At 69.7% G+C, this 54,369-nt stretch carries 58 protein-coding genes (2 of these 58 cut by a window edge); 32 read left to right on the forward strand and 26 right to left on the reverse strand.

Translation table 11 applies throughout. The annotated features are described in order from the left end of the window. Positions 1-71, forward strand: partial view of a hypothetical protein gene (locus tag AVP41_RS16870; RefSeq protein ID WP_231902691.1) — the 3' portion only. 52 nt of this gene lie to the left of the window's left edge; 71 of the gene's 123 nt are visible here — the last part of the coding sequence; the start codon falls outside the window, past its left edge; the stop codon is at positions 69-71. Positions 72-102: 31 nt separating this feature from the next. On the opposite strand, the gene AVP41_RS00285 is transcribed toward AVP41_RS16870, so the two are convergent. Then, positions 103-1,188 (reverse strand): hypothetical protein, encoded by a 1,086-nt coding sequence (locus AVP41_RS00285; protein WP_067159124.1) that lies wholly within the window; start codon positions 1,186-1,188, stop codon positions 103-105. A gap of 660 nt (positions 1,189-1,848) precedes the next feature. Next, complete coding sequence (locus tag AVP41_RS16505; RefSeq protein WP_157532345.1) at positions 1,849-2,004, reverse strand: hypothetical protein; 156 nt, start codon at positions 2,002-2,004, stop codon at positions 1,849-1,851. A 406-nt stretch (positions 2,005-2,410) separates the two neighbouring features. Here AVP41_RS16505 and AVP41_RS00290 point away from each other — a divergent pair, with 406 nt between their 5' ends. Together AVP41_RS00290 and AVP41_RS00295 are read left to right on the forward strand one after the other, a co-directional pair. Continuing rightward, complete coding sequence (locus AVP41_RS00290; RefSeq protein ID WP_231902631.1) at positions 2,411-2,908, forward strand: hypothetical protein; 498 nt, start codon at positions 2,411-2,413, stop codon at positions 2,906-2,908. A gap of 53 nt (positions 2,909-2,961) precedes the next feature. After that, positions 2,962-4,011 (forward strand): diacylglycerol/lipid kinase family protein, encoded by a 1,050-nt coding sequence (locus AVP41_RS00295; RefSeq protein WP_197464225.1) that lies wholly within the window; start codon positions 2,962-2,964, stop codon positions 4,009-4,011. A 42-nt stretch (positions 4,012-4,053) separates the two neighbouring features. On the opposite strand, the gene AVP41_RS16510 is transcribed toward AVP41_RS00295, so the two are convergent. After that, positions 4,054-4,218 (reverse strand): hypothetical protein, encoded by a 165-nt coding sequence (locus tag AVP41_RS16510; protein ID WP_157532346.1) that lies wholly within the window; start codon positions 4,216-4,218, stop codon positions 4,054-4,056. Between the two features lie 174 nt (positions 4,219-4,392). Between AVP41_RS16510 and AVP41_RS00300 the strand changes: the two genes are divergently transcribed. After that, positions 4,393-4,872, forward strand: coding sequence for a hypothetical protein (locus AVP41_RS00300; RefSeq protein WP_231902632.1), 480 nt, complete (start codon positions 4,393-4,395; stop codon positions 4,870-4,872). 146 nt (positions 4,873-5,018) lie between these two features. On the opposite strand, the gene AVP41_RS00305 is transcribed toward AVP41_RS00300, so the two are convergent. Then, positions 5,019-5,936, reverse strand: coding sequence for a phosphatase PAP2 family protein (locus AVP41_RS00305; protein WP_157532347.1), 918 nt, complete (start codon positions 5,934-5,936; stop codon positions 5,019-5,021). Positions 5,937-6,006: 70 nt separating this feature from the next. Beyond that, positions 6,007-8,718 carry a hypothetical protein gene (locus AVP41_RS00310; protein ID WP_067159130.1) on the reverse strand — a complete coding sequence of 904 codons (2,712 nt, stop codon included), beginning with the start codon at positions 8,716-8,718 and terminating at the stop codon, positions 6,007-6,009. Positions 8,719-8,885: 167 nt separating this feature from the next. On the opposite strand from AVP41_RS00310, the gene AVP41_RS00315 reads away from it, so the two are divergent. Further along, entirely contained in the window at positions 8,886-10,064 is a 1,179-nt protein-coding gene (locus AVP41_RS00315) for a MalY/PatB family protein (RefSeq protein ID WP_067159133.1), read from the forward strand. A 37-nt stretch (positions 10,065-10,101) separates the two neighbouring features. On the opposite strand, the gene AVP41_RS00320 is transcribed toward AVP41_RS00315, so the two are convergent. Further along, positions 10,102-10,719 (reverse strand): helix-turn-helix domain-containing protein, encoded by a 618-nt coding sequence (locus AVP41_RS00320; protein WP_067159136.1) that lies wholly within the window; start codon positions 10,717-10,719, stop codon positions 10,102-10,104. Between the two features lie 57 nt (positions 10,720-10,776). Here AVP41_RS00320 and AVP41_RS00325 point away from each other — a divergent pair, with 57 nt between their 5' ends. After that, complete coding sequence (locus tag AVP41_RS00325) at positions 10,777-11,937, forward strand: pyridoxal phosphate-dependent aminotransferase (protein WP_067159138.1); 1,161 nt, start codon at positions 10,777-10,779, stop codon at positions 11,935-11,937. Positions 11,938-11,992: 55 nt separating this feature from the next. On the opposite strand, the gene AVP41_RS00330 is transcribed toward AVP41_RS00325, so the two are convergent. The 7 genes from AVP41_RS00330 to AVP41_RS00350 form a co-directional block, all read right to left on the reverse strand. After that, positions 11,993-12,538 (reverse strand): putative immunity protein, encoded by a 546-nt coding sequence (locus tag AVP41_RS00330; RefSeq protein ID WP_067159141.1) that lies wholly within the window; start codon positions 12,536-12,538, stop codon positions 11,993-11,995. A gap of 8 nt (positions 12,539-12,546) precedes the next feature. Continuing rightward, complete coding sequence (locus AVP41_RS16760) at positions 12,547-12,708, reverse strand: hypothetical protein (RefSeq protein ID WP_197464226.1); 162 nt, start codon at positions 12,706-12,708, stop codon at positions 12,547-12,549. A 20-nt stretch (positions 12,709-12,728) separates the two neighbouring features. Then, positions 12,729-13,004 carry a metal-sensitive transcriptional regulator gene (locus AVP41_RS00335; RefSeq protein WP_067159144.1) on the reverse strand — a complete coding sequence of 92 codons (276 nt, stop codon included), beginning with the start codon at positions 13,002-13,004 and terminating at the stop codon, positions 12,729-12,731. Positions 13,005-13,090: 86 nt separating this feature from the next. Further along, a complete protein-coding gene (locus tag AVP41_RS00340; protein WP_067159146.1) occupies positions 13,091-14,782 on the reverse strand; it encodes an FAD-dependent oxidoreductase in 1,692 nt (563 codons plus the stop codon). Continuing rightward, a complete protein-coding gene (locus tag AVP41_RS16765) occupies positions 14,779-14,952 on the reverse strand; it encodes a hypothetical protein (protein ID WP_197464227.1) in 174 nt (57 codons plus the stop codon). Before AVP41_RS16765 ends, AVP41_RS00340 begins: the two co-directional genes overlap by 4 nt. A 76-nt stretch (positions 14,953-15,028) precedes the next feature. Next, positions 15,029-15,721: a response regulator transcription factor gene (locus AVP41_RS00345; protein ID WP_067159149.1), complete on the reverse strand. Its 693-nt coding sequence runs from the start codon at positions 15,719-15,721 to the stop codon at positions 15,029-15,031. Next, positions 15,718-16,941 carry a sensor histidine kinase gene (locus tag AVP41_RS00350; RefSeq protein ID WP_197464228.1) on the reverse strand — a complete coding sequence of 408 codons (1,224 nt, stop codon included), beginning with the start codon at positions 16,939-16,941 and terminating at the stop codon, positions 15,718-15,720. The genes AVP41_RS00345 and AVP41_RS00350 overlap by 4 nt, the downstream gene beginning before the upstream one ends. 230 nt (positions 16,942-17,171) lie before the next feature. Here AVP41_RS00350 and AVP41_RS00355 point away from each other — a divergent pair, with 230 nt between their 5' ends. From AVP41_RS00355 to AVP41_RS00370, 4 genes are all read left to right on the forward strand, one after another. Next, positions 17,172-17,903, forward strand: a complete 732-nt coding sequence (locus AVP41_RS00355) for an ABC transporter ATP-binding protein (protein ID WP_067159155.1) — start codon at positions 17,172-17,174, stop codon at positions 17,901-17,903. Beyond that, the gene (locus AVP41_RS00360) at positions 17,900-19,243 is read left to right on the forward strand and encodes an FtsX-like permease family protein (protein WP_067159158.1); all 1,344 of its coding nucleotides are present in this window, start codon (positions 17,900-17,902) and stop codon (positions 19,241-19,243) included. Before AVP41_RS00355 ends, AVP41_RS00360 begins: the two co-directional genes overlap by 4 nt. Positions 19,244-19,344: 101 nt before the next feature. Next, complete coding sequence (locus AVP41_RS00365; protein ID WP_067159161.1) at positions 19,345-19,989, forward strand: dihydrofolate reductase family protein; 645 nt, start codon at positions 19,345-19,347, stop codon at positions 19,987-19,989. A gap of 56 nt (positions 19,990-20,045) precedes the next feature. Next, positions 20,046-20,990 (forward strand): aldo/keto reductase, encoded by a 945-nt coding sequence (locus AVP41_RS00370; RefSeq protein WP_067159164.1) that lies wholly within the window; start codon positions 20,046-20,048, stop codon positions 20,988-20,990. Here the strand turns inward: AVP41_RS00370 and AVP41_RS00375 are convergent. From AVP41_RS00375 to AVP41_RS00395, 5 genes are all read right to left on the reverse strand, one after another. Next, complete coding sequence (locus AVP41_RS00375) at positions 20,974-21,774, reverse strand: siderophore-interacting protein (RefSeq protein ID WP_067159167.1); 801 nt, start codon at positions 21,772-21,774, stop codon at positions 20,974-20,976. The two genes, AVP41_RS00370 and AVP41_RS00375, sit on opposite strands and share 17 nt — an antisense overlap. A gap of 86 nt (positions 21,775-21,860) precedes the next feature. Then, positions 21,861-22,967: a FecCD family ABC transporter permease gene (locus tag AVP41_RS00380; RefSeq protein WP_231902633.1), complete on the reverse strand. Its 1,107-nt coding sequence runs from the start codon at positions 22,965-22,967 to the stop codon at positions 21,861-21,863. Further along, on the reverse strand, positions 22,964-24,049 hold the full coding sequence (locus AVP41_RS00385; protein ID WP_067159170.1) for a FecCD family ABC transporter permease: 1,086 nt from the start codon (positions 24,047-24,049) through the stop codon (positions 22,964-22,966). Before AVP41_RS00385 ends, AVP41_RS00380 begins: the two co-directional genes overlap by 4 nt. Positions 24,050-24,053: 4 nt before the next feature. After that, positions 24,054-25,103, reverse strand: coding sequence for an ABC transporter substrate-binding protein (locus AVP41_RS00390; RefSeq protein ID WP_067159173.1), 1,050 nt, complete (start codon positions 25,101-25,103; stop codon positions 24,054-24,056). A 143-nt stretch (positions 25,104-25,246) separates the two neighbouring features. Then, positions 25,247-26,074, reverse strand: coding sequence for a helix-turn-helix transcriptional regulator (locus AVP41_RS00395; RefSeq protein ID WP_067159176.1), 828 nt, complete (start codon positions 26,072-26,074; stop codon positions 25,247-25,249). A gap of 138 nt (positions 26,075-26,212) precedes the next feature. On the opposite strand from AVP41_RS00395, the gene AVP41_RS00400 reads away from it, so the two are divergent. Then, the gene (locus tag AVP41_RS00400) at positions 26,213-27,091 is read left to right on the forward strand and encodes an AraC family transcriptional regulator (RefSeq protein ID WP_067162637.1); all 879 of its coding nucleotides are present in this window, start codon (positions 26,213-26,215) and stop codon (positions 27,089-27,091) included. On the opposite strand, the gene AVP41_RS00405 is transcribed toward AVP41_RS00400, so the two are convergent. Next, entirely contained in the window at positions 27,081-27,821 is a 741-nt protein-coding gene (locus tag AVP41_RS00405) for a GAP family protein (RefSeq protein ID WP_197464229.1), read from the reverse strand. The genes AVP41_RS00400 and AVP41_RS00405 overlap by 11 nt on opposite strands. Continuing rightward, on the reverse strand, positions 27,818-28,300 hold the full coding sequence (locus AVP41_RS00410) for a hypothetical protein (RefSeq protein ID WP_067159179.1): 483 nt from the start codon (positions 28,298-28,300) through the stop codon (positions 27,818-27,820). The genes AVP41_RS00405 and AVP41_RS00410 overlap by 4 nt, the downstream gene beginning before the upstream one ends. A 73-nt stretch (positions 28,301-28,373) precedes the next feature. Between AVP41_RS00410 and AVP41_RS00415 the strand changes: the two genes are divergently transcribed. Beyond that, positions 28,374-28,955, forward strand: a complete 582-nt coding sequence (locus AVP41_RS00415; protein WP_067159182.1) for a TetR/AcrR family transcriptional regulator — start codon at positions 28,374-28,376, stop codon at positions 28,953-28,955. A gap of 23 nt (positions 28,956-28,978) precedes the next feature. Here the strand turns inward: AVP41_RS00415 and AVP41_RS00420 are convergent, their stop codons facing one another. Beyond that, positions 28,979-29,182: a helix-turn-helix domain-containing protein gene (locus tag AVP41_RS00420; protein WP_067159185.1), complete on the reverse strand. Its 204-nt coding sequence runs from the start codon at positions 29,180-29,182 to the stop codon at positions 28,979-28,981. Beyond that, positions 29,182-29,676, reverse strand: coding sequence for a DUF2975 domain-containing protein (locus AVP41_RS00425; protein WP_067159189.1), 495 nt, complete (start codon positions 29,674-29,676; stop codon positions 29,182-29,184). Before AVP41_RS00425 ends, AVP41_RS00420 begins: the two co-directional genes overlap by 1 nt. Before the next feature lie 56 nt (positions 29,677-29,732). On the opposite strand from AVP41_RS00425, the gene AVP41_RS00430 reads away from it, so the two are divergent. Further along, on the forward strand, positions 29,733-30,713 hold the full coding sequence (locus AVP41_RS00430; protein ID WP_269454411.1) for an NAD(P)-dependent oxidoreductase: 981 nt from the start codon (positions 29,733-29,735) through the stop codon (positions 30,711-30,713). A gap of 34 nt (positions 30,714-30,747) precedes the next feature. On the opposite strand, the gene AVP41_RS00435 is transcribed toward AVP41_RS00430, so the two are convergent. After that, positions 30,748-32,451: a 2-isopropylmalate synthase gene (locus AVP41_RS00435; protein WP_067162641.1), complete on the reverse strand. Its 1,704-nt coding sequence runs from the start codon at positions 32,449-32,451 to the stop codon at positions 30,748-30,750. A gap of 212 nt (positions 32,452-32,663) precedes the next feature. On the opposite strand from AVP41_RS00435, the gene AVP41_RS00440 reads away from it, so the two are divergent. Then, the gene (locus tag AVP41_RS00440; RefSeq protein ID WP_067159195.1) at positions 32,664-33,332 is read left to right on the forward strand and encodes a FadR/GntR family transcriptional regulator; all 669 of its coding nucleotides are present in this window, start codon (positions 32,664-32,666) and stop codon (positions 33,330-33,332) included. 54 nt (positions 33,333-33,386) lie between these two features. Here AVP41_RS00440 and AVP41_RS00445 read toward each other — a convergent pair whose 3' ends face one another. Further along, a complete protein-coding gene (locus AVP41_RS00445; RefSeq protein ID WP_067159198.1) occupies positions 33,387-33,971 on the reverse strand; it encodes a TetR/AcrR family transcriptional regulator in 585 nt (194 codons plus the stop codon). Between the two features lie 51 nt (positions 33,972-34,022). On the opposite strand from AVP41_RS00445, the gene AVP41_RS00450 reads away from it, so the two are divergent. From AVP41_RS00450 to AVP41_RS00485, 8 genes are all read left to right on the forward strand, one after another. Further along, entirely contained in the window at positions 34,023-34,508 is a 486-nt protein-coding gene (locus AVP41_RS00450; protein ID WP_067159201.1) for a GNAT family N-acetyltransferase, read from the forward strand. Between the two features lie 96 nt (positions 34,509-34,604). Then, a complete protein-coding gene (locus tag AVP41_RS00455; protein ID WP_067159204.1) occupies positions 34,605-35,195 on the forward strand; it encodes a TetR/AcrR family transcriptional regulator in 591 nt (196 codons plus the stop codon). Continuing rightward, entirely contained in the window at positions 35,195-35,794 is a 600-nt protein-coding gene (locus AVP41_RS00460) for a class I SAM-dependent methyltransferase (RefSeq protein WP_067159207.1), read from the forward strand. Before AVP41_RS00455 ends, AVP41_RS00460 begins: the two co-directional genes overlap by 1 nt. 128 nt (positions 35,795-35,922) lie before the next feature. Continuing rightward, the gene (locus tag AVP41_RS00465) at positions 35,923-36,228 is read left to right on the forward strand and encodes a hypothetical protein (protein WP_157532349.1); all 306 of its coding nucleotides are present in this window, start codon (positions 35,923-35,925) and stop codon (positions 36,226-36,228) included. Between the two features lie 23 nt (positions 36,229-36,251). Continuing rightward, positions 36,252-36,809, forward strand: coding sequence for a hypothetical protein (locus AVP41_RS00470; protein WP_157532350.1), 558 nt, complete (start codon positions 36,252-36,254; stop codon positions 36,807-36,809). A 23-nt stretch (positions 36,810-36,832) separates the two neighbouring features. After that, on the forward strand, positions 36,833-37,852 hold the full coding sequence (locus AVP41_RS00475; protein WP_157532351.1) for a hypothetical protein: 1,020 nt from the start codon (positions 36,833-36,835) through the stop codon (positions 37,850-37,852). Then, positions 37,843-38,445, forward strand: a complete 603-nt coding sequence (locus AVP41_RS00480) for an ATP-binding cassette domain-containing protein (RefSeq protein WP_067159220.1) — start codon at positions 37,843-37,845, stop codon at positions 38,443-38,445. The genes AVP41_RS00475 and AVP41_RS00480 overlap by 10 nt, the downstream gene beginning before the upstream one ends. Beyond that, a complete protein-coding gene (locus AVP41_RS00485) occupies positions 38,442-39,527 on the forward strand; it encodes a hypothetical protein (RefSeq protein ID WP_157532352.1) in 1,086 nt (361 codons plus the stop codon). The genes AVP41_RS00480 and AVP41_RS00485 overlap by 4 nt, the downstream gene beginning before the upstream one ends. Before the next feature lie 28 nt (positions 39,528-39,555). Here AVP41_RS00485 and AVP41_RS00490 read toward each other — a convergent pair whose 3' ends face one another. Further along, a complete protein-coding gene (locus AVP41_RS00490; protein ID WP_067159227.1) occupies positions 39,556-40,428 on the reverse strand; it encodes a serine hydrolase domain-containing protein in 873 nt (290 codons plus the stop codon). A 131-nt stretch (positions 40,429-40,559) separates the two neighbouring features. On the opposite strand from AVP41_RS00490, the gene AVP41_RS00495 reads away from it, so the two are divergent. The 5 genes from AVP41_RS00495 to AVP41_RS16220 all read left to right on the forward strand — a co-directional run bounded on the left by AVP41_RS00495 (position 40,560) and on the right by AVP41_RS16220 (position 46,367). Then, positions 40,560-41,060: a hypothetical protein gene (locus AVP41_RS00495; protein WP_067159230.1), complete on the forward strand. Its 501-nt coding sequence runs from the start codon at positions 40,560-40,562 to the stop codon at positions 41,058-41,060. A 109-nt stretch (positions 41,061-41,169) separates the two neighbouring features. Beyond that, complete coding sequence (locus AVP41_RS00500) at positions 41,170-41,757, forward strand: MarR family winged helix-turn-helix transcriptional regulator (RefSeq protein ID WP_067159233.1); 588 nt, start codon at positions 41,170-41,172, stop codon at positions 41,755-41,757. 109 nt (positions 41,758-41,866) lie between these two features. Further along, positions 41,867-43,159 carry an MFS transporter gene (locus AVP41_RS00505; RefSeq protein ID WP_157532353.1) on the forward strand — a complete coding sequence of 431 codons (1,293 nt, stop codon included), beginning with the start codon at positions 41,867-41,869 and terminating at the stop codon, positions 43,157-43,159. Then, positions 43,156-46,032 carry an alpha-L-rhamnosidase gene (locus AVP41_RS00510; protein WP_067159236.1) on the forward strand — a complete coding sequence of 959 codons (2,877 nt, stop codon included), beginning with the start codon at positions 43,156-43,158 and terminating at the stop codon, positions 46,030-46,032. Before AVP41_RS00505 ends, AVP41_RS00510 begins: the two co-directional genes overlap by 4 nt. A 32-nt stretch (positions 46,033-46,064) precedes the next feature. Then, complete coding sequence (locus tag AVP41_RS16220) at positions 46,065-46,367, forward strand: helix-turn-helix domain-containing protein (protein WP_231902692.1); 303 nt, start codon at positions 46,065-46,067, stop codon at positions 46,365-46,367. Here the strand turns inward: AVP41_RS16220 and AVP41_RS00515 are convergent. Continuing rightward, positions 46,294-47,730, reverse strand: a complete 1,437-nt coding sequence (locus AVP41_RS00515; RefSeq protein WP_067159238.1) for a carboxylesterase/lipase family protein — start codon at positions 47,728-47,730, stop codon at positions 46,294-46,296. The two genes, AVP41_RS16220 and AVP41_RS00515, sit on opposite strands and share 74 nt — an antisense overlap. A 268-nt stretch (positions 47,731-47,998) precedes the next feature. Here AVP41_RS00515 and AVP41_RS00520 point away from each other — a divergent pair, with 268 nt between their 5' ends. The 5 genes from AVP41_RS00520 to AVP41_RS00540 all read left to right on the forward strand — a co-directional run. Beyond that, positions 47,999-49,357 carry an ABC transporter substrate-binding protein gene (locus tag AVP41_RS00520; RefSeq protein ID WP_067159241.1) on the forward strand — a complete coding sequence of 453 codons (1,359 nt, stop codon included), beginning with the start codon at positions 47,999-48,001 and terminating at the stop codon, positions 49,355-49,357. Between the two features lie 57 nt (positions 49,358-49,414). Further along, on the forward strand, positions 49,415-50,353 hold the full coding sequence (locus AVP41_RS00525) for a carbohydrate ABC transporter permease (RefSeq protein ID WP_067159244.1): 939 nt from the start codon (positions 49,415-49,417) through the stop codon (positions 50,351-50,353). Continuing rightward, positions 50,353-51,252, forward strand: a complete 900-nt coding sequence (locus AVP41_RS00530; protein ID WP_067159247.1) for a carbohydrate ABC transporter permease — start codon at positions 50,353-50,355, stop codon at positions 51,250-51,252. Before AVP41_RS00525 ends, AVP41_RS00530 begins: the two co-directional genes overlap by 1 nt. 93 nt (positions 51,253-51,345) lie before the next feature. Continuing rightward, positions 51,346-52,959, forward strand: coding sequence for a right-handed parallel beta-helix repeat-containing protein (locus AVP41_RS00535; protein WP_067159250.1), 1,614 nt, complete (start codon positions 51,346-51,348; stop codon positions 52,957-52,959). A 66-nt stretch (positions 52,960-53,025) separates the two neighbouring features. Beyond that, a protein-coding gene (locus AVP41_RS00540; protein ID WP_067159253.1) for an alpha-mannosidase crosses the window boundary here: on the forward strand, positions 53,026-54,369 show its 5' end (the start). 1,725 nt of this gene lie beyond the right edge of the window; the window shows 1,344 of its 3,069 coding nt (coding positions 1-1,344); its start codon is at positions 53,026-53,028; the stop codon falls past the right edge of the window.

Genomic DNA, 54,369 nt, shown 5'->3' on the forward strand with positions numbered 1-54,369 from the left:
GCGATCGAACCCACCTCGTCATTACCGCCTACGAGACCGGGCTCATCGCTCCTTCGTGCGATCAGCCGTGAGGGCGGTGACGAGGGGAATCCGGCTCACTGCTCACGCAGGGAAGTCCTCGGCGGTCCAGACCCGGTCCGGGTCGACCCCCTCTTCGGGGACGCGGATGTCGTACCTCGACCCCCACCAGCTCGGACTGGTCGCCCTCACATTGATGAAGTGCGACGAGTCGACGGTCGAGTACCGGATCGTGATGGAGACACCGTGGGGACTGCGCGCATCGAGCTCCCTCGCCCCCCATTCATCCGTCATCACGTCCTGGGTGTCCCAGCCTGAGTCCTGCAGCGAGTCGGCGATGCCCACGAAGTCCGGCTCGCCGGCGGTTTCGTGCACGAACCTCGCGTCGAACGAATAGCAGTCGGTCGCTTGCGTCTCCCACGGGCAGTGTCCTGCTTTGGCGCGTGCCTCCGCGCCGGTCCAGCCGGTCGGCGAAATGAGGGCCCGCACGTCGGCGAGGTCGTGTTGCAGGGTCGTGTATCGCTCCTGGTCGAGCTCGTGGCGGGCGTCGCGGTCTCTGCCCTCCGCTGCGGCGTGGGTGTCCCCGTTCGCATCCAGCGCCGATGCACCCAGATGAACGCCGGTCACGCAGATCGCGATCAGCAGAGCAGGCATCGCGCACGCCGCGACCCAAGCCACGATCACACCGGCTCGGCTCGGCTTGCTGAGTGGCATCCCCGCCCTGGCGCGGTGGGCAAGCACGAGCGCGATCGTGATTACGGCAGCCCAGGCAAGCGTTCCCGCCAGAGCCCCGCCCGTCACGAGCACCGCATCGATGGCGGACGGCAGTCTCTCACCGGTCAGTGAGTTCAGGATCGACGGCAGCGGCGCGCTGTCTGTCACGCCGGGCATCGCCGCCCCCACGCACGTCCACCCCCACCAGATGACGAAGAGAAGCGGCACGATCGGCAGCGGGGCGCTCTGGTAGCCGCACTTGCGGAGCAGGAAACGCGGGAGGGCTGCGAGCAACGCGAAGGCGGGGATGATCACCACGGCGCCATAGATGAGGAACGAGCTCTCCCACCCGCCATTGCCGAACAGCCCGTGAAAGCAGACGAACGCGGGCACGAGCCAGTTCATCCACGGCCAGACCGCCCACACGAATCGAGCGATCGACGGCTCTGCGCCCATCGACGTAGGCGGCGAATGCGATCCCGTCCATCGAGTCTCTGTCCACATCGACGAATCAGTCATGCCCGCCCCTTTCGCTCGCCTCATCCGCTCGGTCATTCTGGAGCGCAGCTGAATCGGGCCGCGAGCGGACGTCCAGCGGGTCGGGGCTGTCGCGGTGTACAGACATACTCGCGAGACTATGCCGACCGGCGGTCGGAGGCGCGCAGCTCGGCCCTCTCCGGCCTCTTCGCCGGCCCGATCAGCTTGCAGGACGGCTCCTCCGCCCGGCCGCCAGCTGGCGACGTGCCCTTCTCCACACTGCCGATGGTCGGGCTCAACTCGGCAGGCTCGTCATCGCCGATGACATCGCTTACATGACACTCGTCCCTCTGCTGGCGAGCTAACTGACGATCTTCATCGCCGCCTTCGAGAAAGACCCGACGGGAGTCATCTGGACAGCGGGTGAGGACGGCTACCCGATCGGCTGACTTTGGATCGTTGCCCTCTTCATCCCGTGCTCATCGCAGCAGGCCTCATCGCGGCGGTACAGGTCAAGCGACAGCGTGCACAGCGTCGGCGACGGCGGGCGTTGCGCGCCGCGCAAGGGTCCAGCTCATAGCGGAGGCACTCGACCGGTCATGAGGAGCGCCGGACGCAGAGACTTGGCCACGCGCGGGCTCAGAACGCGACGTCGATGGTGCCGCTCGCTTCGATGACCGCGCGCACCTGGTCGCTCGTGAACGCTGCCTTCAGCGCCTCTGTTGCTGCGCTATCGGCGTCCTCTTCGCGAACGGCGACGTGCAGTGCGAAGTGGTCGTCGAGCTCGGTGATCAAGCCGTCTTCGCTGGGTGGGTGGTCCGAAGAGTGGACGCTCCTGTGCCCAGAGATCGCCGGGGTCGTTGGACTCCGCCCAGCACTCGAACGAGATCTCTGCGAGTGCGCGATCGTCCTCCGGGACGGCCTGCCGGAGTACGGTCATCACGCAAGAGTAGGAGGCGCCTCGCGTCGGCGGCGAGACTCTGCTGCCCGCGCAGGAGGCCCTGTGTTTGAGTTCACCCTGCACGTGCGGGATGGCCCTCGTGGTTCTGCGGTTGCACGGACGTCCGCGCACGGGGTCGATGCGCGGCGACCCATGTCGCCATGCGGTGACGTGATTCAATCATCCGTGGTCGGTGCGTACAGCCCTGATCGGTTCTGGCGAACCTGTGAGGCGCACATCTTCGAGGCGTACCGTCAGGTCATGGAGACACAGACACGAACGAGTGGTGGAGACACCGCGACGCTGGGCCTGGGATCGGTGCTGGTGGGTTCGTTGCCTGCTGCCCTGATGACAGATGAAGCCCCCGACCGTTACACGGTGGAGGCGGTGTTCACCCGTCGACCCGAACGGGACGAGATTGAGCAGATCCTCGGCAGCGAGACTCGAGCTCGTCTGGCGAGTGCGGGCTACCCGGCCGTCGAGGTGGCGATCTCGGACCGTCGGCTGGAGATCGCGAACACGAATCTCGAAGAGCTGCGCGACGGACTCGGGAGCGTGCTCGCTGACCGGCTCGCGGAGATCAGTGCGGGTGTCCGCGCCACACGGGACGCGGCGGCGGGGCGCTTCCGGGATGCGGCTGTTGTCGAGCAGGCCAGGGCGGCTTCTGTGACGGCTCTCGCGGGCTCGGTGACGTTCCTCACGTCCGAGGATGACGGGCCGAGGCGGGGAAGCACGGTCGGTCAGCCAACCGGCGGATGACGGCGCGCAGACTAGCGGTCCAACCGTCGCCGGTCCCTCGTCCTCATCGGTCGATGACCGCATCGGGTCCGCCCGCGATGGGGCGCAAGCGCGCCGCAGTCGTCTACCATCCGGCGAAGACCCCTCTGGACCGTCTTCGCCGGGTCGTCGCGGAGCACGAGAGCCGACACGGATGGGTTGAGACGTGCTGGTTCGAGACCAGCAGTGACGACGCGGGGCTGGCCGCCGCCGCGGATGCTCTCGCGACGTCTCCGGATGTCGTGATGGTCGCCGGGGGCGACGGCACGGTCCGCGCCGTCGCCGACGTGATGCAGGGAAGCGGGGTCCCGATCGCACTCGTGCCCCTGGGCACCGGGAACCTCCTCGCCCGCGACGTCGGTGCGGCCCTCAATGACATTCCCGCCTGCGTGGCTGCAGCGTTCTCGGGCGAGGACCGGAGAGTGGATGTGGGGGTGGCGGAGCTCGAGGACGAGGCCGGTGCCCGGAGCACGCGCGCGTTCATGGTCATGGCCGGCATCGGGCTGGACGCCGAGATGGCGGAGAAGACGAACACGGTGGCGAAACGGCATCTCGGCTGGTTCGCCTACGTCACGCCGATCGCCCGGTCTGTCATCGCGAACAAGCTCTTCCACCTCGACTACCGCGTCGATCAGGGAAGGGTGAGGTCCACTCGCGCGCACACCGTCATCGTCGGCAACTGCGGAACGCTGACGGGGAACATGCTCCTGATCCCGGCCGCGGTGATCGACGATGGCTTGCTGGACGTGGTCATGATGCGCCCGAGCGGGCGTCTCGGATGGGCGCGGATCGGGACACGCCTCACCCTGCAAGGCATCGCCCGCCGATCCCGGGTCAGCCGGAGACTGCTCCAGGGAGTCCCGGACCTTCATTCACTCGCCTACGTCCAAGGACGCCAGTTCGAGGCGCGATTCGATACCCCGCATGTCATGGAGCTCGACGGTGACAGCTTCGGTCGCGTCAGTCGAGTGCGAGTCACTGTTCGCCCTGGTGCCCTGCGACTGCGAAGTGCTGCCGGATCGAGCGCGGGGGAGGAGCCCACATCCGACCAGCCGTTGGGCGGCGCGCAAAGTCCGCGATCCTGACCCGCGGACAGCGACCCGCGTTCGACCAGCCGGACGGGTGGATTACGCCTTGGTGCGCTTCGCGCGTTGCCGGAGGATCCCGAAGATGAGGGTGCCGACGAAGAGCACGATTCCGATGATGGCCAACCAGAGCAGGCCCTCGAACACGAATCCCACGATCGACAGCACCACCCATGCCACGAGCAAGATGAGAAGGACTGTCCACATGTTGCTCACCCTACGCCTGATCGACGGAGGAAAGCGGAGATCGGCAATACCCGATCACGTAGGCACAGTGGGCCGGGGTCCCGGTGGACCCCGCTCAGCGCTCCCACAGAAGGGCGTGAGAGAGTGGGAGTGTGCTTCAGTCTCCGTGACGGATACACGTCGAGAGGAGCGCGCATGCCCGCGTGGTGGGAGCAACTCCTTCATATCTTCGTGGGACGGGTCAGCCGCCACGATGACCTTCCCGATCTTCGGGGCCTGCCCTCGCGAGCGGTCGTCCTCGAGCGGACTCACTACCTCGTGAACGATCGTGAGCGACACGGGCGGGAGCGCCGCGCCTACGTTCTGAGAGGCGAGCGAGACGCCGTTGACGTTGCCGTGTTCTCCAACGGTCGTGGCGTGGGGTACTTGTCCGCCCGTATCGCGGCCGAGATCCGCCCCCTCCTCACCCAGATCGGCGGCGCCGCCATCGTGAACGGTGCCGGAGCGAGGACCGGGAGCATCCGGCTGTGGGTGGATCTGCCCGAGCTGAGCGCGCTTCGTGAGTTCGTGCACAAGGGCGCGGGTCACATGCCTCCGGTCGGTGGAGGCGCGCGCGACGAGGCGGGAGTGGAGTCGGACAGGCAACGGTTCTCTCGTCTCAGTCGGTCGGGATGACCCTGCCTGATCGCGCTCACATCGGGTGAGGTTCGCCGCCGTGCAGGATATGCCGCGTACCTGTCGATGACGCTGAACACGGCCACGCCGAGGCACGATGCACGGATGCTCGCGTCGTCCGCGAATGCCCGTGCCTCTCGTGCAGATCAGCGGGCGCCCGCGGCCACCGTTCCCGTGGCCGTCTCGTCGACGTCCCCGGACGAACCCCGCTGGAGATCGCCCACCCATGACCGCACGACGAACACCACGCGGAGGACGAGCAGTGACGCCGCGGCTCCCGCGATGCCGTCGATGGCGGTGACCCAGGGCAGGGCTCCCCACGCGGCGACGATGCCGGCAGCAACGACCAAGACGACCAGGGCGGGAAGCATCCACGCGCGCGGCGGGGCGGCGTCGGTGGAATCGTCGGGCACCTCATCGGGTCGCGCCGCGGACGCCGGCGGCTTCCGGAGCCCCAGGTGCGCGACAGCGCCGGTCCACGTGATCACCGTGATGGTGAGCAGCGCCGCGCCGATGATCTCGCTGGGGCGGTGGTTGCCGATCACGACGATGGCGGAGGTGGCCAGTGCCATCCACACCCCAACGACAGGCGCGACCCAGCGCGTCCAGCTCCGGGGCACCACGATGAGGAGTGCTGCGGCGATCACGAGCACGACGACCGCGTGGCCGCTCGGATAACTGACGGCGTCGTCACGCGAATCCACCAGCAGCGGACGGTCGAAGATCCTCTTGAATCCCTCGGACGCCAGGACCGCTCCCGGAATCGCCACGGCAACCCAGACGGCCGCGCGCCACTGCCTTCTCGCGGCCGCGACGGCCACGGCCAGGAGCGTTCCCACGATGATCGTGGCGCGATCGTAGGAGAGGGGCGGAAGGTCGTGCTGGCGGAGCCAGTAGCCGACGGTGTCGAACACCTCGTACGTCCACGCCCACCCGTTCTCCAGGGACTGCCCGACCGCCGTCAGGTTGAAGAAGAGGTACAGGACGAAGAAGAGCGCGAAGGCGACGAGGCCCACCATGGTCATCCCGCCCCGCCCCGAGAAGCGGGTGCGAGAGTGAGGCATCCTGCCAGCCTATGCGACCCGGCCCCGGCGAACCCCGCGATCGCCGGGGCCATGGCGGGTCGAGCCCGCCTCAGCTGTACGAGCGGATGAAGGTCAGGGCGCGTTCGGTCACCGAAGCCTCGCGTGCCGTGAGCGAGTCGATCACGGCGCTCATGCGCTCCACGCGGGCACGCCACTCCGGTCCGCGCTGTTCACGGCGGGGGAGTCCCTCCAGAGCCTGCACTTCCCGCCAGGCGGTGAAGAGGACGGTCTCGTAGAGCTGCTGATCGGCTTCGGCTGCCTGCCCGCGGTGTCCATCGGCGTTTCCGAGCACGGCGATGGCATCCAGTCTCGACAGGTCGAGGCCCAGCGCCAGTGCGTTCAGCCTTTCGCGGAGCGCGCGCAACTGCGCGCGAGCTCTTCGCGAACCGGCGTCACGGCGCACGATCTGCAGGAGCGACCACGCGATCATCGCGAGCGCCTGCACGCCGGTCCACGTCGCGAGGGCGACGGTCCAGTAGAGCGCGGTCGGCGAGACACCGGCGAGCCGAAGGTTGTTGTACTCCATCTCTCTGCCGAGGTCTGCCAGTCTCGACGCCACGAGCCAACCGGCGGGGACCAGCGAGTCGCTTCCGGGTTGGTTGTAGAGCGGGGGTTCGGTCGCGACGAAGTGGTAGGCCCCCAGCCTGCTCTTCGTGCCCGTGCTCAGCGTTCCGGTGAGGGGGAGACCGACGCCGTAGGAGCCGTCGTCCCTCACCCAGAGGGGGAGGATCGCGTGGCCCTCGCTCACCTCCCCAGTTACCGGATCGATGGTGTCCGGGTAGGCCGAGGCCACCTCGCTCTTGATGCGCGCATAGACGTCGATAACCTCGAAGTAGTCGAACTGCACGCGACGCTCAGAGCTCTCGTGCGGGCGCACGGTGAGATAGTCGTCCATCGGGAGAAGCGCGACGACGAGTTCGAGATCCTCCGGCAGCAGTGCGGCGTCGGAGCGCTTCGCGATCGACGCCATCGCCTCCCGTACGAAGTCGACCGACAGCGTCTCGATGTTCGCGGGGTGCCGCTCGCCGTACGTCGGGTCTGCATAGGGCGGCAGAAGGGCCGGATCGCCCACGAGCTCGAGCGCTGCCAGCGGTCGGTCGCCGACGAGAGGGCGTCCGTACGTCGCGTCGCCCGCTTCTCGGGCGGACGTCGCCAGGAAGCCCGCTATCAGAGCGATGATGACGGGGAACCCGATCACGGCGAGAGGAACGAAGTCCGGCGCCAGCGTGTCCACCCTCTTCGCGGGCAGCGGCGTCGGGGGTGTGCCGCTCTTCGCCTCCTCGATGGCCTCGATCAGCATCAGGACCCGTTCGGCGTGGTGAACCGGCGGCCGGGTTCGGCGGTGAGCGAGATCGAGCGACGCGCGCAGCTCGTCGAGGGTCTCCGTCTTGCCGCCCGTGGCGAGGCGGACCCGGGCGCGCACTCGCTCCTCTCCCGGCCCGGCCGCGACGCGAGCGGCCTGCGCACTCCCCGCGCGCTTCTTCAATCGGCGCTCGACCTTCGTGAGCGTCGCGACCAGTCGCGCTTCCGCCTGCCGCCACCGGGCCAACAGGTCCGCATGGCGGACGACGACCTCCGGGCCGCTCTCGGACCCGAACGCGGTGTCCGCCTCCCGAACCAGGGCGAGGAGGTCGCCTCGTTGCCGGCTCAGAGTCTCGACCTCGCCGTCGGAGATCAAGCCGCGGTGCGTCAGGATGTCGTCGATCGCGAGCGTGGTGGGCAGGGCGATCTGTCCGAGAGCCGTGCCGCCTGTGCCATGTCCGACGCGAAGTGAAGATGCGGCCACCAGGGCATCCGCGCGCCGACGAAGAGCGGCCGCACGGGCGGCGAAACGCGACAGCTCCAGAGGCTTCTCGGGTGCTCCTCGCTCGTGCACCGACGCGCGAGGATCCAGGATCTCGCGAGTGAGCACTTGCTCCTCGTGCGCGAGTCGGAGGCTCTCGTCGCGGACCGCTGACCAATCGGCGTGGAGTCGCTTCCTCACCTCTGTCGCGACGGTCCGCGCGCGGCCGCGGGAAGAGCGGCCCAGCTCGGCGTCAGCGATCTGCACCTGGGCTTCGAGAAGATCCAGCTCCAGCACGACCCGGGCGAGCTCCAGTCGCGCGTGGGAGAAGATCCTCTTCCGGCGTCGCTCCCGGGACAGATGTCGGGCCCAGAGCACTGTCATCAGCAGCGCGAGGAGCAGCGGCAGCGCGGCGATCGACACCCAGAAGACGGGCGACCGGGTGCCGCCGTCGAACGCTCGGGATGCCGCGGTCATCGCCGCGCCCACGACCGCGCTCGGCCCCAGCCCCTGTGTCAGGTTATTGAGGTAGGTCTCGCGGATGTCGGATGCCGCCGCGTAGTTGGGCTTCCCGTCGTCGTTCGAGGCGAGCTTCGCCACGGAGGCGCGAGGGACGTCGGGGAGCACGAGGTCGGGGTCGTCCTCGTCGATTCCCACCGAGAGCATGACGTCGACTCCCCGCGGGAACTCGCCGTGCTGGGATTCCCGCCACGTCAGTTCCCGCTCGACGACCAGGATCGTGAACGGCTCGTAGCTCAGAGCGCGACCCTTCGCGGCGGCATCCACCGTCTCCTGCGTGATCCCGTGGGGAAGGCCGTCGTCGACGAGGAAGGTGATCGCGTGGTCGGGCTGCGCGAGAATGCGGGCCTGCGCCACCTGGCCGAGCCCGGCGGAGAGTGCCGCGAGAGCCACCGCCACCACGGGCACCAGCCACCTCGTGCGGTGCAGGCGCTCGGACAGACGACGCTTTCCAGCCATCCGTCGATGCTATTGGTCGCCGCGGTTTGCGACGCACGCTGCGCCCGGCCGGTCGGCCGGCCGGCCCCGGTAGATCCCACGTTCGGTACCTTCCAAAGGGCGACACCGACCGGGCGAGTTCCCGCCGGTGGCGTGGCTTCCGCACCCGAACCGAGGAGTGACGACACATGAACGAGTTCGCGCGCCGCGTCGACGCCATCACGATCGAGCAGTTGCGATCGACGGGCGCGACGAAGTGGGCGGCGGGCGACGGCACGCTGGGAGCCTTCGTCGCCGAGATGGACTTCGGCATCGACCCGAGAATCACCGCGGCGCTCCACCGCGCGGTCGACGACGGTTCGTTCGGGTACATGCCGCGCGGCCTCTCCGTCGACCTCTCGGAAGCGACCGCCGAGTTCCTCGCTCGGCGATACGGCTGGCAGGTCGCGGCGTCCGATGTCTTCCCGGTGCCCGACGTGATCATGGCGCTGGAACTGGCGATGGAGCACTGTGCGGCGCCGGGGTCGAAGATCATCGTGCCGACGCCGTCCTACATGCCGTTCCTCTCGGTCCCGCCGCTGCGCGGGCGCGAGGTGATCGAGGTTCCCCTGGCCGTGCGCGACGGGCGGTACGAGTTCGACCTCGAGGTGCTGCAGCGTGCGTTCGACGACGGCGGCAACCTGCTCCTGCTCTGCAACCCGTACAACCCCGTGGGGCGCGTGTTCCGCCGGGACGAGCTCCTGGCGATCTCCGAGGTGGTCGAGCGCAACGGCGGACGTGTCTTCTCCGACGAGATCTGGGCGCCGCTCGTCTTCACCGGCGCGACGCACATTCCCTACGCCACGGTGTCGCCGGCGGCGGCGGAGCACACGATCACCGCGATGAGTGCGTCGAAGGCGTGGAATCTGCCGGGGCTGAAGTGCGCCGAACTCGTGCTCTCCAGCGATCGCGACCGCGCCGTGTGGGAAGAGATCGGCCCCTTCGCCGGTCACGGCACGAGCAACCTCGGGGCGATCGCCAACGCCGTGGCGTTCCGGGAGGGTGACGCCTGGCTCGCCGACCTCGTGCCGTACCTCGAGCAGAACCGCGACACGCTCCTGAGCCTCCTCGCCGAAGAGATCCCGGATGCGTGGATGCCGAAGCCCGAGGGAACGTATGTCGGGTGGGTCGACTTCCGACACCTCGGGGTGGGAGACGAGCCCGCGGATTTCTTCGCCCGCGAGGCATCCGTCGCGCTGACCGAGGGATCGATGTGCGGGGCCGCCGGCGCGGGATTCGCCCGGCTCATCTTCGCCACCCCGCGCCCGATCCTCGAGCAGATCGTCCGCCGGCTCGGGCGGTCGCTGCGCGAGCTTCGGCTCTCCTGAGGCGATCGTCCGCGCGTCCTCAGCCGCACCCCGCGGATCAGCTGCTGCGCTCGCCGCTCGGGTCCGCCTCGCCGGTCCCCACGGGGTAGCGCATGACGAGGACCGTGCTGCTGCGCTCGGCCCGCCCTTCGTAGACGTGATCCCGATCGCCGGGAAACGTGTGACTCTGCCCGGCGACGAGGCGAACGGGCGCGTCGGTGCTCCCGACGGCGATCTCGCCGTCGACGACGGTGATGCTCTCGATGACGCCGACAAGATGGCGCCGAGACTCCCGCCGTCCTCGACGGACGACCATCCGATAGACCTCGACGATCTCGGCAGGCTCGCTCCATCGCCCCAGGAGTTCCGCGTCGACGTTCTGTCCGTGCGCACCGGGCGCTGCGTGCCGATCTTCCGCAGGCCCGGCGGCGTCCGCGACGAGCAGATCGCCGAGCGGCACCGACAGGGCGGTCGCGATGGCGAACAGCGTGTCGAGCGTCGGATTGCGGCGCCCGCGCTCGAGCTCCGAGAGCGTCCCCTTTCCCAGCTGTGTGGTGGCGGCGAGCGCCGACAGCGAGACGCCGCGTGCCGTCCGCAGATCCCTGATCCGATGCCCTACGGACGTGGAGAGCGCGGAGAGCTCCGTGCGGGCCGTGTGTGAGGAGCGCGGAGGCATGGGGATAGCCTATCGTTCCATAAACAGAACGATATGAACTGAGTGAAAGGAGCCCTCATGACCGTCAGCCGTCTGCAGCACATTCCGGGCATCGGGGTCGACCACGTCGGCGACCGGGCGGACCGGTCGAACGACCCCGAGATCCTGAGGCTCGAGAACCTCGACACCGACATTCGCCCGCCCGCGGTTGCGCGAGAGCGGACGAAAGCGGCGGTCGATGAGGACGAGGCGAACAGCTACCTGCCGTTTCAGGGCGGTGTGTCGCTCCGCCGAGCCGCGGCCGCGCACGTCGGCCGGCAGGCCGGGCGCACGTACGATCCCGTCCGCGAGTGCGTCATCACGGCCGGTGGCCTCAACGGCATCCTCAACACCCTGCTCGCCATCGTCGAGCCCGGCGACGAGGTCGTGATGGTCGACCCCATCTACGCGGGTCTGGTCAACAGGGTTCGGCTGGCGGGTGGCGTCCCGCGATTCGCGCCTCTCACGCCGACCGCTCGGGGGTGGGAGATCGATCCGCAGGAACTGGCCGCCGCGGTCACGACGCGCACCGCGGCGGTGCTCATGATGTCACCCGCCATGCCCACCGGGTCGGTGCTGAGCCGGCCGCACTGGGAGGCTCTCGCGCAGGCGCTCGACGGGCATCCTGCCTGGCTGATCTACGACGCCGCCATGGAGCGGATCCGGTTCGACGATGCCGAGCGCGTTCATCCCGCACAGGTTCCCGGACTCGCCGAGCGGACGATCACCGTCGGCGCCGCCTCGAAGGAACTCCGGATGATCGGTTGGCGGGTCGGGTGGGTCGTCGGGCCCGAGCGCATCCTCTCCGACATCAACCTCGTCGGACTGAGCAATGTCGTCTGTCAGGTCGGCCTCGCTCAAGAGGCGGTCGCGGCAGCGCTCTCCGCTCCCGACGCCGACGACGACGTTCAGCGTGCGGTGGACACGTGGCGACGGCGACGTGACGTGATCCTGGCCCAGCTGGCGGGACTGCCGGTGGTTTCTCCCGACGGAGGCTGGTCGCTCCTCATCGACACGACGCAGATCGGACTGTCACCCGCCGACGCTTCGGAACTGCTGTTCACCCGGGGAAAGGTCGCCGCGACCCCGATGCCCGGCTGGGGTCCGTCGGGCGACGACTACCTGCGCCTCGTGTTCGCCAACGAGCCGGTGGAACGACTGCGGGATCTGCGCGCCCGCTTCGACGCGGCATGGGGGTGAGGAGCGCCGATCGACCGCGCGCGATCCAGGCGGCCGGTGGGCCCCACGGTGCGGCTCAGTCCACGCGCAGCGCTGTCTGGATCTCGCGGATCGTCTCGCCCAGCACTCCTGCCGCGAGGAGTCCCTTCCCCAGGGGCCCGGCCAAATCCTCGCCCAGGCGGGGGAGCCGGCGCAGCGCCGCCATCGCCTCCGGGCTGACCTGGCACAGTTGCCACCGGATCTCCGACGGGCGCGCATCGGGGTCGTCCGGCCGGGCCAGCGCGACCGCCTTCGCCGCGTAGGCGGCAGCTCCCAGCGCATGCGCACCCATGTGCGCGACGCCGGCGGCCTGGGCGGCGGCGCGGGCGGCTGCCATGCCGGCGGGGCTCGTGGCGCTGTGAGCGGCGCGTCCGGCGACGAGGCGGCGCTGGATCTCGCCGGCGGCGGTGAGCTCACCGCGCGCGAAGGCTCGGCTACGGGCTATTGCGTCGCGCGGGCGATCATCGTCGGGTGCCTCGGCCTCGAACAGCGGGAGCACGCGCTCGGCGCAGTCCGCCGCCCAGGCAGCGACCACGCGCCGTTCTGTCTCTCCGAGAGCCTGCGGGGAAAGGGAACGGGCCATCTCAGCGCTCAGCGCCCGAAGAGCTTGGCGAACAGGCCCGTGGCCTTCTCGCGCTCGTGTCCCGGGCAGCGCTGGGCCACGGGCACGCCGCGCATGACCTGGTCGACGTGCTGACCGCATCCGGACCAGGTGGTCTTGCCGCACTTCCGGCACGAGACCGCGTAGCACATGGGTTCTCCTTCACTGGTGCTCAGGCGAGCATGAGGAAGAGCTTCTCGAGCTCCTCGGTCGTCAGACCCTGTTCGTCGCGAGCGCTCTCGGGGTCGGTGATGCAGTCCTTCATCGCGGTCGAGACGATTGTAAAACCGGCGCGGTCGAGCGCGCTGGAGACCGCCGAAAGCTGAGTCACGATCTCGCGGCAGGGCCGTTCGTTTTCGACGGCTGCGATGACGGCGTCGAGCTGGCCGCGGGCGCGGCGCAGGCGGTTGAGGATGCGCTTGTGCGCGTCGGCGTCAGTGGTGGTCATGGTGCGTCCCTTCAGAGCGAGCAGCGGATGTCGATGGGGTGTCCCTCATTGTGGTCGTGCGCGGTCACGGGTCCGGTGCCGCGTCGCTACGCCGTCGCGAGCACAGCGGAGCGGTCCAGGACGTCGCGCTGTCGTTCGCCGAGCCAGGCTCGCAGCGTCAGCATGCCGCCGGAGAGCGAGGCGGAGTCGATGCCGGCGTGCATCAGCACCCGGTGCGCGATCGCCGACCGCACGCCCGACTGGCACAGGACGCGCACGGGGCGGTCGCTCGCCGCGTCCCGCACCTCGTCGAGGCGCTCTCGCAGCTCGGTGTGCGGGATGTGGAGCGAGTCCGGGATGAAGCCCGCGTCGAACTCGGCGCGGGTGCGGACGTCGAGGATCAATGTGTCCTCCCGCACCTCATCGAGCTCCTCCGGATACCACAGTCGCAATGCGCCGGAGAGGACGTTCTCGCCGACCATGCCGACGAGGTTCACGGGGTCCTTCGCCTGTCCGTAGGGCGGCGAGTAGGCGAGATCGAGATCGATGAGGTCGTCGACGCGCATTCCCGCGCGGATCGCCGTCGCCAGCACGTCGATCCGCTTGTCGACGCCCTCGGCGCCGACGGCCTGCGCGCCGAGCAGAAGCCCGTCGGCGCTGCGGATCTGGATCAGGAGATGCACCGGGGCGGCGCCGGGGAAATAGCCCGCGTGCTGGTTGGGGTGCAGATGAAGGGTGCGGTAGTCGATGTCCGCCTCGTCGAGCGCGGCGCTGTTCGCGCCGGTGAGGGCCGCCGTCAGCTCCCCGACCCGAACGATCACCGTGCCGATCGGGTGGGGAACGGGCCGCGCGCGCTCGGGGCGGAGGATGTCGTCGGCGATCAGGCGCCCGGCACGGTTGGCCGGCCCGGCAAGGGCGACGGGGCGACGGGTGCCCGTGACGGCGTCGACCGACACGGTCGCATCGCCCACCGCCCACACCCCCGGAGCGGACGTGCGACCGTGTGCATCCACGACGATCGCGCCGCGCTCGCAGGCGATCCCGGCGGCGGCGAAGGGGGCGGTGTCCGGACGCACGCCGACGGAGAGCACGATGATGTCGGCGGGCAGCCGAGTGCCGTCGGCGAGCACGACCGTGTCGGCGTCCTCTCCGTGCTCGACGCTCGCTGCGGCGATCCCCGTGTGGACCTCCATCCCGAGGCTGCGCATCTCCTCCGTGATGAGCCACGCCAGCTCCGTCTCCAGCGGGGGCAGCGGATGCGGTGCGAGCTCGACCACCGAGACGTTCAGGCCGCGCTGCGCCAATGCCTCGGCGGCTTCGACGCCGATGAAGCCCGCGCCCAGCACGACGGCCCGCTGGGCGCCCGCGAGCACGTCTTCGCGGAGGGCGATGGCATCTTCCACCGTGCGCAGCGTGCGCACGCGCGGGGAGTCGATGCCCGGCAGCGGCGGACGGAGCGCCGAGGCGCCGGGCGCGAGCACCAGTGCGTCGTAGGCGAGCTCTTCGTCTCCGTGCTCGGTGTGCACCGACACGGTCTTCGCGGCGGTGTCGACGGCCGTCACCTCGCTGCCGGTGCGAACGTCGAGAGCGAGGGCGGCACGGAGGGTCTGCGGAGTCTGCACCAGGAGCGATCGCTCCTCGGGGATCTCGCCCCCGACGAAGTAGGGGAGACCGCAGTTCGCGAACGAGACGTGGGCGCCGCGCTCGAGCACCACGATCTCGGCGCTCTCGTCGAGTCGGCGTGCGCGAGCGGCGCAGCTCATCCCTCCGGCGACGCCTCCGACGATCACGATCCTCATCGCGCGACCTCCTGGCCAGCGCCGTGCCGGACCTCTGCGTGATCGTCCGCCCGGTCATGCCCGGGGCAGCGCTCCTCGTCGGGAACACCGCGCAGCGCCTCGTCGACGTGCTGACCGCACCCCGTCCACGCCGCCTTGCCGCACTCCGTGCACGTCACCCTGCTGCACATGGCCCCTCCTCTTCTCGTAAACCCCTAGGGGTATAGCAAAGATACCCCTGAGGGTATCTGAGCGCAAACGTGCGGGTCAGGCGCGGGTGGCGAGCCCGAGCTCGTACCCGAGGATGACGGCCTGCACGCGGTCTCGGAGGGCGAGCTTCGCGAAGATCGCGTTGACGTGGGACTTGACCGTCGAAGGAGCGAGCACCAGCGCGTCGCCGATCTCCGCGTTGCTGAGCCCCCTCACGATCGCGGCGAAGACGTCCCGCTCGCGGGGGCTGAGGATGTCGAGCACCGCCTCCGCGTCCTCCGCCCGAGTCGGCGACCGCTGCAGATAGTGCTCGATGAGCTTCGACGTCAGCCGGGGTGCCGCGACGGCGGACCCGGAGGCGACGGTCTTCACCGCGTCGATCAGGGCCGCCGGCTTCGTGCTCTTGAGCAGGAAGGCGCTGGCGCCGACCCGGAGAGCACCGAACGCGTACTCGTCGAGATCGAACGTGGTGAGGACGATGACGCGCGCCCCGGGGTGTCGCTCGGCGATGACCCCGGTCGCGGTCAGACCGTCCATCACAGGCATGCGGACATCCATCAGCACGACGTCGGGACGAGTACGAGCGACGGCGGCGATGGCATCCACGCCGTTTCCCGCTTCGGCGACCACCTCGATCTCGTCGTCGGAGTCGAGGATGAGGGCGTTGCCGGTGCGTTCCAGCGGCTGGTCGTCCACGACCACGACGCGGATCGTGTCGAGTCGCCCGTCGTTGCTGCCGGATTCCGTCATGCGGCGTCCTGTCGCAGGGGGATCGACACACGCGTGCGCCATCCGTTGCCAGGAGCGTCTTCTCGACGGGGGATGGGACCCGCGGCGAAATCGCCCCCGAACGCCGCAGCGCGTTCGCGCATGGCGCGGAGCCCGACGCCGGCGCCGACGCTCCGCGGCGTGAGCGCGCCGTTGCCGTTGTCGGTCACCGAGACGATCACCTGGCCGCCGTCGGTAGACAGCCGCACCTCCACGTAGGTGGCGTCATGGGCGTGACGGAGGGCATTGGTGAGGGACTCCTGGACCACCCGGTACACCGTCGTCCGCAGCGCCGGATCGCTCAGCACGTTCTCGCGCACGTCCTCATCGTCCGTGACGAGCGCCACCGGCAGCCCGGCCGCCCCGAAGACGTCCACGAGCTCCTCGAGGGAGGGCAGGTTGTATCCGGAAGACTCCAGGTCTCGATCCAGGCCGGCGTCGTGCTGGCGGAGGACCCGTAGGATGCGCTGCATCTCCTCGAGGGCGCGGGCCCCGACCGTCCCGAGCTGGTCGAGCGCGCTGCGGGCGCGTTCGGGGTGCTTCTCCCAGGCGGCCGCGGCGCCGCCCGCCAGGGCGACCATGACCGTCACGGAGTGGGCGACGACGTCGTGCATCTCGGCTGTGATCCGCGCGCGCTCGGCCGCCGCCGCGCGCTCCTCGCGGAGCTGGACGACCTCCTCGATCGCCGCACGACGCGCGCGGCCGGCTCGCACGGCGACGCCGAGCGCGCAGGCGGCGAGCGAGGTGGGGGAGAGGAACAGGGCCGGCCAGTCCTCGCGCATGCCCAGCGCGACGGCGAGCCCGGTGGTGAGGACGACGACCGCGTGACTCAGCACGAGGCCGACGACCACCGTTCGCAGCCGCGCGTGGGCGGCCAGAGTGAACAGCGCGAAGAAGCTCTCCAGGAGCGCCGGCGTCATCCCGTGGGCCGACACCGGGTTCAGTGTCGCGAGCGCGACGACGATCAGCAGCACGGCGAACGGCGCCGTGCGTCGCCACCAGAATGCGGTCGCCACGGCGCACGCGCACAGGTAGCCGAGCCAGGCGTGCGCGGGCGAGGTGAGCAGGAGTGCGGCGAGGGTGGGAGCGGTGCACGCCAGGATCACGAGCGCGTCGGCGATGCGCGGACGCTCGTGGAACCAGCGCGCGAGCGCGGGACCTCTCAGGATCGGATCGTCGAGCACCGCTCGGGCATGCGTCATCGTTCCTCCCGCCTCCCCGTCGCGATCCATTCGCCCGGGCGGAGCCGGTGCCAGGCTCGGGGTTCCTCCTTTCGACGGTATCGAGACGGTCGGCCGGTGACCACCACCCGCGGGTGGAGATGCGGGTGGTACCGGGGGCTCGGACTTCGGCCTGTGGGCGGTGTCCCCGGGCCGCCGTCGGTCCATAGCCTTGCCGGTATCGCACGACCGCCGACCGTCGGGAGGCCCGCATGACCACCGTTCCCCGCCATGACACCGCGGGCGCCGGAGAGCGCCCGGGATGGATTCTCCGGGCCCGGGGAGCCAGCAAGTCCTTCGGTCAGACGCCCGCATTGGTCGACGTCGACGTCACGATCGCTCCGGGCGAGTCCGTGGCCATCATGGGGCCGAGCGGCTCGGGGAAGTCCACGCTCCTGCACGTGCTCGCGGGGATCCTCGCGGCCGACACCGGCACCGTGATCCTGAGCCGGCCCGACGGTAGCGGGCACGACGACCTCGCGACGCTCTCCGACGCGGAACGCTCGTCCTTCCGGCTGCGGCGCTTCGGTTTCGTGTTCCAGCAGGGGATGCTGCTGGCCGAGCTGACCGCCGCGGAGAACGTCGCCCTGCCGCTCCTGCTCACGGGAGCCTCGCGAGCCGACGCCGGTCACCGGGCCGACGCCGAACTGGCGCGCCTCGGGCTGGCCGGGCTCGGTGCGCGCCGCATCGGTCAGCTCTCGGGTGGCCAAGCCCAGCGTGTGGCGATCGCTCGGGCGCTCGTCGGCGGGTCGAGCCTGATCTTCGCCGACGAGCCCACCGGCGCGCTGGACTCCCACACCGCCGACGAGGTGCTCAGTGCGCTCCTGGCGACGGGGCGCGACGCGAACCGAGCCTTGGTGCTCGTCACGCATGACCACGGGGTGGCCTCTCGCTGCGACCGGATCATCCGGCTACGCGACGGACGGATCGAGGCTGACGCATGAACGCTCGCCCCCTCTTCCTGCTGATCCGACCACACCGAGGCGCGGCCGTCATCACTGCGCTGCAAGTGCTCGCGTCGGGGCTCACGGCTCTGCTCACCTTCGCGGTGGGGATCCTCGCACGCGCGTACGCGACGGTCCCGACGGAGGAAGTCGGCTACCAGGTGCTCGCGTTCGGGCTCGTCGCCCTCCTGGTCGTCCCGCTCATCACGCTCGGGAGCGCCGCCGCGAGGCTCGCCGCCCGCAGCCGCGACGACCGGCTCGCCACGCTGCGACTGCTGGGGCTGACCGCTGCGAGGGTGCGCCGTCTTGCCGTCGCGGAGGTCACCCTCATCGCGACGGTGGGGGTTGCGCTGGGCTCCCTTCTCTCCACCTCTCTGCCCCTCGCGCTCGCCGCTCTCTCGGTGTACGGCGAACCGTTGCGGCCGTCGGAGCTGTGGTTGCCGTGGTGGGTGTGGGTGACCGTCCCGCCGACTCTCGTTGCCATCGCGGGGCTGAGCGCGTTGCTCGGCCTCCGGCGCGTGGTGCTGTCTCCGCTGGGGGTGCGTCTGCGCCAAGACGCGCCGCGCCTGAGTATCTGGCGCGTCGTGATCGCCGTGGTGGTTCTCGGCGTTGCGGTGCTGGTGACGCAGCTGATGTCACCGGGGTGGGGTGTGGTCGTGTTGCTCGGCGCCCTCACCGCGGTCGTGATCGCCGTGATGGCCGTGCTCGGGGTCGTGGGTCCGTTCCTGGTCAGCCTGGTTGCGCGGATGACGGCGTCGAGTACGTCGGATCCGGCGCGCCTGGTCGCCGCGCGGGGAATCCAGGACGATCCCCGCGCCGCGTGGCGTGCCGTGTCCACGCTGGCAGTCGCCACGTTCATCCTGATCCCGGCCGGCTCGCTGCTCGGCTACCTCGACACCATCAGTCGCAGCGTCAGCCGAGAGATCATGACACACGACCAACTGTCGATGTTCGCCGACGCACGCACGATGTTGCTCGTGCTCGTCGCACTGTCGTTCGTCGTGGTCGCCTGCCAAGTGGCGATCACGCAGACCGCTGCGATTCTGGAGAATCGCGAACTCTACGTGGCACTCGACCGCATCGGCATGCCCCGCGCGAGCATCGATCGGATGCGTCGCCTGCGGGTGGCGATCTCTGCGAACATCGCGGTGATCGGTGCGGCCGTGGCTGCCGTCGCCGTGACTCTCATCCTCGTCGCGATCGCCGTCGCCGTGGCACCACTGTTCGTCGTGGCCATCGCCGTGCTGTTGGCGCTTGGCCTCCTGCTGATCCGAGGTGGCGTCGCCCTCACCGGCCCCGTGCTCTGGCGAGTGCTCGCGGCACCGGAGCGGGGAGAGTGAGACTCCCGCGCGACCGCGGCCCGGAGTAGGTTGTGCTCGGTGCCCGATCGCCGGCACCCCGGCGGACAGTCACCGCCCTCACGAGTCGGAGGAACGCTGAGATGACGCGTGTGCGCATGGACCTGTTCACCTCGCTCGACGGGTATGTGCCGTCCGATCCGACGCCCGACGCGCCGATGGGGGAGGACTGGGGTCGTCTCACGTCCGCATACGTCGCGACCCGCACGTTCCGCGAGAGGGTCTTCGGTGACGCCAGCGGCGAGGGGACGACGGGCATCGACGACCGGTACGGGGCCGCGTTCTTCGAGGGGATCGGCGCCGAGATCATGGGCGCCGGCATGTTCGGGCTCCATTCCCATCCCGACGATCCCGACTGGCGGGGCTGGTGGGGAGAGAGACCTCCGTTCGGCACCCCCGTCTACGTGCTCACCCACACGGCTCCCCGCACATCGCTGTCGATGGACGGCGGCACGACGTTCCATTTTCGAGCCGCCCCGATCCAGGACGTGCTCGCGGAGGCCAGAGAGGCCGCCGGCCGGCTCGACGTTCGCATCGGCGGCGGATACCGCACCGCGAGGGAGTTCCTGCGCGCGGAGCTCGTCGACGACCTGCACCTCATGATCACGCCGGTCTTCCTCGGCCGAGGACATCGCCTCTGGGACGACCTGCGCGGCCTCGATCAGACGCACCGCGTGGCGACCGAGGTCGCCGAGAGCGGTGTGATCCACCTCACGGCGACGCGATAGCGGGTCACTGCCGACCAGCTTGACCTGGAGCGCGCTCCAGCATCCACGATGGCGTCATGACCACTCACGATGACAGCCCGCAGATCGTCCTCGGCACCATGGACTACGGCACGCGCGTGGACGAGCGCACCGCCTTCCGTCTCCTCGACCGGTTCGTGGAGGCCGGCGGATACTGGCTCGACACCGCCAACTGCTACTCGTTCTGGACCGACCCGACGGGCCTCGGCGGTGCCAGTGAACGCGTGCTCGGCGCCTGGCTGCGGGAGAATCCCGGCGTCCGGTCCCGCGTGGGGATCGCCACCAAGGTGCGCCAAGACCCCCTGGTGGCGCACGCGTGGCCCGAGAGTGCGGAGGGACTCTCCGCCGACGCCATCCGGCGGGGCGTGACCGGCAGCCTCGAGCGGCTGGGCATCGACCACGTCGATCTCCTCTGGGCGCACGCGGAGGACCGGAGCGTCCGTCTCGAAGAGACGGTCGCCGCTTTCGGTGAGGTGGTGGCCGGCGGGAGGGCGACACGGATCGGCGCCGCCAATCACGCCTCCTGGCGCGTTCAGCAGGCCCGAGGCATCGCGCGCGACCTGGGGGTCGCGTCGTGGTCGGCGCTGCAGCTGCGGCACTCACTCGTGCAGCCCCGACCGGGCACCACCGTGCCCGAGCAGGGACACAAGTTCCTCGAGCCGGACGACCTCGACTTCGCCCAGTCCGAGCGTCTCGCATTGTGGTGCTACTCCCCGCTCATGATGGGGGGCTACACCCGCGACGACCGGCCGTTCTCACCGGCATACGCCCACCCCGGCACGGATCGGGTTCTGCGGGTGCTCGCCGAGACCGCCGCGGAGCTCCGTGCCACCCCCAACCAGGTCGTGCTGGCCTGGATGATGGCGCAGGGCATCTCACCGATCGTCGGTGCCAGCCGGATGGAGTACCTCGAGGAAGCCCTGGCTGCACGCTCCCTGACGCTGTCGCCGGAGCACCTCCGCCGATTCAGCGACGCGCGCTGACCGCGCGGCGACGCCTCGTGGTGCGATCGGGCTCGGGGCGGTTCCAGTAGCCCACGACCTTGAAGCGATCGGGGGCGATGGCGAGCTCACGATGGAGGTACTTGCGAGCGTCGCGCAGCGCCGCGGTCTCACCGGCCACCCACACGTACCCGGTGTCGAAGGGGAGGGAGCGAGGTGCCTCGCCTCGCACGATCTCGCCGATCCTGCTCGGCGTGGCGCCGTTCCCGCCGATCACGGCGGTGACCTCCACGTGGGGGCGTTGCGGAATCAGGTCGGCCTCCTCCTCGCTCAGCACTTCCACCACCACGCGGGTACGAACCGTCGCGGTCGCATCTTCCACGATCCGCGCGATGGCGGGGAGACCGGTGAGATCGGCGGCCAGGAACTGCCACCGGGCGTCGGCCGGGAGCTCGTACAGCGCGGTGGGAGAGTTCACCCCGAGGACGTGTCCGGGCTGTGCGCGCGACGCCCAGGGCCCCGCCACTCCGTCGTCGTGCACCACGAAGTCCACGTCGATCTCCCCCGACTCCGGGCGCGCCGCGCGGATCGTGTAGGTGCGCATCGGCGCCTCGGGGGCGCCCTCGGGAGTCTTCCACCAGTCGCCGTCGGGCTCGGGCAGCACCACGTCGGTGGGGTCCTCGCCGTGCGGGAAGAACATGCGGACGTACTCGTCGCCCGAGCCGGTGCTGAGGAATCCCGCCAGACCGGGTCCACCGAGCGTGACGCGGACGAGGTGCGAGGACAGAGGGACGACGCGTGTGACGACGCCGCGGTGGATGATCATGGGTTCTCCTTGGTGGGGGTGGTTTCTCCGCCGCGGTGACGACGGAAGGGGATGGTGTGCGCCCGGCGAGCCGGGCGCCGGGGTCCTCACCCGCGGGTGCGGTATTCCCGGGCGAGGAGCCACACGAGATAGAGGCCGCCGACCGAGACGGTGACGACGCCCACGGGAAGCTCCCACACGACGGCGAGCGCGTCCGCGAGCACCACGAGCAGGGCACCGGTGCACATCGCGGTCACGGGCTGCATCGGGGTCTGGGCGCGGGTGAGTCGCTGCGCGATCTGCGGAGCCGCCAGGGCGATGAACGAGATGGGCCCGGCTGCGGCGGTCACGAGGGCGATCATTCCGACGCCCACCAGCAGTGCGTGCCGTCGTACCCGCGCCACGCGGACGCCGCTGGCCGCGGCGAGGTCGTCTCCCAGCTCCAGCATCGGCAGCGAGCGGGTGAGGGGGAGTCCGAGAAGGAGCAGCGCGGTGAAGGTGAGAAGGGCGGGCCAGAACTGATCGAATCCCAGCGACGCGATGCTGCCCGCGCCCCAGGTGGCGGCCACCATCGCCTTCTCCACGCTCACGCTGAGGAGGATCCACGACGTGAGCGAGGACAGCGCGGCCGAGACGCCGATCCCGACGATGATGAGCCGGAACGAGGACACGCCGTTGCGGAAGGCGAGGGCGTAGACGAGAAGGGCGGTGAGGAAGCCGCCCACGAGCGCGGCGCCGGCCTTGGCGAGGTAGAGCTGGGCGCCGAGCACGGCCGTGACGTAGGCGACCGCGAGGTAGGAGCCGGTCGCGAACCCGATCACGTCGGGGGAACCGAGCGGATTACGGGTGAGCGTCTGGAACACGGCACCCGAGTAGGCCAGCGCCGCGCCGCACAGCAAGGCGAACAGCACCCGGGGGAGGCGCCACTGCACCACCACGCGCTCCGTCGCGGCGGACTCGGATCCGCTCAGCGCTCCCCACACCTGCCCCAGCGAGAGCTCCGACGCGCCGAGGGTCATCGCGACCAGGGCGCACAGGATCGCTGCCGTGAGCAGCAGAGCGCTCACTCGCACCCTGCGGAGGGGAATGCGCGTGCTCAGGTTTCCCCCGCGCAGCCGCCACATCGGTTCGCCGAAGTCGACGCGTGACGCCGTCTCTGCTCGGCCCTGCTTCACCTTCGCGCGGCTGATCGATCCCGGGCGCGGGGCGTTCACAGGGCCGCCGCCCGGTGACGGCGAACGAGCGCGATCAGCACCGGGGCGCCGAGAAGCCCCGTGACGATGCCCACGCGGAGCTCCCCGCTGGGAAGCACGAGGCGACCGAGCACGTCGGCGACGAGCAGGAACGCGCCGCCGAGGGCCATCGAGTAGGCGAGGATCCACCGCTGGTCGGGACCGGTGAACCACCGCACGGCATGCGGGATCATGATGCCGACGAAGGCGATGGGTCCTGCGGCGGCCACCGAGGTCCCTGCGAGCACGGTGATCGCGATCACGACGGCGACCCGCGTGAGCTGCGGGCGCGCGCCGAGTGTGTGGGAGAGCTCGTCTCCGAGAGCGAGCACGTTGAGCGCCCGGGCGCACATCATCGCCAGGACGAGTCCCGCGACGATGAGAGGCATCGCCCGGGCGACCTCGGCCAGGCTCCGACCGCCGATCGAGCCCACGCCCCAGAAGCGGATCGCCTGCATCGTCGTCTCGTTCTCCAGCACCAGCGCACTGGTCACCCCCGAGCACGCAGCGCCGAGCGCGACGCCGGCCAATGTCAGCTTCAGGCGAGTCGGCCCGCCGCGTCCCACGGAACCCAGCGCGTAGACGACGATCGTGAGGGCGAACGCGCCGAGCATCGCGAACGCGACGTAGCCGGCGGGATCCTGGAGGCCCAGAACCCCGACGGCGAAGGTCACCATGAGGGAGGCACCGGCGTTGACGCCGAGGATCCCCGGGTCGGCGAGCGGATTGCGGGTGAAAGCCTGGATCAGTCCGCCGCAGACGGCCAGCGCTGCACCGACCACGACCCCGATCACGGTGCGGGGCAGCCGTAGTTCGCGCACCAGCACGTGTTCCGCATTGCCGCCGTCGAATGCCGTCACCGCCTCCCACACGGTGGCGGTGTCGATCGCACGGCTTCCGATCATGAGGGAGGCGCACGCCGCGGCGGCCAGCACCCCCACCGCCACGACGAGACCGATCAGGCGAGGCCCCGTGCGGCGGACGGGGTCGACGGAGCCCCCGCGCCCCCTGCGCGCGGGGGACGAGGTCTCGTCTGCCGCAACCTCCGCGGGTGAACGGCCCATCGCGTCAGCGGCCCTCCACCCACGGGGTGCCCTGGAGCGCCGCCGCGATGTGGTCGATGTAGCCCGGGAGGATGTACGGCATCGACAGCACGGTGGGCGCGGTGATCGCCGCCGCCGAGGCGGGCTCGGTGAAGATCACGTAGGAACCGCTCGCGATCGGATCCCAGGAGAGGAACACCTCATTGGCGAGCGAGTAGTCGACGTCGCTGATGCCGTTGTTCGGCCACGCGATGAAGACGTCGGCAGGGACGTCCGAGAGGTTCTCCAGGCTCACCCCGGAGTACCAGAGGTTTCCCTCCGAGGTCTTCTCGAGGGTCTCCATGTACGGCGTCGACACCAGACCGAGTGCCTCGGTGATCCGCACCCGCGCGTCGTAGGCGAGGTAGGCGCCCATGCCGGGGTCTCCGGGAGTCAGCGCAAGCCCCCAGACGAAGGTCTTGTCCTCGATGACGGGATGGGAGGAGACGAGCTCCTCGATGAAGGACTCCGTCTCGGAGACGAGTCGGTCGGCTTCGTCCTCCTTGCCGAGGGCGGTACCGATCGTCTCGGTCATCCCCTGCCAGGTCCCCGGATCGAAGGGCCCGTCGATGTAGGGAATGGTCGGTGCGATCTCGCTCAGCCGGGCGTACTCGACGTCGGAGATGCCCGTGTACAGGCCGAGGATCAGGTCAGGCTCCAAGGCCTGGATCGCCTCGTAGTTCGGGCCGTCCTCCAAGGCGGGGATGACGGTCGGGCGCTCGTCGAAGTTCGCCGTGATGTAGTCGTCGAACCAGGGCAGATAGCCGTTGTCGTTCGCGCCCCACAGCTCTTCGACTCCGACGGGGTTGACGCCCAGCGCGGCGACGATGTCCGCGCTCATGAGGCCGAGGGTGACGACCCGCTGCGGGTGCTCCGGTACCGTCGTGCGGCCGTGGGCGTGTTCGATCACGGCTCCGCTCTCCGGCGCCGATGCGCCGGAGTCTGCGGTCTCTCCGGCGCACCCCGACATGACGAGGGCGACGGCGAGGAGGGCGGTGATCAGCGGGGCACGTCGGCGCGCGCGTGCAGGCGACATTCTGCTCCTTTGGGGAGTTCATCGGGACTCGGGTGGATCCCGGGGCTAGGTAAGGCTGTCCTAATAACCGTACGGAGCGCCCGACGGTGCGATGCGCGCAAACGGGACCAAGTTCGTCGCCTTTCGGACAGGTGCAGAGTGCGTCAGGCGGTTGCGCGGGCGGCTTCCGCGCCGTACTCGCGCGGCGTGCGCCCGGAATGCGCCTTGAAGACCGCGGCGAAGGCGCTCACGCTGTCGTAGCCGCTCGCGGCGGCCGCCGCGGCGACGGTCGCGCCGTCATCGAGCATTCCCTCGGCGCGAACCATCCGCACGAGCGTGCGCCAGCGCCCGAAGGACATGCCGACCTCGCTCTGGAAGATCCGCGCGATGGTGCGTTCGTGCAGGGAGTGTGCGCGGGCGAGCTCGGTGAGACTGTGCCGCGCGTCGGGCGCGTCGAGCACGGCGGAGACGACATCCCGGATGCGTTCGTCGGAGGGGAGCGGGATCCGGCCGCGGTCGGCGTCGTGATCGGGAGCGCTCGCCCGGAGGAGGGGGAGAAAAGCCTCCTGCATGCGGAGGCGGACCCCGGGCGCGACCTCTGCCACGTCGAGGTAGAGGAGCATCTCGCGGACGGCGCGCGGCAGGGCGACCGGCTCAGGCCGGTCGTCGTCCTCGCCGGAATCGGCCGCCGACACGTAGGTGAAGCACGCCACCGACCCCTGTTCCTGATGAGCGGTGTGAGCGACGCCCGCGGGCACCCAGAGGCCGCGACCCGGCGCGAGGCGCCTCACCGCATCGCGCAGGTGCAGCCACACGGCCCCGCGCTGGCACCAGACGAGCACCGGGTCGGGATGCGTGTGGGGCGGGGCGATGAGACGCGCCCGCGGCCCGCTGTCGGCCGGCACCACGTTGGTGGTCAGCACGTAGGGCTTCGCGATGATCGAGGGAAGAAGAGGCGCCCGATCCCAGAGCGGGGGGTCGAACCGGAGCATGGCTTCATTTTCCCGCACGCGCCTTCGCCCTCGTTCCGCGAGGGCCGAGTGCGGAGGACCGAGAATGATCGCATCGGTCCGCAACGATCGGGTGCGCGCACCGCGCGGTCCGCAGGATGGACGCAGAAGGGAGTCGCCGTGATCGCTGAGCTCAACCGACTGATCGATGTCGTCGAGACGCATCTGTCCGACGAGATCGATGTGGCCCGTGTGGCCAACGCGAGCGGAACGACCGAGTACCACCTGCGCCGGATGTTCTCGTCGCTGACGGGCATGCCGCTGTCGGAGTACGTGCGACGACGGCGGATGACCGTCGCCGCCGCGGACGTGATCGACGGGGCACCGCTCCTGGAGATCGCCGTGCGCTATGGCTACGGCTCGACCGAGGCGTTCGGGCGGGCCTTCCAGGCCGTCCACGGAGTCACCCCCGCGCAGGTTCGGCGTGACGGCGGCCCCCTTCGATCACAACCGCACCTCAGGCTTCGCCTGACCGTCGAAGGGAACACCTCCATGGACACCCGATTGATTGACCGGCCGGCTTTCCGGCTCATCGGATACGCCGCTCGCGTGCCGCTGATCCATCACGGCCGGAACCCGCACATCGAAGCGCACATCGCATCGTTGGACCCCGGCGCGCACGACCGGCTGAAGGAACTGTCGAACACCGTCCCGGCTGGACTCCTTCAGGTGAGTGACGGCGTCGACCCGGACTACCGGGAGGGGAGCGAGCTCACCTATCTGCACGGCGTCGCGGTCGATGCCGCCACCACGCCGCCCGACGGCCTCGATGCGATCGATGTGCTCGAAGGCACCTGGGTGGTCTTCCGCTCCAGCGGTCCCTACCCCGATGCGCTGCAGACGACCTATGCCGCTGCCGCGTCGGAGTGGTTCCCCTCGAATCCCTGGCTCCTGCGCCCGGGGCCGTCGATCGTCGCCGTCGTGGAGCGAGCCGATGACTTCCAGACCGCGACCACCGAGCTGTGGATGCCGGTCGAGAGATCCTCGGTCACGCCGTGAACCAGCCGAGGTCGAAGATCGCGTGCGCGGCGAGCAGGAAGCCCACGATCCCCACGATCCAGGCCGTCGTCGCGGCGGCGTGACGCGTCAGCCACTGATCGAGGCGGGTGAGGGGGCGCTGGAGCGCGTCGTGCGCGACGAGTCTGGCGATGGTCAGGCAGGCAGCGGGCGCGATCATGACGAGGCAGTAGCCCGCGAGCAGGACGATGGAGGCCGGTCCGGCCGGACCCTGAGAGGTGATGACCCCGATCGCCGCCAGGTACGGCAGCATCGAGGCGGCCTCGATCGCGACGGCAGTGAGCGCGAGAGCGGCCAGGGCGATCGTCGAGGCTGACCGACGGTCGTCCTCGCCCATGATGCGGCTGCGCCAGCGGACGAGCCGACCGCCGCCGGCTGCGGCGCGCTCCGCGGCTCGAGCCCGGGCTCGCCGAGTGTCCATCAGCTGACTGACGGCGACGAGCGCGATGCCGAGGAGGAGCTGGCCGATGAGGAAGACGGGCGAGTGAAGGGTGTGGGCGTGGGCGTCGAGGAAGGCTCGGGCGCCCACCAGCAGGACGACTCCCAGCGCGAGGTAGGCGAGGGCGACGCTGGCGAGGTAGACGAGAATCCGTCCGATGCGCACCGTGCCCGGTGCGGTGAGAAGCCAGACCGGGATGAGGAGCGTGCCGAAGCTCGTCGAGTCGAGGAGGGCCAGCACGACGAGCGTGCCGGCCGCGCCGGCGTCGATCACGACGGTCCGAGCTGGAGGCGCCGCTCGCAGGTCGCCGTGGCACGGCTGCCTTCGGAGCGACGGGAGGCGACCTCCACGCCGTCGACCAGGATGCGGCACCGGACGAACGTCGCGCCCGGCCCGGCGTGCACCTCGACCGTCGTCGCCCGCAGGGGAAAGAACGCGTCGGTCGACACCGTGAACTCGCGCCGAAACGGCACGGAGACCGCGTCTTCGAACAGGCTCTGCGGGTTGCGGGGGGAGCGGATCTCGACGGCGAGGTCTTCGGCGGTCGATCCATCGCTGTCGATCTCCACCGTCACGACGATCGATCGCTGAGCAGTGGTGCCGGGGTCCGACGCGAGGGGCGACGGCGAGGCGGGAGCGCCGGTGAGGCCGGCGAGGGTGTCATCGACGACCCCGCAGCCGACCATCGTCAGGGTGATGCCGAGCGCCGCGGCGCCGGAGACCAGCCGGGCGACACGTGAGCTTCGAGCCATGAGCCCACCTCCCGTTGTAGTACGACTGTGCTAGTTCCTCGTTACTGTAGCACGGTCGTGCTACAGTCGCTCCATGTCCCGCAGCATCGACCTCGCCGCGCGCAAGGCGCAGCTCGCCGAGGCGGTGTGGCAGGTGATCCTCGACCGGGGGATCTCGGCGGTCTCGGTGCGAACCGTGGCCGAGCAGGCCGGCCTCGTCGTGGGATCCCTGCGGCACGTGTTCCCGACGCGGGCTGAGCTGCTGTCGTTCTCGGCGGAGTTGATGGTGCAACGGGCCACGGAACGCGTCCTCGCGACCCCGTGGTCCGACGATCCTCAGCGGTATGCGCGAGACGTCATCTCGCGACTTCTGCCTCTCGATCCCGACAGTCGGGCGGAACTGGAAGTGAACCTCGCCCTCGTGGCGGAGTGTCCGGCCCAGCCGAGCCTTCGCGATATCCGCGACCACGCGCACGCGCAGCTCCTCGAGGTGTGCGTGCGGCTGGTCGAGCTCCTCACGGGGCGGGCGCGGGATCCCGAGCTGGTGATCACGGCGCGTCGGCTGCACGCGATCGTCGACGGGCTCGCCCTCCATCTGCTGCACGGCGACGGCGATGAGCAGAGCGTGCGGGCGATCGTGAGCGAGGAGATCGGTCGCATCGCCGAGACGGCGTGAGGTTCGCGGCCGCGCAGACGGGGTCAGTCCTCGTAGTGCAGCAGGTCTCCCGGTTGGCACTCCAGCACGCGGCATATCGAATCGAGGGTCGAGAACCTGACGGCCTTCGCGCGACCGTTCTTGAGCACCGCGACATTCGCGGGAGTGATGCCGATCGCCTCGGCGAACTCTCCCACGCTCATCCCCCGCTGCGCGAGCATGCGGTCGATGGTGATGCGGATGGCCATCAGACCACCTCGTCGAGCTCGGCGCGCAGCCCGATCGCGCCGCGCAGGAGTGACCGGAGGACGAGCGTGAGAAAGGCCAGTGCTGCCAGGGTGAGGCACGCGAGAGCAAGCACGAGGCCCAGGAAGGGGCTTCCCGCCTGGCCGTTCGCGATGACGACCACGGCGGTGACGATCAGCACGACGCCGAGCAGCAGGAGCACCACGATCGCATCGACCCACAGCAGCGACGGGCGCGTCAGCATGGCGCCCGTGTAGATGCGGTGGACGAGAAGTGCGATCACCACGAGAGTCATGAGCCCGAGGATCGTGAACGACATCGCGACGGCCAGAAGGGGCGTCTGCAGTCCGGCGTACTCGGGGAAGCTCTCCGCCAGGCTCGCCGAGACGCCGGGGAGCCAGACTCCGGCGACGAGCCCGATGGCGAAGAGCAGGCCGAGGAAGACGTGCGTGGCGATGACCAGTCCGGCGGACGGGCGAGGGATAACGGGATTCATATATCGAGTTTCGATAGATATCTATCGAAAGTCAATAGGTTGGACGCGTCGGTGACATCGTCTGCCGGCGGCATCTCTCGTACACTCACCGACGAGATGGACGACGACACGAAGGACGACGCATGACCGCACGCACGGTGGGTTTCATCGGTCTCGGCATCATGGGCGTGCCCATGGCCACCCGTCTCGTGCGGGCCGGGTTCGACGTCGTGGTGTGGGCGCGGTCGGCCGCACCCATGGCCGAGCTGGTGTCGATCGGCGCGCGGTCGGCACGCGATGCGGCGGGTGTGTTCGCGGAGGCCGAGACGGTCGTTCTGATGCTGCGTGACGAGGCTGCCGTCGATGACGTGCTCCGCCGCGGCAGTGCGCCGTTCACCGAGATGGTCGCCGGTCGCACGGTCGTGCAGATGGGGACGTTCACGCCCGCCTTCTCGAGCTCTCTCGCGCGCGAGGTCGGTGAGGCTGGTGGCCGGTATGTCGAGGCGCCCGTCTCCGGCTCCCGTGGCCCCGCCATCGAAGGCACGCTCGTCGGGATGCTCGCCGGCGACCCCGACGCCGTCGCGCACGCAGAGCCGGTAGTGGCGGCGATGTGTGCGCAGACGTTCCGATGTGGGGAGGTCCCCTCGGCCCTCGCGATGAAGCTGGCGGTCAACACCTTCCTCATCACGATGGTCACCGGGCTCGCCGAGACCTTCCACTTCGCCACCCGTGCCGGCGCCGATCTCGACCTGCTGCGAGAGATCCTGGCGGCGGGGCCGATGGCCTCGGTCGTCTCCCGGGGCAAGGCCGAGAAGCTCACCGCGGACGACCTGTCCGCGCAGGCGGCGATCTCCGACGTCCTCAAGAACGCGCGTCTCGCGGAGGATGCCGCTCACGACGTCGGCGCGGATCACCCGCTGATCACCGCGAGTCGGAAGCTCTATGAAGAGGCGGAGGCTGCCGGGCGCGGCGGGCTCGACATGATCGGCGTGATCGCCGCTCTCGCCGCGCGGGCCGAGCCTCTGGATGAGGAGAACCCGACGGCGGTCACGATCTGAGCGTGGTCCGACTCGACGATCTCTGCTGCGGTGGTCATGGGGCGACCGCCGTCCGGGCCCCGGCGTCGGCGTTCGCGGCGCGGATCACGGCGTCGAGGGTGGCGGTGAGACTGGAGCGGTCACGACCCGCGGTCCAGGCCGAGCCGTCGGCGGTGCGGTACTCGAGAATCGTAAGGGCGTCGGCGTCCGCACGGGAGCGCATCGAGCTCTGGTGAAGCGACAGGATCTCCACCGGCATCTCATGGGCGTGCAACGCGGCTGCCAGCGCTTCGATCGGGCCTGCGTCCTGGTGCGTCGAGTGAGATTCGGTGCCGTCCACCTGGAGGGTGAGCTCCGTGCGGCCCGCCGCCTCATCGAGGTGCATCGCCGTCAGTCGCACCGCGCGGTCGTCGGCGTCGGACAGATAGGCGGCCGAGAAGATCCCCCAGATGTCCCTCGCGGTCACTTCGTCGCCGGTCGTGTCGGTGTACTGCTGCACGCGGCGGGAGAGATCCATCTGCAGCCGGCGGGGGAGTTCGATGCCGTACTCGGCCTCGAGCAGGTAGGCGATGCCACCTTTGCCCGACTGCGAGTTCACGCGGATGACGGCGTCGTAGGTGCGCCCGATATCGGCCGGGTCGATCGGCAGGTAGGGCACCCGCCACGCGATCTCCCGCTCGCTGCGGCCCTCGACGCGCGCGCGGGCGCGGTGCTCCGCCATGCCCTTCTTGATCGCGTCCTGGTGGGTGCCGCTGAAGGCCGTGTGCACGAGATCGCCGACATAGGGGTGCCGGGGGTGGATCTCCATGCGCGTGCAGTACTCGACCGTGCGGCGGATCTCATCGATGTCGGAGAAGTCGATCATCGGATCCACGCCCTGCGTGTAGAGGTTGAGGGCGAGTGTCGCGATATCGACGTTGCCGGTGCGCTCGCCGGTGCCGAAGATGCACCCCTCCACGCGCTGCGCTCCGGCGAGGACAGCGAGCTCCGCGCACGCGATGCCCGTTCCGCGGTCGTTATGGGGATGCACCGAGAGGATCACCCCATCGCGACGGGCAAGGGTGCGATCCATGTACTCGATCTGGTCGGCGTAGACGTTGGGGGTCGCGACCTCGACGGTCGCGGGGAGGTTCAGGATCACGGGTCGCGCCGGGGTGGCTTGCCAGAGTTCTGTGATCGCGTCGCAGATCTCGATCACATAGTCCGGCTCGGTCAGAGTGAACACCTCCGGGCTGAACTCGAAGCGGACGTTCGGAAGATGTCCCGCCAGCTCCCACACGTCCCGGCCGCCCGCGAGGATCATCTCGCGCAGTTCGTCGCGATCCTTGCCCAGCACCGTGTCGCGCCAGATCGGTGCGGTGGCGGCGTACATGTGGATGACGACGGGGTTCCGGACGTCACGGATCGACTCGACCGTGCGCTCGATGAGGTCGCGACGGGCGGGGGTGAACACGACGATCGTGACGTCGTCGGGCGCGATGTCGGTCTCGGCGAGGAGCCGCACGAAGTCATAGTCGGTCTGCGACGCTGACGGATAGCCGACCTCGATCTCGGTGTAGCCCATGCGCACCATCAGCTCGAACAGTCGGCGCTTCCGCTCGGGGTCCATCGGTTCCGCAAGGGCCTGATTGCCGTCGCGGAGGTCGACCGGCACCCACAGGGGAGCCGCGGTGATCCGGCGGGTGGGCCACCGGCGATCGTGATCGGCGAGGGGCACATCGACGCGCGTGTACACATCGGTGTAGCGGTGGGCGGGCATGCCGGAGGGGCGCTGGCGGTTCCAGGCGGCGGTGGAGGTGGTGGGCACGGCAGGTTCCTTCGAGGTCTGGAGAATGACAGACCGGCACAGGTTCGGCTCCACGACGGGGAGCCGGTCTCGCTACGCCCCGCCGCGGCGGCGAAGAAGGAGGAAGGAACGCGGGATCACGGCTAGACTGTAACACAAGTCCTCAGACAAGTAGAGGAGATGAGGTGACACAGCTGAAGCGGATCCCGCTCGCGGATCAGGCGGCCGACGCCCTGCTCGCACGCATCCGATCGGGGGAGTGGGCGCTGGGAGCGAAGCTCCCCGGAGAGACGACGCTCGCCCCGCAGCTGGGTGTCGGGCGTTCCACGGTCAGAGAGGCCATCCGCCAGCTCGCCGGCCGCGGCGTGCTCGATTCCCGCCACGGCTCCGGCGTCTACGTGACCTCGCTCGACGCGCAGGAAGACTGGGAGCAGGTGGTACGCCGCGCGGACATCCTCACGGTGATCGAGGCGCGGACGGCGATCGAGGTCGAGGCGGCTGCTCTCGCTGCGGTCCGCCGTACCCCGGCAGACCTGCGGGCGATCCGGCGGGCCCTCGGCGCGCGGACGGTGCCCGGGCAGAGCCTCGAGGAGCACGTCGATGCCGACATGGCGCTGCATCGCGCCATCGTGGTCGCGGCTCACAACGAGGTGCTGACGGAGCTCTTCGACGGTTTCGTCCCGCGAAGTCGCCGCGCCATGATCGACATGCTGCGTCTGCGTCCGGTCGCCGATGCGGCGGGTGACCACGACGCCCACGCGGCCGTCGTCGCCGCGGTCGTCGACCGTCAGCCCCACAGCGCTGCCCGGGAGAGCCGGGCACATCTCGATGCATTGAAGGCGGGCCTCGTCTGAGGGTGGACGTTCCAGCGGCGGGGCGTCCTGCGAGGGTGGGGCGAACGGCCCTCGCTATGCTGCCAGCGCGGAGTCCAGCACCGTCTCGAGTGCGGCGCGCTGCCTCTCGGGGCTCCAGAACTCGGGGTCGCCCACCGCGAGAGCCGTGATCCCTTCGACGCTGGCCGCGAGGGCCGCGGCGCGCGCCTCGCGGTCGGGAGCGGGTGCCCCGGTGGCTTCGCGGAGGAGGCGCGTCAGCCGCTCGACGAAGGCGCGACTGTTCGTGACGTGCTTCGCCCGCAGAACCGGGTCGCCGAGGGCGGCGGCGAGGAAGGCGACCCACGCCCTTGCCTCGGCCAAGCGTTCCGCGTCGAGGGCCAGCGCTCCGGTCGTGACCGCTCGCAGTGCGGTCGCCGCGTCGGGGGCATCCGCCTCGAGCGCCTCGGCTCGTGCCCGAGTGCGCTCGTGCAGCACATCGCGCGCGTGGAGGAGAAGTGCCCGTTTGTCGGGAAAGGTGTGCAGGACCAGGCCGGTGGTGCACCCGGCGCGGGCCGCCACGGCGCGAAGAGTCAGACCCCCCGGGCCCGATTCGGCGAGCGTCAGGAACACCGCCTCCGAGAGTCGGGCGCGGTGGGCGCTGTCGTCACGGTGTCGGGGCATGAGGTGAGCGTAACAGGTGTTACGGTAACGAATGTTACGGAAAGGACTGCGATGCGCTGGACCATCACGACGACCCCCTTCGACGACCCGGAGGCCGACCGCCTCCGCCGCGCGCAGCGAGAGGAGCTCGACGCGCGCTACGGCGTGAGCGACCACGAACCGGGGGTGCCCCCGTCGGCCGCAGATGTTCCGGTCTTCCTCGTGGCGAAGGACGCCGAAGGGGTCGCCGTCGCCTGCGGCGGATTGCGTCCCCTCGCCGAGCACGTGCTCGGCGCCGGCGTGGTCGAGATCAAGCGCATGTACACCGTGCCTTCGGCGCGCGGCACCGGTGTCGCCACCGCGGTGCTTCGTGCCTTGGAGCGTGAAGCGCGCGGTCTGGGTGCGCGCCGCCTCGTCTTGGAGACCGGAACTGCGCAGCCCGATGCGATCCGCTTCTATCAGCGCGAGGGGTATCAGCCGATCCCGCTCTTCGGCTCGTATGCCGGCTCGGACAACTCGGTGTGCTTCGGGCGAAGGCTCGACGATTCCCTGGACTGACCTCCTCGGGGTGGGTCGCTGGTGCCGCCGTGGTGTCCCCGGCGTCGAAGCGATCCAGGGCGCGTCGCGGCTGTTCAGTTGTGCTAATTTTTGTTCATGCAGACAAAGCTGTCGATCACGTCGCAAGCCCGTCGGGCTCAGATCATCGAGGCGACCGTGCGTGTGATCGAGAGGGAAGGGCTGTCGAAGGCCTCATTCGGTCGGATCGCCGGGGAGGCGGAGCTGTCGAGTCCGGGGATGATCAGCTATCACTTCGCCGACAAGGACGAGTTGCTCGCGGCCGTGTGCGACACGATCCTCGATGACTGCGCGACGGCGCTCGCGAGAGCGGTGAGCGCCGCCGAGTCTCCGGTGGCGGCTCTGTCCTCCTACCTCTTCGCGTTCGTTCGTTGGCAAGACGATCATCGGACCGCGGTGGCGGCGTTGTGGCAGCTGGCCGCAGGTTGGAGGAGACCTGCGACGACGTGCGCCTTCGACGAGTCGCCGCTGATCGATCCGCTGCGACGCGCTCTGCGAGAAGGCCGCGGTGCGGGCGCGTGGCGTCCGCTTCACGAGGAGTGGGTCGCGCAGGCCGTGTTCTGCGCGGGCAAGGGGTATCCGCAAGCGCGGTATGACGATCCCGATCTGGATGCCGACGCCTTCGCCCGGACGCTCGTCGACCTCTTCACCGACGGGCTCCGCTCGTGATGTCCGCGGCACAGGGCGTCTCCGCAGGTGGTGGATGGGGCGCCTACGTCGCTGCCCGCGACGCGGCAGTGCGCGAGTTGCGTGGGCGCGTGCTCGAGATCGGGGCGGGATACGGGGCGAACTTCGCCCAGCTGCGTGCAGACGTCCAGTGGTGGGGGCTGGAGCCGTCTCCGCGGCGACGGGGAGCGCTCGAGGCGGCGGCGCGCCGTCATGGGCACGACACCCCACCCCTGGCGGCCCCCGCCGAGGATATCCCCATTGCGGACGCCAGCGTGGATGCGGTGCTGGGGACCACGGTCCTCTGCAGTGTGCGAGATCAGGCACGGGTCCTGGACGAAGTCGCCCGAGTGCTGGTGCCCGGGGGTCGAGTGGTCCTGGCCGACCACGTCGCGGCACGCCCCGGGACCGGGTCGTACCGCCTGCAACGGATGGTGCGCCCGTGGTCGAGGTTGCTCGACCACGGCTGTGATCCTCTCCGCGATACCGAGCGCGCGGTGGGAGCGAGCCCTCTTCTCGTCGATTCCGTCGAGCGGTTCGAGATTCCCGTGATCGCTCGCCTTCGTGTGCCCTTTGTCGTCATCCGTGCGTATTCCCGCTGAATTCGCGGAGAATGTCGATCCGTTCGGGGGCCTCGACAGACATATCGCTCTCACATAGTGTGGAGCGCATCGCGGATGTGGCGATCCGTCGCGTGCGCAAAGGATCGAGAGGAATGACAATGGTGTCGATGAAGAAGAGAATCGCGGGATTCGCCGCCGCAGCCGCGCTTGCGGCCGGCGCACTTGTCGCCGTAGGCCCGGCGGGGCCGGCGGCGGCGGCCAGTTGCGACGTCATCGGATCGCGCTCGGACACGACGGCGAGCTATGCCCGCACCGGGGGAACATGCTCCTCCATCCGCGCCTACATCTCGCGTCTCAACCCGTCGACGGGGGTCGTCTCGACCTACACGGGCGCGTGGCGTTCCAGCGGCTACTCCACGGTGACGGCGTCGAACGGATACCCTTATAGCGGCGGGTTCGACGTGTCGTGGTGACGCGCCGACAGGCACGTCGCTCGATGCTCGCGCTGATCCTCATCGGCGCGAGCATCGGCGTCGGCGGATGCGCAGCCGAGAACGGGGGCGGTGACGCACGCGTAGACCGTGTGCTCAAGGACTTCGCCGGAACGACGCTCTCCGACTTCGAGACCGCTGTCCTCGAGGATGGCGCCGTGTCGCAGGCGGAGTACGACGAGGCGTTTGCCGCGTGGCGTACGTGCGCCGAAGGTCGCGGGCTGACGGTCACCGCTGAGCGGGACGAGTTCGGCATGTACAGGCTGGCGACCACGCGTCCGCGAGATCAGGCGACGGATGACCGTCTCGAGCAGGATCGGATGATCTCCGATGAGTGCGCGCGTGGAACTCTTATGGTGATCGACGCGGTATATCGGGATCAGACGCTGAATCCGAAATCTCGCGATTGGAACGACGGTGTCGTCGACTGCCTGAGAGAACAAGGCCTGGTGGAAGCGGACTACACCCGAGAGAAACTGCTGTCCGGTTCGCCGCCGCTTTCCGAGCAGGCACTGGCGTCGGCATGTCTGGAGAATCCGTTCGGGGTCACTGGTACACAATGACGAGAGACCGGGGGAGCACAGTGGTGAACAGAGGAACGGTCGCGGTGATCGGCGGTGCCGCACTGTGCCTCGGCGCCGCCATCGGGATCGCCGTGACCTCGCTTCCGCTGCCGGCCTCTCTCGAGCAGGCGCAAACGGACGACAGCTTCCCGGTCTCGGGTCGAACCTTCGCCGATGAACGCGCGGTCGAGATCGGGATCGAAGCCGGTACGCCGCGCACGGTGACCGTTGACCGCAGCGGCCTGCTGACGGCGTCGGCGTGCGAGCCCGGCGAGCCGTTGAGATCCGGGACCGCTCCGTTCCAGATCGACGGCGATGACGTGCTCCTCCTCGCGACGGCTGTTCCTCTCTGGCGAGAGCTCGCGCCCGGGTCCACCGGTGCCGACGTCCGAGCCCTGGAGAAGGAGCTCGCCCGGCTCGGCGGCGACCTCACGCCCGATGACGCGTTCACGGCGAAGACACTCGGCGTGCTCCGGGACCTCGTCGAAAAGGCCGGCGGTGACCCTGACGCGGTGGACAGCGCCGACCCGGCACGCATCGGCTGGCTGCCCGCGCCGGAGATCGCCGCCACCGCCTGCCCGACGCCCGTCGGAGCGCGGGTGAGCGGCGGGACGGTCCTCGCGGAGCTTCCGGCGCTGGTGCTCGGAGCGAAGGTCACCCCGCTTCCCGACGGTCTCGCGCCGGGGGAGCGGGTCGTCCTCGTCGACGATCAGACATTCGCCGTCGATGAGTCCGGCGCACTCGGTGCGGAAGACGTGGACCGGCTCGCGGCAACTCCGTCCTTCGCCGCGGCGCGTCACGTTTCGCCGGATCAGACGGTGAGCGGCCAATTGATGCTGGCGGAACCGGTGACCGCGTACGCCGTCCCCCCTCGGGCCATCATCGAGGATGGCGACGTCCGCTGCGTCGTCGAGGACGGCACAGCGGTACCCATCGACGTCCTCGCCTCCCAGCTCGGTCAGTCCTTCGTGCGTCCGACAGGCCCGGACACGACACTGTCCGACGTGGCCCTCGCGCACCCCGACGGGGCGCGATGCGGCTGACGGCGTCGGGCCTGGGGCACCGGTTCGGTGACCAGCCGTTCCTCTTCCGCGGCCTCGACCTCGACTTGGAGGCCGGTCACACGTACGCCGTGACCGGCCCCTCGGGGTCGGGAAAGACCACGCTCCTGAGCATCCTCGCCGGCGGGGTCGCCCCCGCCGAGGGCGAGCTCCGGCGCGACCTCGACGGGCCCACGGTGTGGGTCTTCCAGAACCCGCACGGCGTCCATCAGCGTCGCGCGCTCGATCACGTGACCCTTCCGCTCCTTGCGGCGGGCGCGACCCGCCCGGAGGCAGAGGCGGAGGCGGCGGAACTGCTCGAGCGCTTCGGGCTGGCGCATCGCGCCGACACCCGTTTCTCGGCGCTGTCCGGCGGCGAAGCGCAGCGCCTCCTGCTGGCGCGAGCCGTGGCCGCGCATCCGGCGCTGCTGCTGGTCGACGAACCGACGGCGCAGCTCGACGCGGTCACCTCCGCCGCCGTGAACCAGGCGCTTCAGGCGCTGGCCGGGAACGACGCCATCGTGGTGATCGCCACTCACGATCCCGGCACGCGCGACGCCTGTACCGACCACATCGACCTGGGCCTCTCCTCGTGAACGCTCGCAAGGGATCCATGGCGCTGGCCTCGGTCTGGGGGGAGGCGTACCGGAACCTGATCGCCGGGGTCGGGGGGAGCAGGGTTCTGCTGATCGTCGTCATCGTCCTCACCGCGTGCGGCGTCCTCGTTCCCCAGCTGGCGCTCCTCCGGGCCGATGCCCGGGCCGTCGCCTATCAGCGCTCCGGAGCGGCGACCCTCATCGTCACGGCCGAAGGACGTATCGACGGACTGCGTTGCGAGGCCTTCCAGCAGCTCGAGAACGTGACCGCTGCCGGTGCGCTCCGGGAGCGCGAAGGGCTCACGCTCGCGCTGCTGCCGAGCACGACGGTCCGCTACTTCGAGAGCACCCCGCAGTTCGCCGGTGTGCTCGGGGCGAGCGGCACGGGCGCCGGGCTGCTCCTGTCCGACGAGGTCGCCGATGCCGTCGGCTGGCGTGACGGCGAGACGCTGTCGCTCGCGGAGCGCGGCAGGGTGCCGGTGGCCGGGCGTTTCGCCTATCCCGACGACGGTCGCGTCGCCGGGCTCGGCTATGCGATCGTCGGCGACGCCCCGGCATCGTCGGGGCTCTTCGACGAATGCTGGGTGACGGTGTGGCCCCAGACGCCGATCGTCGAGTCGCTCGCCGGTCTCGTCGTGGTCCCGGGGGGCGCCGGTGCCGCCGCAGGACCGACGCTTCTCCAGGCCAACGCGACCCTGGGTGCGCGCTTCAGCGCGGACACCGAGCGTGTGATCTGGAGCGGGGCCGGAATCGCGGCCGCCCTCCTCATCGCCGCCGCCGTGGCCTTTCACGTGCGGGGGAGACGACTCGAGCTGGCCTCGGCGCGTCACGTCGGTGTGCGTCCCGCCGACCAGTACGCCATCACGGTGATCGAGGTCACGGTCCTCGCCGGGATCGCCATGGTCATCGTCCTCCCGGTCGCGGTCTCCCTGATCGTCAGCGCGCCGTCGATCGCGGTCCCGCTGATGTGGCATGCCGTCCAGAGCGCCGTCCTCGCGCTCGCGGGAGCGATCGGCGGGGCATGGGTCGGACTCGCCGGCCTGCGTGAACGCCACCTCTTCCGCTACTTCCGCGAACGCTGATGCCTCCGGCCCGTCGGTCCGGCCGTGTTCACGTCGCGGCGTGGGCCTCGAGCTGACTGACGGCGTACTCGGCGATCGCATCGGCACCGACGTGGTCGTGGGCGCTGATGGTGACCACGGCGTCGCCGAGGAAGATCAGCAACTGGCCGTGGGCGCCGTGGAGTCGCCACGCCGGTCCCGGACCGCCCCAGCCGCTGAGCCCGTAGCGGTCGTAGGCGGGCGCCGAACCGGTGGGCACCATGTCGGTGTGCATCGCGTCGATCCACTCGCCCGACACCAGTGCTCGCCCCTGCCACATGCCGCGGTCGCGGAGGAGGCGTCCGATGCGCGCCATCTCCTCGGTGCGCAGGCGGAGGCCGGCTCCGGCGACGACGAAGCCGTTCGGACACCGGTCCCAGGACACGTCGGTCAAGCCGAGCGGTGCGAACAGGCGCGGTTCGAGGAAGGAGGCGACGTCTCCCACCGAGGCGGCGAGCACCCGCATCGCCGTGTACGTGCTCGCGTTCGAGTACTGGAACACGCGGCCCCGGGACGGTCGGCCGAGGAACTCCCGCGCGAGGTCGGGCCAGTCGGTCATCATCGTCTCTGACCACGGCAGATCGATGCCGCTCGTCATCGTGAGGAGGTGGCGGAGCGTGACGTGCTCGACGCCCGACCCCGTCGGCAGATCCGGGAGAGCAGCCGCGACCGGCTCATCGAACGAGAGGAGTCCCTCGTCGGCAGCCATCCCCGCCGCCAGGACGCACACGCCCTTCGCGACGGAATGGATGTCCTCCCGGACGTCCGGCGCCCAGCGGCGTTCGGACACATCGTCGCCGACGAGCACGTGCAGTCCGTGCGCGCCGAAACCGGTCTCGTCGATGCGCGCCGCGATGGCTGCGCACACCACGTCTGCCGTCACGTCGTCTCCCTCGCCACCGACCGCGGGGCTGCGCTGCGGTCCACCCCATTATCGATGTCGCGGCGCGTCGTGGCGGGGGTGCGAGGTGGATACCTCGCACGCGTCCTGAGGGAGATCCCTATGCTCTCGTCATGACGAGTTCCGAGGTGATCGCGCGGGGACGCTACGACGTGGATCCGGGCAGTGTGGAGCTCGGTGGAGTCGACGACCAGACACGCATCGACGAGGCCGGGTGCGCCAACCTGCTCTTCACCGTTCCCGGTGTCGCGCCGGGGCGCCAGGACCTCGGCCCCTCGATCGATCTGGGCGATCTGTGGTGGGTGGAGCCGGTGTCGTCGGCGACGGGGGAGCTCGCCTCGCTGGCCCTTCTGGTGACGTCCTTCCACATCGGCCGCGGAGCGTTGGCGGGAACCCTGGAGAGGGTCGACGGCGCAGAACAAGGTCGCGTGCACTGGCGGGTCACGATCGACTCCGGCTCCATCACGGCGCCGCCGATCCACTTCGCGGACGAAGGTGACCCACCGACCCAGGCGTCCTGGAAGGATGACGCGGTCGTCGCCGCTCTCCATCGGCGGGACGACGGAGCGGTCGTAGCGATCGACCTGTGGCAGTCGACGGATCCCGCTGTGTGACCACGTCGAGGCCATCTCGCCCGCCAGGATGAGCACGTGGCGCGGTCGCCCCGGTGCATCCGCGGCCCCGAGGTGGATGCTCCTCCGCCCGACCGGAGAGAATGGCCCCATGCCCCGCCCTCCTGCCGACGCCGTCCTGCTCGCCTCCGATCCCGACCTGATGCGAGCGGTGGTGGGTGGCGACGGGTTGGATGCGCGAGCGGCGATGCAGGCGATCGTCACGTGGGCTTCCTCGGGGTCCCGTCGCGAAGACCTCCTGCGGCGCAGCAGATTCCCGCTCGAGGGCGACATGCTGGCGTTCCTCGTCGTCAACCAGCTCGCGTACCGCGGTGCCACGCGTCCGACGGAGCTCGCCGACGCCGTCGACACGGGCCGGTCGAACCTTTCCAAGGTGGTGCGCCGGCTGGAGGTGGCCGGTCTCGTCGGCCGCATGACCAATCCCGTCGACGGTCGAGAGACGATGATCGCGCTCACGCCGGACGGGCGCTCGGTCGCCGAGCGCATCGTCGCCGCCAGCGAGGACGACTTCGCGGGCGCCCTGGCGGAGTGGAGCGATGCCGAGCGCGAGCGCTTCGAAGACCTGATCATCCGACTCGTGCGCGACCTCGACCGTCGTGTCGGCGGAGACATCCAGCGCGTCGCGGGCGTGCCCTGGCAGGAGTCCGCGACGCGCTGGCACCCCCACCCCATCTCCTGAGGGACGCTCGCGTCGGGGCGAGGGAGGCGCGTCACTGCAATGATTGTCGCTAGGACAATCATGCGGTACGGTGAACGCGATCGTTCTCGCTGGCTTCGAAGGAGAAGCAATGTCCCCGCGCTCCCTGCACACCCGTCCCTGGTGGGTCGCCGTCGTCTCCGGCATGGCGTCGTACATCGACTCCGCCGCCATCACCGGCTTCAGCACGTCGCTCGTGATCCTGCAGCAGGCGCTCCGCCTCGAACAGTGGCAGGTCGGGGTGGCCGCGGGGGCGCTGACGTTGTCGATCGCCGTCGGCGCCCTCGTCGGCGGACGCCTGGGCGACCGGTTCGGGCGTCGACCGGTGTTCACGGCCACCATGGTGCTCATCATCGCCGCCGTCGTCGCGCTCCTGCTCGCCCCGTCGTTCACGGCGGTCGTCGCGGGAGCGGTCCTGCTCGGTCTCGGGACGGGCGCCGACCTCCCGGTGTCGCTCTCGACCATCGCCGAGGCGGCGGACGACCGCAACCGGGGCCGGCTCCTCGGGTTCTCCAATCTCCTGTGGATCGTGGGCATCGTGGTCAATACGGTGCTCGCGAGCACCGTGGGCGACTGGGGTCGCGCCGGCGCACAGGTGCTGTTCGCACACATCGGCCTCGTCGCCGTCCTAGTTCTGCTGGGACGCCTGACGATTCCGGAGTCGGCGAACTGGAAGGCGGCGCGCGCCGAGCGTCGCGCGGGCGTCCCGACGATCCGCGCCGACCGGGCGCGCGTTCTCGACCTGCTGCGGCCGCCGTACGTCGTGCCGTTCCTCGCGCTCCTCGCCTTCTACGCCCTCACCAACCTGGTCGCCAACACGAGCGGTCAGTTCGGGACCTACATCGTGGTCACCTATGGCGGCGCGACCGTGGCGGAGGCAGCCCACATCGCCCTGCCGATGGTTCCGATCGCCGTGCTCGGCTACCTCTGGTTCATGAAGGTCGCCGACGGCCCGAGGCGCTTTCTGTACTTCCAGATCGGCGCGGTGCTCATGATCTCCTCGAAGCTCCTCATCGTCATCGCGGGGCTCAACCTCGTCACCTATGCCCTCAGCGCGCTGCTCGCCGCCGTCGGGGGAGCCTTCGCCTTCGAGGGCATCATGAAGGTGTGGACGCAGGAGTCGTTCCCCACCCTGCTGCGCTCCACCGCTCAGGGGGCGATCATCGCCGTCGGCCGGTTCGCGGCCGCCGGACTCGCCGTGGTGACACCGCTCATCCTCGACGCCGGTGTCACGCTCATGTACGTGCTCCTGACGGCGTTCAACGTGCTCGGCCTCGCTGCGGCATGGATCGTGTTCCGGCAGCGTCGCGCGACACGCGTGTTCGATGAGGAAGCGGTCGTCGAGCCCGCGCGTGAGGCGCCCACCGCGGGAGCCGCGTCGTGACGGTGTCCTCCAGCCTCGTGGCTCGCGTCGACATCGACGGCCCGCTCGTCGGGCCTTCCACCGTGGCCGTGCCGGTCCCGCTTCCCCGGATCGGCTGGCGGGTGGCCGCGGCCGATGCCGGATGGCAGCAGGTCGCGGCCGAGGTGCGCTGGGACGGGGATGAGGGCGGGGTGCGGACCGTTCGCCTCAGCGGGGAGGACCGCCTGCGCATCGCGTGGCCGTTCTCGGCCCTGGCGCCCCGAGACCGTGGAGAGGTGCGGGTGCGGGTCGTCGGAAGCGACGGCGAGATCAGCCCGTGGAGCGAGCCGCTCACGGTCGTCGCTGCTTTCCTCGGCGAGGGGGAGTGGACGGCGCAGTGGATCGGCCATCCGGAGCCCGATCGGCACGCGCAGCCGGCGATCCTCCGGCACGAGTTCGAGGCGTATGGCGTGGTGCGGGCGACGCTCTACGCCACCGCCGTGGGCGGATATCAGGCGGCGCTCAACGGCACGGACGTCGATGACGATGTGCTGAAGCCCGGATGGACGCCCTACGGCGCGCGCACCGTGCACGACACCACGGATGTCACGGCTCTCCTCAGGGAGGGCGTCAACTGTCTGAGCATTCGCTTGGCCGGCCTCTGGGCCACGGAGCACTTCGGGTTCCGGCAGAATGCACAGCCCCGCTACGGAGCGCAGCCGCGTGTCGCCGCGCAGCTGCGTCTCGACTTCGCCGACGGATCACACCGCTGGGTCGCGACGGGTGAGGGATGGGCCGCCGCGGCCGGCGCGCTGCAGACGAGCGGGCTGTACGCCGGGGAGTCCTACGACGCGCGAGAACTGCCCCGCGATACCGCGGGCCGCCGGCCGGAGGAACCGGGGTTCGACGATCGCGGCTGGTCTCCCGTGGCGGTGACCCGCGGTGATCCGATGCCCGGGCCGCGGATCTCGCCGCCCGTCCGCCGCGCGGAGGAGATCGTCCCGGTGGAGATGATCGCGGGCGTGGACGGCGCGGTCATCCTCGACTTCGGTCAGAACCTCGTCGGGCGGCTCCGCATCCGCGTCTCCGGCCCGGCGGGGACGACCGTCACCCTCCGGCACGCCGAGGTGCTCGACGGCGGCAGGCTCGGCACGCGTCCGCTGCGTCGCGCGAGCGCGACCGACCGCTACACCCTCGCCGGTGGGGGGTGCGAGGTGTGGGAGCCGGAGTTCACCTTCCACGGCTTCCGGTATGCCGAGGTGTCCGGGTGGCCCGGGGAACTCCATGCCGGAGACGTGGTGGCGGTCGTGGTGCACAGCGACCTCCAGCGCACCGGGTGGTTCCAGACGTCCCACCCGCTGCTGCAACGACTGCACGACAACGTGGTGTGGAGCCTGCGCGGCAACTTCCTCTCGATCCCGACGGACTGTCCCCAGCGCGATGAGCGGCTCGGCTGGACCGGCGACATCCAGGTGTTCGCGCCGACGGCCGCCTTCCTCTACGACGTCCGTGGCTTCCTCGACTCGTGGCTGCGCGACCTCGCCCTGGAACAAGACGAGGCCGGCATGGTCCCCTTCGTCGTGCCGAACGTGATCGGGATCGCACGTCCTGCCGCCGCGTGGGGTGATGCCGCCGTCGTGGTCCCCGACGTCCTCGAACGTCACTTCGGTGACATCGACACGCTCGCTCGTCAGTACCCCAGTGCTCGCGCGTGGACCGAGCTGTGCCTTCGACTGGCCGGACCTCGTCGGATCTGGGAAGGCGACTTCCAATTCGGCGACTGGCTCGACCCCACGGCCCCGCCGGATCGGCCGGGGCAGGCCATGACCGCGACGGGACTGGTCGCCACGGCGTGCCTGGCTCGGTCGGTGCGATTGCTGGCGCGCGCCGCCGGCCTCCTGGGCCGGGAGGACGAGGCCGTGCGATACGCCGGGGTCGCGGAGGAGGTCCGCGCCGCCTTCGTCCGCGAGTACGTCACTCCGGCCGGCCGCATGCTCTCCGACACGCCGACGGCCTACGCGCTCGGCCTCGTCTTCGACCTTCTGCCCGAGGCGTTGCGCGCATCCGCCGGAGCCCGCTTGGCAGACCTCGTGCGCGAGAACGGATACCGCATCGCCACGGGGTTCGTCGGCACCCCGTTGATCCTCGACGCGCTCACGGCGACGGGGCACGACGCCGCGGCGGCGCGGCTCCTGCTCCAGACCGGCTGCCCGTCGTGGCTGTACCCCGTGACCCGGGGCGCCACGACCATCTGGGAGCGGTGGGACTCGCTCCTCCCCGATGGCGCGATCAACCCGGGCGACATGACGAGTTTCAACCACTACGCCCTCGGCGCGGTCGCCGACTGGATGCACCGCGAGCTCGCCGGGCTCTCGATCCTCGCTCCGGGGCATCGCCGTATCCGGATCTCGCCGCATCCCCTTCCGGGCATCGACGACGCCTCCGCCACCTACGAGAGCCCGTTCGGCAGGATCGTGGTCGGGTGGGAACGGACGGGAGAGGTCGTGACGGTTGTCGCGGAGCTCCCCACGGGCGTCGAAGCCGAGGTGCGGCTGCCGGGCCCGTCCCTGGGGGCGGGATCGGCGGTAAGCGGGGGAGACGTCTTCACCGCCGGCCCGGGGAGCCATCGGTGGGAGTGTGCCGTGGTCGCCGCGCCGCCGCCGGGAGCGGTGGGTCTCGGATCCTCGCTCGCGGACGTCGCCGACGACCCGGAGGCCCTCGCGCTCGTCGAAGAGCTGCTGGATGCCCATCGTCCGGGCGCCGCCGCCACGATGCATGCCGGAACGCGGTGGACCCGCGGGCAGACGCTCGCCGAGCTCGTTTTCCAGTACGCCAGCCCGGCGGTGCAGTCGGAGATCGCTGTCCGGCTCGGCGAACTGTCCGAAAGCCGGCATCAGGGCGGTGGGGCGCCATGACGGGCGGGGGTGCCCCTGGCCGGCCGGCCCTGATGTGGCGCGAGGCGCTCGGCGCCGAACTGCGATGGCGTCGCGCCGTGCGGGGAGAGACGCTGGCGAGCGTCGCGGCGCGCGCGGGCGTCAGCGGTCAGTACCTGTCGGAGATCGAGCGCGGCCGGAAGGAGGCCTCGAGCGAAGTCCTCGCCGCCCTAGGACGGGCCCACGGGATGTCCCTCTCGGCGGTCCTTCGTGCCGTCGCCACGCGCCTGGATGCGGCGGAGCTCACTCCAGGGCGTCGATCACGGCAGCCCGGCGCTGGGGCACCGTCTCCGGCGTCACATCCCAGATCCGGGTGAGGCGCGCGTCGTCGAACGCGGGCCAGCCCGGGTCTCCCGTGGCGATGAAGGAGACCCAGGCGGCGTGCATGTCGCGCGCGAGAGACTCTGGGGCGTCGTCTCCGATCAGGCGCACCGCGTCTTCGTCGTCGAGTCGGCCGAAGGCGAACGCGATCTCGATGGCGTGGGCCGCGCGCAGGTCGCGCACCGGACTGGGCCAGGCGAACTCGTAGAGGTACGTCGGGGCCGTCCGGGCACGGCCGAGCCGTGTCGCCGGCGCGCGCAGCACGCGATCGGTGATCAGCTGCCCGAGTACCTCGCCGGCGGACGCGTACGGCATCGCGTCGCGCACGGCACGCGCGGCTCGCTCGCGGATCCGCAAAGCGCGGCGGGCCAGCCACGACTTCGCCCGGCCGATCGCGGCGAGCTCGTCGGACCCCAGCCAGAGCCGGTACTCGTCGGTGTTGGTGCCGATGAGAATCGGAACGTCGGCCTCGGTGAGCGCGAGGTGCGGGGAGCGGGGGAGCGATTCCGCGTCGACCGCGAGGACGAATCCGGGCGCACCCTTCAGGGGAGAAGAACCGGCGGCGACCTCGGCGCGTGCGCGGACGAGGTCGGCGGGCGGGACGGCCGCGAACGCCTCGCGGGTCGCCGCGATGCCGAGCCGCTTCGCGATCGCATCCGACGCGCGGCGGGCCCGGGCGGGATCGGATGCCTCGAGCGGGCCGGACTGGATGATGGCGCCGGCGACGAGGGCCCGCGAGGTGGGGCGGGCGAGGAGAGCGGCGACGAGCGCGCCGCCCGCCGACTCGCCCATGATCGTGATGCGCGCCGGGTCACCGCCGAAGGCCGCGATCTCGCGGTGCACCCATTCGAGTGCGAGAGCGACGTCGCGCAGGCCCAGATTGAGTGGCGCGCCGTCGAGGACGCTGAAGCCCTCGGCGCCGAGCCGGTAGTTGGCCGACACGAACACCACGCCGTCGCGGGCGAAGGGCGTTCCGTCGTAGGCGGGTTGCGCGGCCGTGCCGTGCTCCAGCGAGCCGCCGTGCAACCACAGCACCACCGGAGCGTCGGCCGCTGGCGCAGCCGGAGCCCACACGTTGACGGTGAGGGTATCCTCGCCGTCCAGGATCACCGCGTGGAGGAGCTCGCCCAGGGCGCCGCGATAGGGCGACTGCGGGGAGGTCGGGCCGAAACCGAGGGTTTCACGGACGCCGTCCCACGGGGCTGCCGCCACCGGCGCGGCGAACCGGCGATCCCCGACGGGAGGTTCGGCATACGGGATGCCGAGGAACCGCCGGACGTCGCCGATCTCGGTGCCGCGCACCCCACCGGTGGACAGTGTGACGACGGGGGCGGACGAGGGTTCCTCCGATGCGAGCATGCCCTCAGCGTATGACGAGGGTGACGCGGATGGCCGTCGCCGCCGCTGACGGCAGTGGGCGGGCTCATCGACTAACGGGAGCGCACTTCTGCCGCAACGGTCGCGGGGCGCGAGCCCGCGATGGGGAGGCGAGCGATCTCCCCTCCCGGTGCGATGATGCGGCATTGACAAGCCCACCACCCGTCCTTACGATGAGCGAGACAACGTTGTCGCGGGTACATCAACCCGGTGTTTCAGCTCTCAACGAGGAGGACTAGTGAAAAACACCATGCGCAGATCCGTTCGCCTGTTCATTCCCGTGCTCGCGATCTCTGTGATTCTGACCGGCTGTTCGGAGCCCGCGGAACCCGACGTCGACCCGGATGCTCCGGTCACGATCACCGTCTCGAATCAGCCTCCCGCAAGCCAGGCCGCCGAGCTCGAGGCGTATCTCAAGGTCATCGAGGACTTCCGCGCCGAGCACCCGAACATCACGGTGAAAGGCGTCGAGACGGGCTGGGACCCGCAGACCTTCCAAGCCCAGCTGGCCGGAGGGCAGCTCCCGAACGTGATGGTGGTGCCCTTCACCGAACCGCAAGGACTCATTGCGCGAGGCCAGCTGGCCGACATCACGGCCGAACTCGAGCAGGTGGGTCTCAAGGACATGCTCAATCCCTCCGCTTCAGCGGTGGGTCGGGATGCCGAGGGTCGATACTTCGGGGTTCCCGTGGACGCCTACGCTCTGGGGCTCGCGTACAATCGCGACCTCTTCGAGAAGGCCGGACTCGACCCCGACAAGCCCCCGGCGACCTGGAACGAGGTTCGCGAGGCAGCCAAGACGATCAGTGAGGAGACCGGAGTCCCGGGCTATGTGCAGATGACCTCCGGCGGCCAGGGAGGGTGGATGCTCACCGCTATGACGTACGCGGCTGGAGGTACGGTCGAAAACGACGACGGCTCCGCCGTCACGTTCACCGATCCGCCTGGGGCGATGCAGCAGCAACTCGAACTGCTCCACGCGATGCGGTGGGACGACGAGTCGATGGGCAGCAACTTCACCTACGACCAGATGGGTGCCCTCAAGGAGTTCGCCGCCGGTCGGGTGGGCATGGTGATCAGCGCCCCCATCGGCTATGCCTTCACCACGCAGCTCTTCGGCATGGACGGGAAAGACTTCGGGCTGGCCCCGATGCCCCAGGGTGCCGAGGCGGGAGGCTCGCTCAGCGGAGGCGCGCTGCACGTCGTGACCCCGGGGTCGACGCCCGAGCAGCGGCTCGCAGCTGTCGAGTTCATCGCCTTCCGTCTCGAGATGTATCTGGATGAGGACACCGCTGTCGAGGCCGCGAAGCTCGCCGTCGAGGCCGGCATGCCCGTCGGGCTTCCAGGTCTTTCGCCGCTCAAGGGCGACTACCGCGACCGCTACCTCGAATGGGTGGCGGACTACGTCAATGTTCCGCTGGAGAACTTCGCCCTCTACGACGAGACCGTGAACACGATCCCGCTGCGTCCGGAACCTCCGGTGAAGGCGCAGGAGGTGTACGCGAGCCTCGACTCCGTCGTCCAAGCGGTCCTGACCACGAGAGACACGGACATTCCTGCCACTCTCGCGACGACCAAGTCCACCATCGAGGGACTCCTCTCTCGGTGACCTTCAGAGGCGGGCGTGTGCAGCTGTGCACGCCCGCCGGAGAGGCACTCGCTCACGATGGCTACCGTCGCAGAGAGGCCCACTGCCCGGCCAGTGGCGCCGTCTCATCCCGCGCGTCCTCCGCGGCGCCGTCGACGCCGAGTCGACATCGCCGCGATCGTCTTCGCGTTGCCGGCGGCCCTCGCCTTCGGCTACTTCGCGTGGGGTCCGATCATCCGCGGCGTGGTGATGAGCTGGCAGCGCACCAACCTCATCGACCCGGCGACCTGGGTCGGCTGGAGCAACTTCGCCTTCGTCCTCCAGAACCCGGTGCTCGGTCACGCCGTGATCAACACGCTCCTGTTCGTCGTCCTGAGCGTGCTCCTCGGGTTCCCCGTCCCCCTGCTTCTCGCCGTTCTGATCTCCGAGTTGCGGCACCGCCAGCTCTACCTCGTCCTGGCGTTCCTGCCGGTGGTGATCCCCCCGGTCGTCGGGATCCTGCTGTGGAAGGTCTTCTACGACTCCTCTGCCCAGGGCCTGTTCAACCAGGCTCTCGCCGTGTTCGGCCTGGGCCCGGTGTCGTGGCTCAACGATCCAGGCATTGCGCTGCCGGCACTCGTGGTCGAGTCGGTGTGGGCTGCCGCGGGGTCGGCCATGGTCATCTACGTCGCCGCCCTCGCCAGCGTGCGAACAGAGCTCTACGAGGCGGCTGAGCTCGACGGCGCCGGGCTGTTCCGCCGGATCGTGTCGGTGACGCTCCCGCAACTGAGGGGAGTGATGCTGGTGCTCCTCCTTCTTCAGTTGATCGGTGTCGCTCAAGTCTTCGCCGAGCCCTTCCTCTTCACGGGGGGCGGGCCGAACAACGCCACGGTCACGGTCATGCTGCTGATCTACCGCTATGCCTTCATCAGCGGTGACTTCGGTGCGGCGAGCGCCCTCAGTGTGATGCTCGCGGTCGTTCTGGCCCTGCTCTCGGTCGTCTACCTGAGGGCCACGCGACGTTGGAGCGAGCGCTGATGGCCCGCGCGTCCGAGCTGGTCGAGCGGGGGATCCTCTCCGCCGTCGAGCGGCGTCAGACCTCCGCGCGGCTGGGTCTGGCCGTCACGCATGTCGTGCTTCTGATCGTGCTGGTCGTCACCGGGCTTCTCCCGCTCCTCTGGCTCGCGAAGGCGGCGGTCTCCACGACGCAAGACACGGTGACCGATCCGTTGGCCTTCTTCCCGTCGGGGGAGATCGCCTGGAGCAATCTGCTGGACGCTTGGACGACGGGTCGCATCGGGCAGTTCCTCCTCAACACCGCCGAGATCGCCGCGGGAACGGTGCTCGCCACGCTCTTCGTGAGTGTGACCGCGGCCTACGTCATCAGTGTTCTGCGTCCGCCGTGGGCGCGATACTTCTTCGGGGCGATCCTGGCGACGCTCTTCATCCCGGGTGTCATCTCTCTGGTCCCCCTCTACCTGACGGTCGTGTCCCTTCCTCCCTTCGACGTGAGCCTGCTGAACACGTACTGGGCCATCTGGCTCCCGGCCTCAGCCAATGCGGTCGTCGTCGTGATCGTGCAGCGATTCTTCGACGGGATACCGCGAGAGCTCTTTGAAGCGGCGCGCATCGACGGGGCCGGTCCCGTGCGGGTCTTCCTGCTGATCGCGTTGCCGTTGTCCCGACCGATCATCGGCGTGGTGGCTCTGCTGACGGCGGTCAACTCGTGGAAGGACTTCCTCTGGCCGTTGATCGTCATCAGCGACGCCAGCCGGCAGCCCATCTCCGTCGCGCTCGCTCAGTCGGCGCAGAGCACCACGCTGAGTTTCCAGCTCGCGGGGATGTTCATCGCGGTGCTGGTTCCCATCGTCCTCTTCATCGCGTTTCAGCGGTCCTTCCTTCAGGGGGTGAGCGCGACCGGCGGAATCAAGGGCTGACGAAGCCCTTGCCCATGTCGTCGTCGCCCGCGTGGCGACACGTCGAGTGAGACAACGTTGTCTCGCTCGTCCATCGAGAAAAGGAGCAGTTGGATGAAAATCTCACATCTGAGACGCGTCGCCGTCATGACGGTCGGCGCGCTCATCGCATCGGCGGCGATCGCCCTCGGCGCCGCGCCCGCGTGGGCCGTCGGAACGACGTACTACATCGACGCCGTCGCGGGATCGGATGCGCAGGCAGGAACCACCCCCGCAACGGCGTGGCGTTCGCTCGCCAAGGTCAATGCGACGACGTTCTCCGCCGGCGATCAGATCCTCTTCCACACCGACCAGAGCTGGGCCGGGCAACTCAAGCCCAAGGGATCCGGCTCGGCGGGGAACCCCATCGTGATCTCCAGCTACGGAGGCGGCGATCGGCCGTTCTTCGACGGTGGTTCGCTGACCGAAGGCGGAACGGTGTACCTGAAGAACCAGAGCTACTGGACGATCTCGGATCTGGAGATCGTCAACGATTCCGGCAAGGGGCCGTTCGTTGCCGCAGAGGCGCGCTGGGGAATCCTCGTGCTCAACGACGGGGGCGGCCTGCTGAAGGGCATCACCATCGAGGACAACTACGTGCACGACGTCAACGGCTGCTTCGACTGCACCGGCATCGGAAACTCGCACACCAACGGCGGCATCGTGGTCGGCGCCAATCTCTCCACTGTCGTGTCCTTCAAGCGCGACAGCTACGACGGCGTGGACATCCGCAACAACCGCGTCGATCAGGTGGGACGCACCGGTATTCACTTCGAGGACGTCTCCAGTGGTTTCTACCTCTGGGTCGACCCCGCGGCGATCAGCAAGAACGTCACGATCGCCGGGAACCACGTCAGCATGACCGACAGCGACGGAATCACCGTGCGCGGCGCACGGGACGTGCTGATCGAGCACAACGTGGTCGAGGACGCCGGACAAGAGACGAGTCTCGCTCAAAACCAGCCGATGGCTGTCGGGATCTGGCCCGCCAAGACGATCAACACCCTCATCCAGTACAACGAGGTCTACCGCACTCGCTACAACCACACCGACGGTCAGGGCTATGACGTCGATCTCAGCTCGAGCGATACGACGCTGCAGTACAACTACAGCGAAGAGAACGAAGGCGGTTTCCTGTTGCTGATGTACAGCGACGTGGCGGACATCGGCACCGGGGTCACGGTGCGATACAACGTGAGCGTCAACGATGGAACCGCCCATCAGAAGGGCATCTTCGCTTTCTCGTATGGAGTGAAGCCGCAGACGCACATCTACAACAACACGGTGTTCGTGCCGGAAGGAAGCCAAGCGGACATCATGCACTGCGAGACCTGCAATGTGTCGAGCGCGTGGTCCTTCCGCAACAACATCGTCGCGAACTTCGGTTCCGGGGGTTACGGCTACCCGACCGCGAACGCGACGTTCGACTCGAACACGTTCCACGGCAACCACCCGGCGAGCGAGCCGGCCGATCCCCACAAGCTCACCAGCGATCCGCAGTTCCTGGCGCCGCCGACGGGCCCCGGGTATGGAGCCGCGAACGCGGCTGGACTGCAGATCCCGTCGACGTCGCCGTCGTCGGGCACGGGAGTGCTGATCTCGGGGAACGGAGGTCTCGACTACTTCGGCAACACCGTCTCGTCCGTGGCGCCTCCCAGCCGGGGATTCCACGAGCCGCTCACGCACTGACCGCCTCCACGACGCCGAGGGCCAGCGGATTCCGCTGGTCCTCGGCCCGCGAACGAAAGAGCCACCATGACCCGCGGATCCATCGACGACGCGATCCTGCGAGACCGCGTCGCCCGGTATCTCCACCAACGCATTCGGCCGGCGGCACGCCGGACCCTCACTCCTGCCGACGTATCGGCGTGGACGTGTGCGGATCCGGTCGCCTTTGCGAACGCCGCCCGTCAGCAGTTCCGTCACGCGTCTGCGGGCATGCCCTGGGGCGCGCCATGGACGACCACGTGGCTGCGTGTCGAAGGGGCGGCCCCGGAGGCACCAGACGGTTGTCGCGTCGAGCTCACGATCGACCTCGGCTTCTCGGACGTGATGCCGGGCTTCCAAGCCGAAGGGATGGCCTACCGAAGCGACGGCACCATCGTGAAGGCCATCAATCCGACCACGCGCTGGGTCCCGCTCGAGCCCGGTGCCCGGTTCGACTTCTTCATCGAGGCGGCCGCCAACCCGGTCATCCTCAATGTCGAGGCGGGGCCGGCGGCAGCCTTCGCTCCGACCTCTCTGGGTGATCCTCTGACGGCTGGATCCGAACCGCAGTATCGCCTGGGTGCCATCGGTGTCGAGGTGATCGATGTCTCCACCGAACGTCTGGCGCGGGAGATCGAGGTCCTCACGGAACTCGCGTGGTCGCTGCCCGAGTCGTCGGCGCGGCGTTCCCGCATCCTCGCCGCCGTCGACGCGGCTCTGAACGCGCTCGACCCGGGAGACGTGCGGGGGACCGCAGCGACCGCTCGCGCGCTCCTGGTTCCCGAAGTGACGGCGCCGGCTTCGGTCCGCGCGCACGAGATCGTCGCCGTCGGGCATGCGCACATCGACAGCGCCTGGCTCTGGCCCTTCCGGGAGACGCGACGCAAAGTAGCCCGCACCGTCGCCAACGTCCTGGAACGGATGGACGAGGATCCGTTGTTGGTCTACGCGATGTCGTCCGCGCAACAGTATGCGTGGCTCCAGCAGGATCATCCGCAGCTCTTCGATCGCCTCCGAGCGCGTGTTCGTGAGGGGCGCTTCCTCCCGGTGGGCGGTATGTGGGTCGAGTCCGACGTGCAGATGCCCTCCGGAGAGTCCCTGGTGCGGCAGTTGCTGGAGGGATCCGCTTACTTCGACCGTGAGTTCGGTGTGCCGACCACCATCGGGTGGCTTCCCGACTCCTTCGGCTACTCCGGTGCCCTCCCGCAACTCCTGCGTTCTGCCGGTGCCACCCGGTTCGTCACGCAGAAGATGTCGTGGAGCCTGGTCAATCGCTTTCCGCACCATACGTTCGCCTGGGAAGGGATCGACGGAAGCCGGGTCACCACGCACTTTCCCTCGGTCGACACCTACAACTCCGCTCTCACCGGCGTCGAGCTCGCCCATGCCGCA

The sequence above is a fragment of the Microbacterium sp. TNHR37B genome, from assembly GCF_001620065.1.
Taxonomy (GTDB): Bacteria; Actinomycetota; Actinomycetes; order Actinomycetales; family Microbacteriaceae; genus Microbacterium.

What these genes read in the sequence shown, in the direction of transcription:
- AVP41_RS00285 (WP_067159124.1), bottom strand. Translation starts at nt 1,188, where the DNA reads ATGGGCGCAGAGCCGTCGATCGCTCGATTCGTGTGGGCGGTCTGGCCG.
- AVP41_RS00290 (WP_231902631.1), top strand. Translation starts at nt 2,411, where the DNA reads ATGGAGACACAGACACGAACGAGTGGTGGAGACACCGCGACGCTGGGC.
- AVP41_RS00295 (WP_197464225.1), top strand. Translation starts at nt 2,962, where the DNA reads ATGACCGCATCGGGTCCGCCCGCGATGGGGCGCAAGCGCGCCGCAGTC.
- AVP41_RS16510 (WP_157532346.1), bottom strand. Translation starts at nt 4,218, where the DNA reads ATGTGGACAGTCCTTCTCATCTTGCTCGTGGCATGGGTGGTGCTGTCG.
- AVP41_RS00300 (WP_231902632.1), top strand. Translation starts at nt 4,393, where the DNA reads ATGCCCGCGTGGTGGGAGCAACTCCTTCATATCTTCGTGGGACGGGTC.
- AVP41_RS00305 (WP_157532347.1), bottom strand. Translation starts at nt 5,936, where the DNA reads ATGCCTCACTCTCGCACCCGCTTCTCGGGGCGGGGCGGGATGACCATG.
- AVP41_RS00310 (WP_067159130.1), bottom strand. Translation starts at nt 8,718, where the DNA reads ATGGCTGGAAAGCGTCGTCTGTCCGAGCGCCTGCACCGCACGAGGTGG.
- AVP41_RS00315 (WP_067159133.1), top strand. Translation starts at nt 8,886, where the DNA reads ATGAACGAGTTCGCGCGCCGCGTCGACGCCATCACGATCGAGCAGTTG.
- AVP41_RS00320 (WP_067159136.1), bottom strand. Translation starts at nt 10,719, where the DNA reads ATGCCTCCGCGCTCCTCACACACGGCCCGCACGGAGCTCTCCGCGCTC.
- AVP41_RS00325 (WP_067159138.1), top strand. Translation starts at nt 10,777, where the DNA reads ATGACCGTCAGCCGTCTGCAGCACATTCCGGGCATCGGGGTCGACCAC.
- AVP41_RS00330 (WP_067159141.1), bottom strand. Translation starts at nt 12,538, where the DNA reads ATGGCCCGTTCCCTTTCCCCGCAGGCTCTCGGAGAGACAGAACGGCGC.
- AVP41_RS16760 (WP_197464226.1), bottom strand. Translation starts at nt 12,708, where the DNA reads ATGTGCTACGCGGTCTCGTGCCGGAAGTGCGGCAAGACCACCTGGTCC.
- AVP41_RS00335 (WP_067159144.1), bottom strand. Translation starts at nt 13,004, where the DNA reads ATGACCACCACTGACGCCGACGCGCACAAGCGCATCCTCAACCGCCTG.
- AVP41_RS00340 (WP_067159146.1), bottom strand. Translation starts at nt 14,782, where the DNA reads ATGAGGATCGTGATCGTCGGAGGCGTCGCCGGAGGGATGAGCTGCGCC.
- AVP41_RS16765 (WP_197464227.1), bottom strand. Translation starts at nt 14,952, where the DNA reads ATGTGCAGCAGGGTGACGTGCACGGAGTGCGGCAAGGCGGCGTGGACG.
- AVP41_RS00345 (WP_067159149.1), bottom strand. Translation starts at nt 15,721, where the DNA reads ATGACGGAATCCGGCAGCAACGACGGGCGACTCGACACGATCCGCGTC.
- AVP41_RS00350 (WP_197464228.1), bottom strand. Translation starts at nt 16,941, where the DNA reads ATGACGCATGCCCGAGCGGTGCTCGACGATCCGATCCTGAGAGGTCCC.
- AVP41_RS00355 (WP_067159155.1), top strand. Translation starts at nt 17,172, where the DNA reads ATGACCACCGTTCCCCGCCATGACACCGCGGGCGCCGGAGAGCGCCCG.
- AVP41_RS00360 (WP_067159158.1), top strand. Translation starts at nt 17,900, where the DNA reads ATGAACGCTCGCCCCCTCTTCCTGCTGATCCGACCACACCGAGGCGCG.
- AVP41_RS00365 (WP_067159161.1), top strand. Translation starts at nt 19,345, where the DNA reads ATGACGCGTGTGCGCATGGACCTGTTCACCTCGCTCGACGGGTATGTG.
- AVP41_RS00370 (WP_067159164.1), top strand. Translation starts at nt 20,046, where the DNA reads ATGACCACTCACGATGACAGCCCGCAGATCGTCCTCGGCACCATGGAC.
- AVP41_RS00375 (WP_067159167.1), bottom strand. Translation starts at nt 21,774, where the DNA reads ATGATCATCCACCGCGGCGTCGTCACACGCGTCGTCCCTCTGTCCTCG.
- AVP41_RS00385 (WP_067159170.1), bottom strand. Translation starts at nt 24,049, where the DNA reads ATGGGCCGTTCACCCGCGGAGGTTGCGGCAGACGAGACCTCGTCCCCC.
- AVP41_RS00390 (WP_067159173.1), bottom strand. Translation starts at nt 25,103, where the DNA reads ATGTCGCCTGCACGCGCGCGCCGACGTGCCCCGCTGATCACCGCCCTC.
- AVP41_RS00395 (WP_067159176.1), bottom strand. Translation starts at nt 26,074, where the DNA reads ATGCTCCGGTTCGACCCCCCGCTCTGGGATCGGGCGCCTCTTCTTCCC.
- AVP41_RS00410 (WP_067159179.1), bottom strand. Translation starts at nt 28,300, where the DNA reads ATGGCTCGAAGCTCACGTGTCGCCCGGCTGGTCTCCGGCGCCGCGGCG.
- AVP41_RS00415 (WP_067159182.1), top strand. Translation starts at nt 28,374, where the DNA reads ATGTCCCGCAGCATCGACCTCGCCGCGCGCAAGGCGCAGCTCGCCGAG.
- AVP41_RS00420 (WP_067159185.1), bottom strand. Translation starts at nt 29,182, where the DNA reads ATGGCCATCCGCATCACCATCGACCGCATGCTCGCGCAGCGGGGGATG.
- AVP41_RS00425 (WP_067159189.1), bottom strand. Translation starts at nt 29,676, where the DNA reads ATGAATCCCGTTATCCCTCGCCCGTCCGCCGGACTGGTCATCGCCACG.
- AVP41_RS00435 (WP_067162641.1), bottom strand. Translation starts at nt 32,451, where the DNA reads ATGCCCGCCCACCGCTACACCGATGTGTACACGCGCGTCGATGTGCCC.
- AVP41_RS00445 (WP_067159198.1), bottom strand. Translation starts at nt 33,971, where the DNA reads ATGCCCCGACACCGTGACGACAGCGCCCACCGCGCCCGACTCTCGGAG.
- AVP41_RS00450 (WP_067159201.1), top strand. Translation starts at nt 34,023, where the DNA reads ATGCGCTGGACCATCACGACGACCCCCTTCGACGACCCGGAGGCCGAC.
- AVP41_RS00455 (WP_067159204.1), top strand. Translation starts at nt 34,605, where the DNA reads ATGCAGACAAAGCTGTCGATCACGTCGCAAGCCCGTCGGGCTCAGATC.
- AVP41_RS00460 (WP_067159207.1), top strand. Translation starts at nt 35,195, where the DNA reads ATGTCCGCGGCACAGGGCGTCTCCGCAGGTGGTGGATGGGGCGCCTAC.
- AVP41_RS00465 (WP_157532349.1), top strand. Translation starts at nt 35,923, where the DNA reads ATGAAGAAGAGAATCGCGGGATTCGCCGCCGCAGCCGCGCTTGCGGCC.
- AVP41_RS00470 (WP_157532350.1), top strand. Translation starts at nt 36,252, where the DNA reads ATGCTCGCGCTGATCCTCATCGGCGCGAGCATCGGCGTCGGCGGATGC.
- AVP41_RS00480 (WP_067159220.1), top strand. Translation starts at nt 37,843, where the DNA reads ATGCGGCTGACGGCGTCGGGCCTGGGGCACCGGTTCGGTGACCAGCCG.
- AVP41_RS00495 (WP_067159230.1), top strand. Translation starts at nt 40,560, where the DNA reads ATGACGAGTTCCGAGGTGATCGCGCGGGGACGCTACGACGTGGATCCG.
- AVP41_RS00500 (WP_067159233.1), top strand. Translation starts at nt 41,170, where the DNA reads ATGCCCCGCCCTCCTGCCGACGCCGTCCTGCTCGCCTCCGATCCCGAC.
- AVP41_RS00505 (WP_157532353.1), top strand. Translation starts at nt 41,867, where the DNA reads ATGTCCCCGCGCTCCCTGCACACCCGTCCCTGGTGGGTCGCCGTCGTC.
- AVP41_RS16220 (WP_231902692.1), top strand. Translation starts at nt 46,065, where the DNA reads ATGTGGCGCGAGGCGCTCGGCGCCGAACTGCGATGGCGTCGCGCCGTG.
- AVP41_RS00515 (WP_067159238.1), bottom strand. Translation starts at nt 47,730, where the DNA reads ATGCTCGCATCGGAGGAACCCTCGTCCGCCCCCGTCGTCACACTGTCC.
- AVP41_RS00520 (WP_067159241.1), top strand. Translation starts at nt 47,999, where the DNA reads ATGCGCAGATCCGTTCGCCTGTTCATTCCCGTGCTCGCGATCTCTGTG.
- AVP41_RS00525 (WP_067159244.1), top strand. Translation starts at nt 49,415, where the DNA reads ATGGCTACCGTCGCAGAGAGGCCCACTGCCCGGCCAGTGGCGCCGTCT.
- AVP41_RS00530 (WP_067159247.1), top strand. Translation starts at nt 50,353, where the DNA reads ATGGCCCGCGCGTCCGAGCTGGTCGAGCGGGGGATCCTCTCCGCCGTC.
- AVP41_RS00535 (WP_067159250.1), top strand. Translation starts at nt 51,346, where the DNA reads ATGAAAATCTCACATCTGAGACGCGTCGCCGTCATGACGGTCGGCGCG.